The organism is Variovorax sp. OK605 (genome assembly GCF_900115445.1).
Lineage (GTDB): Bacteria > Pseudomonadota > Gammaproteobacteria > Burkholderiales > Burkholderiaceae_C > Variovorax.
This window is the reverse complement of the sequence record NZ_FOWL01000002.1, coordinates 1-57094: the sequence shown is the minus strand read 5'-3', so window position 1 is coordinate 57094 and position 57094 is coordinate 1. Positions and strand designations below refer to the sequence as shown.

At 69.7% G+C, this 57094-nt stretch carries 49 protein-coding genes and 1 pseudogene (1 of these 50 cut by a window edge); 21 read left to right on the top strand and 29 right to left on the bottom strand.

What is annotated here, in order from left to right; genetic code table 11:
* The 4 genes from BM013_RS04675 to BM013_RS04660 form a co-directional block, all read right to left on the bottom strand.
* Positions 1 to 140 carry the 5' portion of a TerC family protein gene (locus tag BM013_RS04675; RefSeq protein ID WP_093125117.1) on the bottom strand. The gene continues 1420 nt to the left of window position 1, outside the view, so the window shows 140 of its 1560 coding nt (coding positions 1–140); it begins with the start codon at positions 138 to 140; the stop codon falls past the left edge of the window.
* A 257-nt stretch (positions 141 to 397) separates the two neighbouring features.
* Complete coding sequence (locus BM013_RS04670) at positions 398 to 871, bottom strand: hypothetical protein (RefSeq protein WP_093123492.1); 474 nt, start codon at positions 869 to 871, stop codon at positions 398 to 400.
* 58 nt (positions 872 to 929) lie between these two features.
* Positions 930 to 1655, bottom strand: a complete 726-nt coding sequence (locus BM013_RS04665) for a hypothetical protein (RefSeq protein WP_256221393.1) — start codon at positions 1653 to 1655, stop codon at positions 930 to 932.
* Positions 1656 to 1848: 193 nt separating this feature from the next.
* A complete protein-coding gene (locus BM013_RS04660) occupies positions 1849 to 2820 on the bottom strand; it encodes a LysR family transcriptional regulator (protein WP_256221392.1) in 972 nt (323 codons plus the stop codon).
* 105 nt (positions 2821 to 2925) lie between these two features.
* Here BM013_RS04660 and BM013_RS04655 point away from each other — a divergent pair, with 105 nt between their 5' ends.
* Both BM013_RS04655 and BM013_RS04650 read left to right on the top strand, forming a co-directional pair.
* Entirely contained in the window at positions 2926 to 3849 is a 924-nt protein-coding gene (locus BM013_RS04655) for a class I SAM-dependent methyltransferase (protein WP_093123489.1), read from the top strand.
* A 33-nt stretch (positions 3850 to 3882) separates the two neighbouring features.
* Entirely contained in the window at positions 3883 to 5550 is a 1668-nt protein-coding gene (locus BM013_RS04650; protein WP_256221391.1) for a SulP family inorganic anion transporter, read from the top strand.
* 22 nt (positions 5551 to 5572) lie between these two features.
* On the opposite strand, the gene BM013_RS04645 is transcribed toward BM013_RS04650, so the two are convergent.
* Together BM013_RS04645 and BM013_RS04640 are read right to left on the bottom strand one after the other, a co-directional pair.
* Positions 5573 to 6403 (bottom strand): hypothetical protein, encoded by an 831-nt coding sequence (locus BM013_RS04645; protein ID WP_093123486.1) that lies wholly within the window; start codon positions 6401 to 6403, stop codon positions 5573 to 5575.
* 47 nt (positions 6404 to 6450) lie between these two features.
* Positions 6451 to 7407, bottom strand: a complete 957-nt coding sequence (locus tag BM013_RS04640; protein ID WP_093125107.1) for an AraC-like ligand-binding domain-containing protein — start codon at positions 7405 to 7407, stop codon at positions 6451 to 6453.
* A gap of 213 nt (positions 7408 to 7620) precedes the next feature.
* Here BM013_RS04640 and BM013_RS04635 point away from each other — a divergent pair, with 213 nt between their 5' ends.
* The 6 genes from BM013_RS04635 (at position 7621) to BM013_RS04610 (ending at position 13665) form a co-directional block, all read left to right on the top strand.
* Entirely contained in the window at positions 7621 to 8823 is a 1203-nt protein-coding gene (locus tag BM013_RS04635) for an amino acid ABC transporter substrate-binding protein (RefSeq protein WP_093123483.1), read from the top strand.
* 4 nt (positions 8824 to 8827) lie between these two features.
* Positions 8828 to 9706, top strand: coding sequence for a branched-chain amino acid ABC transporter permease (locus BM013_RS04630; RefSeq protein WP_093123480.1), 879 nt, complete (start codon positions 8828 to 8830; stop codon positions 9704 to 9706).
* Positions 9703 to 10638 (top strand): branched-chain amino acid ABC transporter permease, encoded by a 936-nt coding sequence (locus tag BM013_RS04625; protein WP_093123478.1) that lies wholly within the window; start codon positions 9703 to 9705, stop codon positions 10636 to 10638. Before BM013_RS04630 ends, BM013_RS04625 begins: the two co-directional genes overlap by 4 nt.
* The gene (locus tag BM013_RS04620; RefSeq protein ID WP_093123476.1) at positions 10631 to 11383 is read left to right on the top strand and encodes an ABC transporter ATP-binding protein; all 753 of its coding nucleotides are present in this window, start codon (positions 10631 to 10633) and stop codon (positions 11381 to 11383) included. The genes BM013_RS04625 and BM013_RS04620 overlap by 8 nt, the downstream gene beginning before the upstream one ends.
* Positions 11384 to 11444: 61 nt before the next feature.
* The gene (locus BM013_RS04615) at positions 11445 to 12158 is read left to right on the top strand and encodes an ABC transporter ATP-binding protein (RefSeq protein WP_371279629.1); all 714 of its coding nucleotides are present in this window, start codon (positions 11445 to 11447) and stop codon (positions 12156 to 12158) included.
* 55 nt (positions 12159 to 12213) lie between these two features.
* Positions 12214 to 13665 (top strand): aldehyde dehydrogenase, encoded by a 1452-nt coding sequence (locus BM013_RS04610; RefSeq protein ID WP_093123473.1) that lies wholly within the window; start codon positions 12214 to 12216, stop codon positions 13663 to 13665.
* 10 nt (positions 13666 to 13675) lie between these two features.
* Here the strand turns inward: BM013_RS04610 and BM013_RS04605 are convergent, their stop codons facing one another.
* The 6 genes from BM013_RS04605 to BM013_RS04580 form a co-directional block, all read right to left on the bottom strand.
* Positions 13676 to 14308 carry a hypothetical protein gene (locus BM013_RS04605; RefSeq protein WP_256221389.1) on the bottom strand — a complete coding sequence of 211 codons (633 nt, stop codon included), beginning with the start codon at positions 14306 to 14308 and terminating at the stop codon, positions 13676 to 13678.
* Positions 14305 to 15918 (bottom strand): vWA domain-containing protein, encoded by a 1614-nt coding sequence (locus BM013_RS04600; protein ID WP_256221388.1) that lies wholly within the window; start codon positions 15916 to 15918, stop codon positions 14305 to 14307. The genes BM013_RS04605 and BM013_RS04600 overlap by 4 nt, the downstream gene beginning before the upstream one ends.
* Positions 15915 to 17189 carry a toxic anion resistance protein gene (locus tag BM013_RS04595; RefSeq protein WP_093123470.1) on the bottom strand — a complete coding sequence of 425 codons (1275 nt, stop codon included), beginning with the start codon at positions 17187 to 17189 and terminating at the stop codon, positions 15915 to 15917. The genes BM013_RS04600 and BM013_RS04595 overlap by 4 nt, the downstream gene beginning before the upstream one ends.
* Before the next feature lie 19 nt (positions 17190 to 17208).
* Complete coding sequence (locus tag BM013_RS04590) at positions 17209 to 18333, bottom strand: hypothetical protein (RefSeq protein ID WP_093123468.1); 1125 nt, start codon at positions 18331 to 18333, stop codon at positions 17209 to 17211.
* A gap of 81 nt (positions 18334 to 18414) precedes the next feature.
* Positions 18415 to 19701 (bottom strand): aminotransferase class V-fold PLP-dependent enzyme, encoded by a 1287-nt coding sequence (locus BM013_RS04585; protein WP_093123465.1) that lies wholly within the window; start codon positions 19699 to 19701, stop codon positions 18415 to 18417.
* 3 nt (positions 19702 to 19704) lie between these two features.
* Positions 19705 to 20601, bottom strand: coding sequence for a transporter substrate-binding domain-containing protein (locus BM013_RS04580; protein WP_093123463.1), 897 nt, complete (start codon positions 20599 to 20601; stop codon positions 19705 to 19707).
* Between the two features lie 171 nt (positions 20602 to 20772).
* Here BM013_RS04580 and BM013_RS04575 point away from each other — a divergent pair, with 171 nt between their 5' ends.
* Entirely contained in the window at positions 20773 to 21714 is a 942-nt protein-coding gene (locus BM013_RS04575; RefSeq protein ID WP_093123460.1) for a LysR family transcriptional regulator, read from the top strand.
* Between the two features lie 4 nt (positions 21715 to 21718).
* Here BM013_RS04575 and BM013_RS04570 read toward each other — a convergent pair whose 3' ends face one another.
* The 12 genes from BM013_RS04570 to BM013_RS04515 form a co-directional block, all read right to left on the bottom strand.
* Positions 21719 to 22804, bottom strand: a complete 1086-nt coding sequence (locus BM013_RS04570) for a serine hydrolase domain-containing protein (RefSeq protein WP_143098230.1) — start codon at positions 22802 to 22804, stop codon at positions 21719 to 21721.
* 62 nt (positions 22805 to 22866) lie between these two features.
* On the bottom strand, positions 22867 to 23289 hold the full coding sequence (locus tag BM013_RS04565) for a styrene oxide isomerase (protein ID WP_093123455.1): 423 nt from the start codon (positions 23287 to 23289) through the stop codon (positions 22867 to 22869).
* Positions 23290 to 23461: 172 nt separating this feature from the next.
* The gene (locus tag BM013_RS04560; protein WP_093125098.1) at positions 23462 to 23647 is read right to left on the bottom strand and encodes a hypothetical protein; all 186 of its coding nucleotides are present in this window, start codon (positions 23645 to 23647) and stop codon (positions 23462 to 23464) included.
* A gap of 135 nt (positions 23648 to 23782) precedes the next feature.
* Positions 23783 to 25261, bottom strand: a complete 1479-nt coding sequence (locus BM013_RS04555; protein ID WP_093123453.1) for an N-acyl-D-amino-acid deacylase family protein — start codon at positions 25259 to 25261, stop codon at positions 23783 to 23785.
* On the bottom strand, positions 25258 to 26172 hold the full coding sequence (locus BM013_RS04550) for a MurR/RpiR family transcriptional regulator (RefSeq protein ID WP_093123451.1): 915 nt from the start codon (positions 26170 to 26172) through the stop codon (positions 25258 to 25260). Before BM013_RS04550 ends, BM013_RS04555 begins: the two co-directional genes overlap by 4 nt.
* A gap of 10 nt (positions 26173 to 26182) precedes the next feature.
* On the bottom strand, positions 26183 to 27499 hold the full coding sequence (locus BM013_RS04545; RefSeq protein ID WP_093123448.1) for an amino acid deaminase: 1317 nt from the start codon (positions 27497 to 27499) through the stop codon (positions 26183 to 26185).
* Positions 27500 to 27501: 2 nt separating this feature from the next.
* Positions 27502 to 28479, bottom strand: coding sequence for an ABC transporter ATP-binding protein (locus tag BM013_RS04540; protein WP_093123445.1), 978 nt, complete (start codon positions 28477 to 28479; stop codon positions 27502 to 27504).
* Positions 28480 to 28621: 142 nt separating this feature from the next.
* Positions 28622 to 29659, bottom strand: coding sequence for an ABC transporter ATP-binding protein (locus tag BM013_RS04535; protein WP_093123443.1), 1038 nt, complete (start codon positions 29657 to 29659; stop codon positions 28622 to 28624).
* Positions 29659 to 30498 carry an ABC transporter permease gene (locus BM013_RS04530; RefSeq protein WP_093123440.1) on the bottom strand — a complete coding sequence of 280 codons (840 nt, stop codon included), beginning with the start codon at positions 30496 to 30498 and terminating at the stop codon, positions 29659 to 29661. Before BM013_RS04530 ends, BM013_RS04535 begins: the two co-directional genes overlap by 1 nt.
* Positions 30499 to 30501: 3 nt before the next feature.
* Complete coding sequence (locus BM013_RS04525) at positions 30502 to 31443, bottom strand: ABC transporter permease (RefSeq protein WP_093125096.1); 942 nt, start codon at positions 31441 to 31443, stop codon at positions 30502 to 30504.
* A gap of 11 nt (positions 31444 to 31454) precedes the next feature.
* A complete protein-coding gene (locus BM013_RS04520) occupies positions 31455 to 32723 on the bottom strand; it encodes a lactonase family protein (protein WP_093123438.1) in 1269 nt (422 codons plus the stop codon).
* A 16-nt stretch (positions 32724 to 32739) separates the two neighbouring features.
* A complete protein-coding gene (locus BM013_RS04515; protein ID WP_093123435.1) occupies positions 32740 to 34329 on the bottom strand; it encodes an ABC transporter substrate-binding protein in 1590 nt (529 codons plus the stop codon).
* A gap of 215 nt (positions 34330 to 34544) precedes the next feature.
* Here BM013_RS04515 and BM013_RS04510 point away from each other — a divergent pair, with 215 nt between their 5' ends.
* Positions 34545 to 34934, top strand: coding sequence for a RidA family protein (locus BM013_RS04510; RefSeq protein ID WP_093123432.1), 390 nt, complete (start codon positions 34545 to 34547; stop codon positions 34932 to 34934).
* A gap of 10 nt (positions 34935 to 34944) precedes the next feature.
* On the opposite strand, the gene BM013_RS04505 is transcribed toward BM013_RS04510, so the two are convergent.
* The gene (locus BM013_RS04505; protein WP_093125093.1) at positions 34945 to 35541 is read right to left on the bottom strand and encodes an ATP-dependent Clp protease proteolytic subunit; all 597 of its coding nucleotides are present in this window, start codon (positions 35539 to 35541) and stop codon (positions 34945 to 34947) included.
* 105 nt (positions 35542 to 35646) lie between these two features.
* Here BM013_RS04505 and BM013_RS04500 point away from each other — a divergent pair, with 105 nt between their 5' ends.
* The gene (locus BM013_RS04500; protein WP_093123430.1) at positions 35647 to 36420 is read left to right on the top strand and encodes a sigma-70 family RNA polymerase sigma factor; all 774 of its coding nucleotides are present in this window, start codon (positions 35647 to 35649) and stop codon (positions 36418 to 36420) included.
* A 123-nt stretch (positions 36421 to 36543) separates the two neighbouring features.
* On the opposite strand, the gene lolD is transcribed toward BM013_RS04500, so the two are convergent.
* Together lolD and BM013_RS04490 are read right to left on the bottom strand one after the other, a co-directional pair.
* Positions 36544 to 37305, bottom strand: coding sequence for a lipoprotein-releasing ABC transporter ATP-binding protein LolD (lolD, locus tag BM013_RS04495; RefSeq protein ID WP_256221386.1), 762 nt, complete (start codon positions 37303 to 37305; stop codon positions 36544 to 36546).
* The gene (locus BM013_RS04490; RefSeq protein WP_093123427.1) at positions 37298 to 38554 is read right to left on the bottom strand and encodes a lipoprotein-releasing ABC transporter permease subunit; all 1257 of its coding nucleotides are present in this window, start codon (positions 38552 to 38554) and stop codon (positions 37298 to 37300) included. Before BM013_RS04490 ends, lolD begins: the two co-directional genes overlap by 8 nt.
* A 55-nt stretch (positions 38555 to 38609) precedes the next feature.
* Between BM013_RS04490 and BM013_RS04485 the strand changes: the two genes are divergently transcribed.
* Positions 38610 to 39575 carry a hypothetical protein gene (locus tag BM013_RS04485; RefSeq protein ID WP_093123424.1) on the top strand — a complete coding sequence of 322 codons (966 nt, stop codon included), beginning with the start codon at positions 38610 to 38612 and terminating at the stop codon, positions 39573 to 39575.
* Positions 39572 to 41299 carry a single-stranded-DNA-specific exonuclease RecJ gene (recJ, locus tag BM013_RS04480; RefSeq protein WP_093123422.1) on the top strand — a complete coding sequence of 576 codons (1728 nt, stop codon included), beginning with the start codon at positions 39572 to 39574 and terminating at the stop codon, positions 41297 to 41299. The genes BM013_RS04485 and recJ overlap by 4 nt, the downstream gene beginning before the upstream one ends.
* A gap of 26 nt (positions 41300 to 41325) precedes the next feature.
* Here the strand turns inward: recJ and BM013_RS04475 are convergent, their stop codons facing one another.
* The gene (locus BM013_RS04475; RefSeq protein WP_093123419.1) at positions 41326 to 41877 is read right to left on the bottom strand and encodes a DUF1003 domain-containing protein; all 552 of its coding nucleotides are present in this window, start codon (positions 41875 to 41877) and stop codon (positions 41326 to 41328) included.
* 209 nt (positions 41878 to 42086) lie between these two features.
* Between BM013_RS04475 and BM013_RS04470 the strand changes: the two genes are divergently transcribed.
* From BM013_RS04470 to BM013_RS04440, 7 genes are all read left to right on the top strand, one after another.
* On the top strand, positions 42087 to 43082 hold the full coding sequence (locus BM013_RS04470) for an SDR family oxidoreductase (RefSeq protein ID WP_218153636.1): 996 nt from the start codon (positions 42087 to 42089) through the stop codon (positions 43080 to 43082).
* Positions 43083 to 43316: 234 nt separating this feature from the next.
* Positions 43317 to 44498, top strand: a complete 1182-nt coding sequence (locus tag BM013_RS04465; protein ID WP_093123415.1) for a GGDEF domain-containing protein — start codon at positions 43317 to 43319, stop codon at positions 44496 to 44498.
* Positions 44499 to 44807: 309 nt separating this feature from the next.
* Positions 44808 to 48962: a WGR and DUF4132 domain-containing protein gene (locus BM013_RS04460; RefSeq protein WP_093123413.1), complete on the top strand. Its 4155-nt coding sequence runs from the start codon at positions 44808 to 44810 to the stop codon at positions 48960 to 48962.
* 8 nt (positions 48963 to 48970) lie between these two features.
* On the top strand, positions 48971 to 50164 hold the full coding sequence (locus BM013_RS04455) for an ATP-binding protein (RefSeq protein WP_256221385.1): 1194 nt from the start codon (positions 48971 to 48973) through the stop codon (positions 50162 to 50164).
* A 10-nt stretch (positions 50165 to 50174) separates the two neighbouring features.
* The gene (locus tag BM013_RS04450; protein ID WP_093123410.1) at positions 50175 to 52613 is read left to right on the top strand and encodes a DUF5682 family protein; all 2439 of its coding nucleotides are present in this window, start codon (positions 50175 to 50177) and stop codon (positions 52611 to 52613) included.
* Positions 52610 to 53734: a VWA domain-containing protein gene (locus tag BM013_RS04445; protein WP_093123408.1), complete on the top strand. Its 1125-nt coding sequence runs from the start codon at positions 52610 to 52612 to the stop codon at positions 53732 to 53734. Before BM013_RS04450 ends, BM013_RS04445 begins: the two co-directional genes overlap by 4 nt.
* The gene (locus tag BM013_RS04440) at positions 53731 to 55905 is read left to right on the top strand and encodes an SWIM zinc finger family protein (protein ID WP_093123405.1); all 2175 of its coding nucleotides are present in this window, start codon (positions 53731 to 53733) and stop codon (positions 55903 to 55905) included. The genes BM013_RS04445 and BM013_RS04440 overlap by 4 nt, the downstream gene beginning before the upstream one ends.
* A gap of 351 nt (positions 55906 to 56256) precedes the next feature.
* Here the strand turns inward: BM013_RS04440 and BM013_RS04435 are convergent, their stop codons facing one another.
* Complete coding sequence (locus BM013_RS04435) at positions 56257 to 56856, bottom strand: hypothetical protein (protein ID WP_093123401.1); 600 nt, start codon at positions 56854 to 56856, stop codon at positions 56257 to 56259.
* A 59-nt stretch (positions 56857 to 56915) separates the two neighbouring features.
* Between BM013_RS04435 and BM013_RS40360 the strand changes: the two are divergent.
* Positions 56916 to 57094: pseudogene (locus BM013_RS40360) on the top strand (IS3 family transposase); the annotation flags it as partial.

Here is a 57094-nt window from a genome sequence, read left to right as displayed (position 1 = left end):
CGCGCCCTGTCGCGCTGGTGCGGCGGCAGCTTCTCGGCCAGGATGGCGATGAAGATCAGGTTGTCGATGCCCAGGACGATCTCCAGGACGACCAGCGTCAGAAGACCGATCCAGGCGGCCGGGTCGGTGAGAAGTTCAATCATGGGGAGTCAGGCGCAAGGCACGAAGGGCGCGAGCGGGTGCGGCCCGGCATGGCGCGGGCCATGTCGGGCGACGGGAGGGGAAAGGTGGGGAGGAGGCGTTGCGCAAACGTTGCGGCGCAACGTTGCAGGCGGAAGCTGGCGGGGCCAGCGGCCTACTGGGAGGCTCGGAAGAAGATTTCACCCGGCCAGTTTATCGAACGCCCCCGAACAGCCCCGCCGTGCAAGGGCTCTTTCCGCCGCAAGCCGACCGTGCGTCAGCGATAGGAATCGCACAGCGCGAGGTACTCGTCGCCCGAGATCTCGAGCGCCGTGGCGCGGCGCAACACGCGCGCCTTGGGCTTGGGCAGGTCGGTCCTGATCTGGATCTGCTTGCTGATCGGGATGCCCATGTAGCTCTGGTTCACCCAGATGTTCTCCACGATGTTGTTCCAAGGCAGCAGCATGCCGTTCTCGAAGGTCAGGCCCTGGTGGCCGACCACGAGCGCCGGCTGCGCGATGTTGCGCAGCGTGTTGAAGCACTTGAAGGTCAGCCACGCCGTGAGCAGCGCGAAACACGCCGCCAGGAGGATGCCGATGTTCTTGTCCTGTGCGCGGATGCACAGCACCGCCAGCACCACGGTCACCACCGACCACAGCACGATGCCGCCGATGATGCGCGAGCGCGAATAGAACACGGGGCGGTCCTGGCGGGTCTTCTCTTGTTGGGCGGCGGAGCTGTAGATTTCCATTTGTCGGTTTCGCTGTGCGCGTCTGTTGGAGTGGTTGGGAAAGAAACGAAAAACAAATTCAGTTCGCCGGCAGGCGTTGCATCAGGCAGGCCAGCAGCACGGGCTCGTTGTCGATCTTCGAGCGGTCGATCTTCCGGGTCTTGCCGTTGGCAACGATGACCAGGTGTTCGTCGGCCTCCATGCCGTCCTCGTCGGACTGCGTGCGGATGGTGTCGATGCTCGACCACGCAATGAGCTGGCCCTTGTGCATCAGCCCTTCGGCCTGCAGGCCGAGCGCGCCGAACTTCACGGTCTCGCCGGCATGCAGGCGGCGCTCCACGTCGTGCGCCATGACCTCGCCCACGGCCTCTTCCACTTCGCAGAGCAAGTCGCCCGCGTTGTCCCACAGGTCCAGCCGCAGGCGCAGCGTCTTGCCGTCGCGGCCGGTGAGCAGCACATGGTTGCGGTTGTGGCGATGGCGAATGCGCGTGACCTCCGCGAAGGCCAGCGTGCGCTCGCCAAGCTGCAGGCCCCTGTCGCCCACGGTGAGTTGCTGCGGCGTGCGCAACCACGCGAAGAAGTCGCTGCCCTTCCAGCAGATCAGGTAGATCGCGCAGGGAATGGCCAGGAAGAGAACGACGATCGCGCCCTTGTGGCGAATGAAGTCCGGCGTGATGAGGTACGGGAGGATGTAGACCTTCACCGGCACCAGCATCATGGCGCAGAAGACGTAGATGGCGGCGAGCCCGCCGAGGACGCAATAGAACGAATAACGCGGAAAGATGCGGGCGTGACGAATGGGCATGTGGCAAGCCCAATGCAACGACAGCGGGCGATAAGAAACTACCCGCGGACCATACCAGCGCGATGCGTCCTGAATGAGGCGCGGCGTGTCAGCCAACGCCTCTTTTTCAAGGTGCGAAGCGGCCTTTGTACGAAGGGCTTAGCCTGGAAGATTTAACTTATTCAGCGCGGGTGCCCGACCTCTTCTAAAGCATTCATCGCGCCTTCGAAACCAGCGCGCGATGCGCGGCCATGGCACGCCCGTGCATCGGCTGCGAAGGGTCGCGCTTTGCCAGCGGGCCGAAGCGCGTCTCTCGCGACACCACCGCCACGCAATCGCGAAGACAACGGTGCGCGGGGTCCACCGCATCGCGCGGATGCCATGCCTGCAGCACCTGTTCGACGGGTACCGCCACCGGCAGCTTGAAGATCGCGAGGTCGAGGCTCGCCGCCACCGCGCGCGCCAGGGGCTCCGGCACGCAGGCCACCAGCGTCGAGCGCGCGGCGGCCATCAGCGCACCGTAGGCACTCGGCACCGTCAATGCAATCTGCCGCGCGCAGCCGTGTTCGGCCAGCAGGGTGTCCACCGGCTCCCTGGACTTTCCGCGGCGCGTGAGCGCCACGTGCTGCTGAGCCGCGAAGCGCTTCGGCGTGACGCGCGCCTGCAGCAGTTCATGCCCCGCTTTCACGACGCCCACGATGTGCTGCTCGTACAGCAGCGAGGTCTGTATCTCCGGCCCCTTGTCGAACAGCGTGCCCACGTCGAGGTCGATGCGGCCTTCGCGCAAGGCCATGGCGTCGCTGTCGCTCTCGGGCACGAAGCGCAGGCGGGCGCGTGGAATGTCGCGGCGCACGGCCGCGAGCAGGGTCGCGCCGTAGACGATGCCCATGCCCTCCGGCGCGCGCACCGTGAACTCGCGCTCCAGCTGTGCCAGCGGCACCCCGCCGTCGGGCTGCATCAGCAACAGGGCATCGGCCATCAGCCGGCGCAGCGGCTCGCGCATGGCCTGCGCGCGCGGCGTGGGAATGAGCTTGCGGCCGGCACGCACCAGCACCGGGTCTCCCAGCGCCTCGCGGATGCGCGCGAGCGTGTGGCTCATGGCCGGTGCGCTCAGGTGCATGCGCTCGGCGGCCGCGCTCACGCTGCCGGTGCTCAGCAGCGCGTCGAGCGCCGCCAGCAGATTCATGTCCGTCGAATTCATCTGGTGCATGTATTTGCTTGAAAGAATGCACTGTACAGAGCCAATGCACCGGCGGACACTGCGCATCCTTTCCCTGTTGGAGACCATGCAGTGACCCCTTCGCAAGCCAGCCGCACCGCCCTCGCCACCTCGCTGATGCGCGCGCTCCATTCGCGCGGCGACCCTGCGCCGCTGCTGGACGACCCGTGGGGCGACCGCCTGGTGCCGGCGACCGTGCGTGCCGCCTTTGCCGAGCGGGCGATGGCACAGCGCAACGCGGCGGGCGGCGCGGGCGTCTCGCCCGACGACGCCCTGAACGCGGCGCTGCGCGCGAACGCCGCCTATGCCGATGTGGTGCTGCGCTCGCGCTACACGGAAGATGCTCTGCAGGCCGCCGTGACACGGGGCGTCGCGCAGTACGTGATCGTCGGCGCGGGCTTCGACAGCTTCGTGTGCCGCCGGCCGGCCTGGGCCCATGCGCTGAACGTGTACGAAGTCGATCACCCCGACACGCAGCGGCTGAAGCGCCAGCAGTTGCAGGCGTGCGGCGTGGCCGGGTCGGCCTCGATGCACTTCATCGAGGCGGACCTGTCGGTGGAAGACCTCGGCAGTGCCTTGGCACGCTCGACCTTCGACGCGACGCAGCCCGCCTTCTTCTCATGGCTCGGCGTCACGGTGTACCTCACCAGGGAGGCCAACCTGGCCGCCCTGCGCTCCATTGCCGCGTGCACGAGCGCGCAGAGCGAACTGGTCTTCACCTACATCGACGAGGCCGCGCTCGCGCCCGGCCATGCCGGCGCGGAAGACTTCCGCAAGCTGCGCGGCGAAGTGCAAGCCGCCGGCGAAGCCTTCCTCAGCGGCTTCGACCCCGCAACGCTGAAGGCGCTGCTGCTCGACACCGGCCTGCTGCTGAAGGAAGATCTCGACGGGCACCAGGGCATTGCGCGCTACGACCCCGCGGGCATCAACGGCCTGCGGTCCGCGGGCGCCGCGCACATGGCGCATGCTGTCAGCTTCCGGTCCGCCAGCACCTGATAGCTTGCGGCGACAACAACGACAGGCCTTGTCATGACCGCCGCCAACCCACCGCCCCCCCAGCCCCTGCCGATCCCGCCTCCTCCCGCTACGGGCACGGCCTCCCGCCGCCCCGGCCTCGCCGACCTCGTGGCGGGCGTCTCCATCGCGGGCCTGTTGCTGCCCGAGGCGGTCGCCTACTCGGGCATCGCGGGCCTGCCGCCGCAGGCCGGCGTGATCGCGCTGTTCGCGGGCCTGCTGGTCTACGGCCTCTTCGGCAGCAGCCGCTTCGCGATCGTCTCGGCCACCTCGTCGTCGGCGGCGGTGCTGTTCGCCGCGACGATGTCGGTGACGGGCGCCGACACCGCGACGCGGCTTGCGATGGGCGCGGGCATCGTGCTGCTGGCCGGCGTGTTCTTCGTCATCGCGGGCGTGGCCAAGCTCGGTGCGGTGTCCAGCCTCATCGCCAAGCCGGTGCTGCGCGGCTTCGCGCTCGGGCTGGCATTGACCATCGTGGTCAAGCAGTTGCCCAAGGTGCTGGCGGTGCAGCCGGCGCACAGCGACTTCTTCCGGCTCCTTGCGGGCCTGGTCGGCGACTGGCGGCACTGGAACCTGGCCGGCGCGGCCATGGCGCTGATGGCGCTCGTGCTGCTGCGCGGCCTCGCGCGCTGGCGCGCGGTGCCGGCCGCGCTGCTGGTGATCGTGGGCGGCATCGTGCTCGACGTGCAGGGCCTGTGCCATGCGTGGGGCGTCGCGGCGGTGGGGCCGATCTCGCTCGACTTCTCGCACCCGGGCGTGCCGCAGATGGACCGCGCGCAATGGCAGAACCTGGGCGGGCTGGCGTTCGCGATGGCGCTCATCCTGTACGCCGAGTCGTACGGCTCGATCCGCACCTTCGCGCTGCGCCACGGCGACAACGTGTCGGCCAACCGCGACCTGCTGGCGCTGGGCGGCGCGAACCTTCTCTCGGCCCTGTTCCAGGGCATGCCGGTGGGCGCGGGCTACTCGGCCACCTCGGCCAACGAATCGGCCGGGGCGCGCAGCCGCGCGGCGGGCATCGTCGCGGGCCTGGTGGTGCTGGTGGCGGTGCTCACGCTGCTGCCGTGGATCGCGCACACGCCCGAGCCGCTGCTGGCCGCCATCGTGATCCACGCGGTGAGCCACACGCTGAACCCCGCCGCGCTGCGCCCCTACTTCCAGTGGCGGCGCGACCGGCTCGTGACCGTCGTGGCGGTGGCCGCGGTGCTGGTGCTGGGCGTACTCAACGGCCTGCTGGCGGCCATCGGCGTGAGCCTGCTGTTGCTGCTGCGCGGCTTCTCGCGCACCACGGTCAGCTGGCTCGGGCGCCTGGGCCAGAGCCACGACTACGTCGACACCGCGCGCCACCCCGAGGCGGTGGTGCCGCCACGCACGCTGATCGCGCGGCCCGACGTGCCGCTGTTCTTCGGCAATGCCGACGCGGTGTTCGCGTCGATCCGCGCGCGCGTCGATGCGATGCCGGGCCTGGAGCGCATGGTGCTGAGCCTGGAGGAATCGCCCGACCTCGACGCGACCAGCATCGAGGCGCTGTGCGACTTCGCGGCCTATGTGCGTGCGCGCGGCGCACGGCTGTCACTGGCGCGCGTGAAGGACGACGTGCGCGACCTGCTGGCGAAGGTGAACTCGCCGGACCTGCACGCGGAGGTGTATGCGCCGTGGAGCGTGGATGACGCGGTGCAGTGAACGAGAAACCCTGGCTTGGCCTCTACCAGATCTTCCACCATGGCTTCGGCTCGGCTTCGCCCTTCTTCTCATGCGAATCCCGTGGGGCGCAAGCGCGACGCGCGGAAGCCATCGCTGCGGCCGCATCGAACGAAATGGATGACGGCGCACGCTCCACCGTGATCGACGGCACGGACCTGTGCGTGAAATCAGGTGGCACCGGAGCCGGAGCCGGAGCCGGGGCCGGAAGTGGCGCAGCATCGACAGCTACCGCCCGCGGCACGACGAAGCCTCCAAGAAGCGCCGCGGAGTTGCGCCGTCGACCGCGATGGTCCAGCGCTGCGCCCGACATGAACTCCTTGTACGCATACGGCGGCTGGTGCTGTTCATAAAACGACAGCTGCCTGATGGCCTCGAATGCCGCTTCGCCTCCCTGCAAGGCAGTCACGAAAGTGCGCGCATCTTCCTCCGGATCGTTGAGCAGAAAAACCTCGGTCGGGTCCATCACGAGCAATGGCAGGGCGAGCCCTTGCAACGATTCGACCGCAGCCTGCCAATAGTCCTCGACGAGTGCACTGTCTCCAACGAAAGCATCGAACCACGCGCGGGCCTCCACCAGATTGCGCACCGCTTTCTCGACAGGAACACACGGCAACAGGACCTTCTGCTGCACGACGCTGCCGTTCTGCCTGAAGCTGAAGGCTGCGGGAATCAAGTCTTCCCTGCGGAAGCAGAAAAACCAGATCACGGGAATCTGATTGGCGCCTTCAGCCACCTCTGCATAGGGCGACCCGTCGCGCACCAACGCCTCGTCGAGCTGGGCCCGGTTGCAAACGGGGATGGATGTGTTGAACAGGTATGCGCGGTTGGCCATGGCCAAGAATGCCACACCCCCCGCAACCGGGAACTGCGCTCGCAGTCCTAGCGCGGCGCCGCCTGCCGCCTGAACTCGCTCGGGCTGCCGCCGGTGTGCTCGCGGAACACGCGGCTGAAGTGCGAGAGGTTGCCGAAGCCCGCGGCCAGTGCGATGTCGGTGATGGAGCGCGACACGTTCGCCGGGTCGATCAGGTCGCGGATGCTCGCGGCCAGGCGCTGGTGCTGGATGTAGCCGTTCAGCGTTTCGTCGTCGTCCGAGAAGGCGCTGTGCAGCAGCCGCTTGCTGCAGCGCAAGGCCAGCGCCATGCTGTCGATCGACAGCGCCGGGTCGCGCAGGTTCTGCGCCACGTGGCGGCGGATGCGGTCTTTCAGGGCCTCGCGCTGCGTCTGCGGCGTCTCCTGCCCGGCCAGCTCCATCAGCGACAGGCGCACCAGCTGGATCAGCAGCTCGCCCGCGCCGCGCGCCGCCGCTTCGCTCATGAAGGGCAGCTCGAGGTAGGTGCTGCGCATGGTCTCCAGCGCCACGCGCGAGATGCCGCTGGCGCCGCCGATGCGCCGCGCCACCAGGTCGTTCAGGGGCAACGCGGGCGAGGCGAGCTGGTCCTTCGGCAGCATCACGATGAGGTGGTCGCTGCGCTCGGGGTTGGCCACGGTGTAGTCGGCGGTGGTGTCGTAGAGCGTCCACCCGCCCGAGCGCACGGCGGCGGCACGGCCGCGCTGCGTGACCTCGGCCGAGCCCTGCCAGGGCGCGACGATCTTCAGGTACGGCGCTTCGCTCAGGCGCGCCATCTGGGTCGTCCTGAGCACGCGATGCCGGTTGGCCTCGAGCCGCGTGAGGATCACGTCGCCGGCGTGCGAGGCCGCGAGGTGACCGTCGAACTCGGTGTCGTCGTACAGGTCGGAGCCCAGCCCGCCGAAGTGGCGCCATACCCATTCGCACCACAGCGGCCCGCGCTCCTTCGGCGGGATCTCGTCGGTGGAAAGAAGCAGGGACGTGGTCATGCGGTGCAGCGAGGCAGAAAACGAAAGGTTGCAGGCCGCGGCCCGAATGCTGGGCATTGTGAAGGGCATCGAAGCCCTCCGGCTTTGCGGGTTAACCACTAGGCGCGTGCACGCTGCGTCAAGTGCTTTGTGCACGGCGGGCACAGCAGCGCGAGCCCCGGATTTCTACGATTCCGGGAAGCGGGCGCACCCCGACGCCCCGTAGGAGACCTCATGCAACACCACCCCAATCGCCGCCGCTGGATCCAGGGCACCGCTACCGCGCTGGGCGCCGCCGCCGTCGCGCCGCAGCTGTTCGCGCAGACCGGCGCCAGCGGCCCCGTGAAGATCGGCTACGCCATTGCGCGCACCGGCCCGTGGGCCGCCGGCGCGCAGGTGAGCCAGGAACCCAACTACCTGCTGTGGGCCGAGCAGGTCAACGCGGCGGGCGGGTTGTCGGTGAAGGGAGTGAAGCGCCCCATCGAACTCATCGGCTACGACGACCGCAGCGAGACCGAGACCTGCGTGCGCACCTTCGAGAAGCTCATGGGCAGCGACAAGGTCGACCTGGTGCTGCCGCCGTGGGGGTCGGGCGCCAACTTCGCGGTGGCCCCGCTGGCCAACCGCTTCGGCTACCCGCTGCTGGCGCCCACGGCGCTGTCGCGCAAGCTGATCGACATGCGCCTGCCCTTCTTCTTCTCGCTGCTGCAGCAGCCCGACAAGATGATGGGCGCACTGGTCGACATGCTGGTGGCGCAGAACGTGAAGACCCTCACCATCGTCTACATGGACGACCTGTTCGGCCTGGAGAACTTCGCGGCGCTGAACAACGCGCTGAAGAAGACCGGCATCCAGGTGCTCGACCGCAAGAGCTACCCGCTGGGCGTGAAAGACCTGGCGCCGGTGCTGCGCACCATGAAGGACCTGAACCCCGACGCCTTCATCGGCATCACCTACCCGCCGGACACCATTCTTGCGAGCCGGCAGGCGCGCGAGGTGGGCTTCAACCCGAAGTACTTCTACGCGTCGGTGGGCACGGCCTTCCAGCTCTACAAGAACGTGATGGCGGCCAACACCGAAGGCGTGATCGGCATGGGCTCGTGGAACAGCAAGACCAGCCCCGAGGCCAAGGCCTACTTCGACGCGCACACGAAGAAGTTCGGCAAGGAGCCCGACCGCTGGGCCAGCGGCCACGCATGGGCGGGCCTGCAGATCCTGCAGCAGGCCGTGGAGAAGGTGGGCCTGGACCGCAAGGCGCTGCGCGAGCAGATCGCGAAGAACGAGTTCAAGACCATCCTCGGGCCGATCCGCTTCGAGGGCAGCGAGAACGCGTCCATTCCGGGCACGGTGTCGCAGTGGCAGGGCAACGACTTCGAGGTGGTCTGGCCGAAGGACCGCGCCACCGCGCAGCTCAGCCCCAAGCCGGCCTGGAAGTAAGAACGTGTCCCTTTCCGGATGGGCCGAGCTTCTTGCCGGCGGACTGATCACGGGCGGCATCTACGCGCTGGTGGCCATCGGGCTGAACCTGCAGTACGGGCTGATGCGCATCATGAACATCTCGCACGGCGAGTTCCTGATGCTGGGCGCCTTCGCGACCTGGTGGGCGCACAGCACCTGGGGCATCTCGCCGCTGCTGTTCATGCCGGTGGCCTTCGCGCTGCTGATGGCGCTGGGCATGGCGGTGCACTGGCTGTGCTTCAGGCAGGTGGCGGCACGCGCGCCGAACGTCGATGTGTTCGAGGCGCGCAGCCTCATGGTGGGCTTCGGCCTGATGTTCCTGGTGCAGAACACCGCCCTGCTCGTGTGGGGCGGCGACCTGCGCGGCTACGACTACCTGGCCGACCCGGTGCAGCTGGGCGAGATGCGCTTCACGGCCAACAAGCTGGTGCTGTTCGGCGTGGCGCTGGCGCTGAGCATCGCGCTCATCGCGCTCCTGAAGCTCACGCTGCTGGGCAAGGCGGTGCGCGCGCTCATGCAGTCGCCCACCGGCGCGCAACTCGTGGGCATCAACACCAGGCGGCTGCACCCGCTGATGTTCGGCATCGGCCTGGGCCTGTCGGGCGTGGCCGGTGCGCTGCTGTCGATGACCTACGAGATCTCTCCCTCCATGGGCGAGCCCTACACCGTGACCGCGCTCATCGTCATCACCCTGGGCGGCTTCGGCAGCATCGCGGGCAGCCTGGTCGGCGGCCTGCTGCTGGGCGTGGTGGAAGCGCTGGGCATGTACTACACGAGCCCCTCGCTCAAGATGCTGCTGTCGTACGCCGTGTTCATCGGCGTGCTGATCTGGCGGCCCAACGGACTGTTCTCCAGAAAATGATCTCGCTCTTTCAAAACAAGCCGTGGTGGATGCTGTGCATCGGCCTCGCGCTGGCGGCCGCCGTGCCGTGGGTGGCCAGCGAGTTCGCGGCCTCGGTCGCGCTCGGCTGCCTCATGTACATCGCACTGGCCACGAGCTGGTCGCTGTTCTGCGGCGCCACGCGCTACCTCTCGCTGGCCACCTCGGCCTTCTTCGGCCTGGGTGCGTATGCGAGCGCCACGCTGCTCGACGTGATGCCGTGGCCGCTGGTCATTCTGAGCGGCGCGGCCATTGCCAGTGCGGTCGCGGTGGTGATGGGCGCGGCGGTGCTGCACCTGCGCGGCACCTACTTCGCGGTGCTCACCTTTGGCATGACCGAGCTCATTCGCCATGCCGTGACCTTCGTCGAGAAGCAGGTCTCCGGTACGGTGGGCCGCGTGCTGGCCGTGGTGCCGTCGAACGAGACGGTGTACCTCACGGTGCTGGCGATCGCGGGCGCGGCCATTGCCACGGCGCTGCTGGTCAAGCGCAGCCGCTTCGGCCTGGCGCTGGCGGGCATCGGTGCCGACGAGCAGCGCGCGCAGACGCTGGGTGTCGATACACGCCGCGTGAAGGTGATGGGCTTCGCGCTCACCGCGGCCTTTGCCGGCGCGGTCGGCGCGGCCATGGCGGTGCGCTGGACCTACATCGACCCGCCGGCGGTGTTCAGCCCCTTCATCGGCTTCCAGACGGTGCTGATCGCGATGATCGGCGGCGCGGCCAGCATCGGCGGTCCGGTGGCCGCGGCCATCGTCTTCAGCCTGCTGTCGGAAACGCTGCGGCTGCAGCTGCCCTACGGCTACATGATGGTGCTCGGGCTGCTGCTGATCCTGTGCGTGATGTACCTGCCCAACGGCCTCGCGTCGCTGTGGCAGCGCAAGGCGGCGGTGCTGCGCGGGCACGGCCATGAATGAACCGCAGATCCTGCTGGAGGCCCGTGAACTCACGGTGCGCTTCGGCGGCCTCACCGCGGTCGATGCGGTCAGCGCCACGCTGCGCGCGGGCGAGATCGTCGGCATCATCGGGCCGAACGGCGCGGGCAAGACGACCTTCTTCAACGCCATCTCGGGCGTGGTGATGCCGACCTCGGGCACGCTGCGGGTCGAAGGCGGCGTGGACCTCACGCGCCGCGGCCCGCACCTGTACGCCGCGCACGGCATCGCGCGCACCTTCCAGACGCCGCGCGTGATGGCCGGCATGACGCTGGAGGACAACGTGCGCTTCGGCATGCAGTTCGCAGGCAGGCATCGCGCGCCCATCGCGGGGCTGGGCAGCACGGGCGAGATCCTGGACATGCTGGGCCTGGGCGGCCTGGCGCGGAACATCGCGGGCGATGTCACGCCGTCGCAGCAGCGGCTGCTGGAGATCGGCATGGCGCTGGGCACCCGGCCGCGCGTGCTGCTGCTCGACGAAGTGGCGGCCGGGCTCACCGAGATCGAGGTCGACGCGATGGCGCGGCGCATTCGAAAGCTGCGCGACGAGCACGGCCTCACGGTCGTGTGGATCGAGCATGCGGTGGCCACGCTGCTGAAGTACGTCGAGCGCGTGCTGGTGCTGCACCAGGGCCGCAAGATCGCCGACGGCACACCGGCCGAGGTGGTGCGAAATGCAGAAGTGGTCGAGGCCTACCTGGGCGATGAAATGGAGGCCACGGCATGAGCGCCGCGCCGGGCCGCCCCAAGCAAGCTCGCACCGCAGTGCGAAGCACGGAGGTATTCCCATGATCCCCCCCAGCCAACTCACCGTGCGCGGCCTCTCGGCCGGCTACCACGGCTTCCAGGTCATCCAGGGCATGAGCCTGGACGTGACGCCCGGCGTCACCGTGGTGCTCGGCCCCAACGGCGCGGGCAAGACCACGCTGCTGAAAGCGCTGGCCGGCCTGCTGCCGCGCTCGGGCGAGGCTTTGCTCGACGGCGCTGCGTTGCCCTGCGGCGATGCAACGTCCTGCGTGCGCCGCGGCCTCGCGCTGGTGGCCGAGGGCCGCCAGCTGTTTCCGCAGATGACCGTCACCGAAAACCTCGAACTCGGCGGCTGGCTCGTTCCGGCCCGCCTGCGCACCGAGCGCCTCGCGCGCGCCTTCGACGACTTCCCGCGCCTGAAGGAACGCGCCACGCAGCTCGCCGGCACCATGAGCGGCGGCGAGCAGCAGATGGTGGCGGTGGCGCGCGCCATGATGAGCGGCCCGCGCCTGCTGATGCTCGACGAGCCCTCGCTCGGCCTCGCGCCGCGCATGGTCGACGAGCTGCTGGCCATCGTGCGGCGCATCGCGTCGCAGGGCGTGACGGTGCTCATGGTCGAGCAGAACGTGCGCAAGGCGCTGCAGGCCGCCGACCGCGGCTACGTGCTCGAGCGCGGCCGCGTCGTCGCCGCGGGCGAGGCGCAGGCGCTGCTGCATTCCGACGCGGTGCGCCAGGCTTACCTGGGCGTGGCCTGACCCGCCCTCGCCCCCTCGTTCCCTCACCCCTCCTCTTTTCCTGCAAGGACACCCCATGACCGACATTTCCATGTTCATCGACGGCGAATACCGCAACGCGAAAAGCGGCGCGCGCTTCGAGCGCCGCAACCCGCTGGACGGCAGCGTCGCCACCAGCGCCCCGGCCGCCACGCCGGCCGACGCCGTGCTGGCGGTGGAGGCCGCGCACCGCGCCTTTGCCGGCTGGTCGCAGACCGGCCCCAACGAACGCCGCCGCCTGCTGCTGAAGGCCGCGCACGCGCTCGAGGCGCGCGCCGGCGCCTTCGTGCAGGCCATGGCGCGCGAGACCGGCGCCTCGGCGCTGTGGGCCGGCTTAAACGTGCATCTGGCGGCCGGCATCCTGACCGAGGCCGCGTCGCTCACCACGCAGATCGCGGGCGAGGTGATCCCGTCCGACGTGCCGGGCAGCCTCGCCATGGGCGTGCGGCAGGCCGCGGGCGTGGTGGTCGGCATCGCGCCGTGGAACGCGCCGGTGATCCTGGCCACGCGCGCCATCGCCACGCCGCTGGCCTGCGGCAACACGGTGGTGCTGAAGGGCTCGGAGCTGTGCCCCGAGACGCACGCGCTCATCGTCGAGGCGCTGAGCGAGGCCGGCCTGCCGCAGGGCACGGTCAACTTCGTGACCAACGCGCCCGCCGACGCCGGCGCCGTGGTCGAGGCCATGGTGGCGCACCCGGCGGTGCGGCGCGTCAACTTCACGGGCTCCACACGCGTGGGCCGGCTCATCGCGCAGACCTGCGCCACGCACCTGAAGCCGGCCGTGCTCGAGCTCGGCGGCAAGGCGCCCTTCGTGGTGCTGGACGACGCCGACATCGGCGCGGCGGTGGACGCGGCCATCTTCGGCTCGTTCGCCAACTCGGGGCAGATCTGCATGTCGACCGAACGCATCGTGGTCGACAACGCGGTGGCCGACGAGTTCGTGGCGCGGTTCGCGGCGCGCGCGCAGGCGCTGCCGCTGGGCGACCCGCGCGAAGGCCCGGTGGTGCTGGGCTCGGTGGTCGACATGAGCACGGTGAAGCGCTGCAATGCGCTCATCGACGACGCGCTCGCCAAGGGCGCCAAGCTGGTGTGCGGCGGCAAGGCACAGAACACGCTGATGCCCGCCACCGTGCTCGACCACGTGACGCCGGCCATGGACATCTACCGCGAGGAGTCCTTCGCGCCCGTGAAGGCCGTGGTGCGCGTGAACGGTGTCGAAGAAGCCGTGGCCATTGCCAACGACAACGAGTTCGGCCTGTCGTCCGCCGTGTTCGGCCGCGACGTGGCGCGCGCGTGGAACGTGGCGCAGCGCATCGAGGCCGGCATCTGCCACGTGAACGGCCCCACCGTGCACGACGAGGCGCAGATGCCGTTCGGCGGCGTGAAGGCCTCGGGCTACGGACGCTTCGGCGGCCGCGCGGGCGTGGAGGCTTTCACGGAACTGCGCTGGATCACGGTGCAGACCACGCCGCGCCACTACCCGTTCTGAGCGGGCAGGCTCAGCCCGCCAGGAAGTCGGGCTGGCGGAACTTCTTCTCGAGGAACTGCCCGTTGGCCACCAGCGCGGCCGCGTCGCTGGAGGCCACGTTGGCAACGATCTCGCGCAGCTTGCCGTCGAGCAGGCCCAGTTGCTCGCCGAGCAGCTGGCGCGCGGTCTTGCCGTCCTTCACCGCGTGCGTGATGCGAAAGGCCGGCGGCAGCGCGACGTAGTTGGCCAGCGTCTCGGGCAGGTAGCGCAGCACGGTCTCGCGCACGGTGAACAGGTCGTCGCCGTTCAAGGCCGCGCCCACCAGCCGCGGCAGCACCTCGCCCACCGAGCCGCGCACGTTGTCCAGGCTCTTGCGCATGTCCTCGGTGAGGTGCGGCTGCGCCTGCGCGACCACGCGGTCCAACCGCTCCAGCGTCTGCTCCACGCTCAGGCTGTCCTCGATGCGGCGCTCGAGCGCGGGTGCCCTGCGCCCCATCAGCCAGCCCGCCACGTACAGGCCCGCGGTGATCAGCAGCCACCCGCGGTCGATGACGTTGGCGAACAGCAGCGCCGGCCCCAGCAGCGCCAGCGCGCAGCCCAGGATGTTGCCGTTGCCGTAGAGGAACAGCAGCGCGCGCAGCTTCAGCGAACGCTCCGGCTTCACTGGTAGCCCCGGATTTCCTTGAACACCTGCCCCAGCTGCAGCTTGCGGCCGTCGAACTCGCGCCCGCCCGAGAGCTGCGCGATCTGCTGCATCTCGCTCACGTTGGCCTCGCCGAACAGGATCGGGAAGATGCGCGCGGGCAGGCCGCCGGCCGCATAGCGGTCGCGGAACTCCTGCGGCTTCAGGCCCGAGTTGTTTTCGCCGTCGGTCAGCAGCACGATGCTCACGAAGCGGTCGGGCTCGCGCTGCTGTTCCTGGCGCGCGAGGTCTTCGGCCGCCGCCAGCGCGGAGTAGATGGCGGTGCCGCCGTCGGCCTTCATCGCATCGGCCTGCTGGCGCAGTTCGCTGCGCGCGGCCTCGATGTGGTCGGCGTCGAAGCGCACCCACACCGGCGCCTGCACCTGCGTGGCGAAGGTGATGAGCACCACGCGCTCGCGGCTCTGGAAGGCACTGTAGCGGGCGCTGGCGGTCGCCGTCGAGGTGCTTGCGGCATCGGCCCCCGACAGCAGCTTGAGCGCCTCGCGCATCGAAGCCAGCCGCTTGCCCGACATCGAGCCGCTCAGGTCGAGCACGAAGATCGAGGTGGCGGGCTTGCGCCATTGCGACTGGTAGGTGCCCAGCACCGCGTCGATCACCTCCAGCCGGTTGGGAAAGCCCAGCTCGGCCACGGCGGCGGTGGGCAAGGCGGCCGCGGCGGCCACCTCGGGGTTGGCGGGGCGCAGGAAGGCGGCCGACAGCGCATCGCGCTGGAACGGCGCGGCCTTCAGCGTGCTCACCAGCTGCGTGTAGGCCTCGCGCTTGTTGGCGTTGAGCAGCATCAGCGGGTAGTCGGCCGAGATCATGCCGTCGCGCGGGTAGATCAGCGTGAGCTGGTCGGCCTTGGGCAGCTTCTCGTTGGCGCGCAGGATCACGGCCTCGTAGTTGACCATCGCGTCGATGGCGGACGGGTCCTTCACATACGCGTCGGCCAGCCAGCCCGAGCTGCCGGCGGTGAGCTTCTGGCCGGAGAGAAAGGCCTTGAGCGTCTTCTCGTCCACGTCCTGTTCGCCCAGGTCTTCGGTCTTGCCGGCCAGCGCGGAGGCCACGGCGAACAGCGCGCTCATGCCGGTGTTGGAGCTGGTGGCATTGGTCATGCCGTAGCGCAGTTGCCCGGCACCCGCGGCCTTGGCGATCTCGGCCCAGCCCGGCGGGCGTCGGGTCCACCCGAGCTGCGCGGCCTTGGCGCTCTTCACGCCGAGCGCGATGCGCGAGTAGAAGAGCTTGTCGCGCGCCAGCGGCTTGGCCTGCAACGCGAGCGCGGGGTAGGCGCCGTTGGGCGGCAGGATGGCGTCGAAGCGCTCGCCGGCGTTGATGCGCTCGACGATGTCGAGCGTGCCGGCGTACGAGAACTTCACGTCCACGCCCGCGGCCTTGGCGGCATCGACGATGGGGCCTTCGAGGTCCTTCAGTTCCGAGCCCGCGAGGATGGTGAAGGCGGCCGTGTCCGCGGCGGGCGCGGCACCGTTGCCCGCGGCGGCCTGCACGTCGTCCTTGCCGCAGGCCGCAAGGCCCAGCGACAGGGCCGCGAGAACCGCCAGCGCCAGCCGGCGCGACAGCACCCGCAGGCTCACAGCGCGACCTCGCCGCGCGGCGACTGCAGCGCCTCGGTCGTGTCCTGGCGGCGCACGCGGTCGAGGTAGGTGCGGCTCTTGGCCACTTCGTTGGTCAGCGTGTCCACCGTGGTCTGCATGGAGTCGAGCGCGCGGCTCTTGAAGTCGGCGATGGTGTCCATCGTCTGGTAGATGTTGGCGAAGGCCTGCTGCAGCTTGGCGATCTCGATGGTGCTGGAGGCCGCCTGCTGGTGGATGGCGCTGCTCTGGTCGCGCAGCATCTCGCTGGTGTTGGCGATCAGGTTGCCGGTGGTGGCGTTGAGCGCGCTGATCTGGTCGAGCACCAGCTTCTGGTTGGACAGCGCCTGCGCCACGATCACCGCGGTGCGCAGCGCGGCCACGGTGGTGGTGGTGGCGCGGTCCACGCCCTTCATGAGCTCCAGGTTGTTCTTGCGGATCATGTCCAGCGCCAGGTAGCCCTGGATGTTCACCGCCAGCTGCGTGAGCAGGTCGGTGACCTTCTGGCGCGAATAGAACAGCATCTCCTCGCGGATCACGCGGGCCTTCTCGGGGTCGGTGGCGTCCAGCATGCGCGCGCGTTGGTCGAGCTGGCCGTCCAGCGCCTTGCCGATGTGCACGTACTTCTCCAGCCGCTCCATCAGCGTCCAGAGGTTGACCTTTTCCTGTTCGATGGCGGTGTTGTCGCGCAGCAGCTCGTCCTTGCCGCGCTTGAGCGATTCGATGATCGCGTTCAGGTGCGTCTGCGACGACTGGTAGCGGTCGAAGTACGCCAGCAGCTTGTTGCCCAGCGGAATGATGCCCAGCAGCTTGCGCGCGGAGAACAGGTCGCCCTGCTTCGAGGGATCGAGGTCTTCCACCTGACGGCGCAGGTCGACCAGCGACTGGCCGATCTGCGCGCCCTTGTCGAACAGGCCGTTGCGCAGCGAACCCACGGGGCGGTCGAGCATGCGGTTGGACACCGACGCGGAGGCCTCGATGTCCTTGCTGCCCATGGAGTGGATGCGCTCCACCGCTTCCTTGAACTGCGGGTGCTGGCTGTCGTGCGCGGTGATGTCGTCGATGAAGCGCGCCACCTGCGCGTCGAGCTCGGCCACGTCCTCGGGCTTCAGGCGCACCTTGCCGCTGGCCGACTCGACCGGCACCACCACGACGGGCGCGGGCGGCTCGAGCGTGAAGGCCTGCGGGGGCTGCAGGTCGAAGGGTGCCGCGGCGGTGGTGGTGGTCGTGCTGGCGGAGGGCGTGGCGGTGGTTGCGGTGACAGGCGCGTTCATTCGGGCGTTCCTTGGTTGTTCACTTGAAGCGGGCTTCGATGCCCGTGGTCATTCGTTCGAGCCACTCGAAGCTCGGCGGGTCGATCACGTCGACGAGCACCTCGGGCACCTTCACGCCGCGCGCGGCCCAGGTCTCGGGGCCCTTGGTGTCGCCGCCGGTGCGGTAGCCGTACTCGTGCGCGAGCTCGCGCAGGGCCGGGTCGTTCTCCAGCGCCGCGCCCAGGCGTGCGCCGCCGGGCGTGTAGGGCACCAGCACATGCTTCGAATAGACGGTGGGCTTGGGGTACATCAGCACCATGTCGCTCTTCAGGCGGTCGGGGTTCTTGAGCCAGAACTCGACCATCTGCGACTCGTAGGCCACCAGCAGCGGCGCCTTGCCCATGCCCAGCGCCAGGTAGTCCTCGAACGGGCCGGCCGACGACTGCTCCTGGAAGCCCTGGCGCAGGAACAGCGGCGCCACCACGGGCAGCACGCGGTCCACGTCTTCCTGGCTCTGCACGATCTGCTGGCTGTTGGCGAGGTAGCTCGCCAGCGCCAGGTACATGGCGGCCGAGTTGGAGGTGCGCACGTCGGTCGAGTTGATCAGCAGCGACTTGCTGGTGGAGAACGCGCTGCTGGCCTTGAGCTCCTTCCAGCGCGTGCCCTTCTCGATCATGGCCATCAGGCCCGGCAGGTCGACCACGTAGTAGAAGTCGCCCTGCTTCGCGGCGATGGCGTTGGCCACGAGGATCTCCGCGATCGGCCGCCAGCTGGCCAGCACGATGGGCGTGTAGAACGGGTTGAAGACGTTGGGCGCCTTGGCCAGCGCCTTGAGCTGCGCCGCGGCGGGCGCGCCCGAGGGAAAGCCGAAGTCGAACTTGCTGGCGTCGTAGCGGCTGGCAATGGCGCGCGAGCCGGCCTTCTCGACCGTGACGGTGATGCCCTGCGCGGCCAGTGCCTTCTGCACGCGCGGGTCGGCGAAGAAGGTTTCTTTCTCGGAGCCGATCAGGCCGCGCAGCGTGACCTGCTTGTCCTGCTCGATGCGCGCCGCCGCGGCGGTGGCCGACTCATCGTGCAGCCGGGTGTTCGAGTACCAGACACCGGATGCGACCGCGGCCAGCAGGACCACGCCCAGGACGGGCGCGATCAGCTTTCGAATTTCCAAATCTCATGCTCCTCGCCCCCTGTGAGCGGGGGTCGAAAAACATGCTACCTACCGAATATGACAGTTTGTGACAACCCGATGTCAGCCTCGGTCCGTGGCGATCTCCTGTGTGATGCGCAGGAACTTCTCGATGTCGGCCACCGAGTTGCAGTGCAGCGGCGACACCCGCACCGTGCCCGCGAGCCCGAAGGACTCGAGCATGCGCTTCGAGTAAAGGCTGGTGGCCACGCGCTCGTACACCGTCACGCCGCGCTTGCCGTACGCGACCACCGCCTGCGTGCAGTCGATGTGCTCGAAGCCGATGCCCAGGATCAGGTCGCGCCGGGTCAGGTCCTCGTGGTCGAGGAAAACCTCGACGCCGCGCATCTCGCGCATGCCGGTGACGTTGGCGTTGCCGTCGAGCAGCAGCGCCAGCAGCGCGCGCTCGTGCAGCTCGATGTGCGTGATGCCTGCCACGAACAGCGCGCGGCGGTCGGTGGCATCGGTGAAGTTCGCGCCGAGCCAGCACACGTAGTCGACGATTTCCGTGAGCACCGCGAACTGCCAGGGCGCCGAGCTGCCCAGGTCCCAGTAGTCGGGCTTCTTGGCGGCCAGCTTGTGGTGCGGCAGCAGCGCCGCGCGGTCGGACACCCAGGTCAGGCCCGAGCCCCGGCAGCCGAAGAACTTGTAGGGCGCGAGGTTGATGCCGTCCACCGGCGTCTTCTGCAGGTCGATGAGGCCGTGCGGCGCGTGCTGCACGGCGTCCACCACGATGTACAGGTCGGGCTTGATGGCGCGCGCGCGGCGCACGATCTCTTCCATGTCGAGCTTGGCGCCCGAGATGTTCGACGCGTAGATCACATTGAGCAGGCAGGTGTCCTTGTCGACCAGCCGCACGATCTCTTCGACGTCCACGCCGCCGGTGACGGGGTTGCTCCGGGCCACGCGCAGTTCGCGGCCCAGGCGCTGGGCGTAGAGGCTCATCGCGTCGAAGGCCGAGGGGTGCTCGAGCACGGTGGTGACCATGTTCGTGCCCGGCACGTTCTCGGCGATGGCGCGCACCATGTCGAACATGGCGCCCGAGGCGGTGAGCGAGGCGTACACGCTGCCGCCGGTGGCGTTGAGGATGGTGCGCAGGTCGGCGCAGCCCCTGGCCTGGATGTCCTGCAGCTCCACGGCGGTGGCGTGGATGCGCTCGGCGTTGTCGGGAATGGCGTCGACCTGGGCGAAGCGCTCCAGCGCCGCCTTCAGCCGGAACGAGCCGCCGGCGTTGTCGAAGTACAGGCGCTCGCGGCCGTGGTGGTCATGGTCGACCTGCAGGAAGCGCGCCTTCACCTCGCGCATCAGCGCGTCGGAAAAGGCCAGGCCGTGGGGGTGTTCGGAAAGCATGGCTCAGACGCCCTTGTTGTTGGGGTTCTTGTAGATCTCGCGCACCGCGTCCGACATCGGGAAGTTCAGGTTCGCGTTCTTCGGCGGAATGGGCGAGAGGAACCACTTGGTGTACAGCTGCTCGATGGCGCCCGACTTCATGAGGCCGGTGACGGTCTCATCGACCAGCGCCTTGAACTGCGGGTCGTCCTTGCGCAGCATGATCCCGTAGGGCTCCTGGCGCAGCGACTCCTTCAGCAGCTTGTATTCGCCCGGGTTGGTGGCGCTGGCGACCATGCCGGCGAGCTGCACGTCGTCCAGCACATAGGCGTCGGCGCGGCCGGTGGACAGCAGCAGGAAGCCGTCGGAGGTGTCCTTGCCGGCGATCTCGTTCACTTCGATGGCGCCGCTCTTGCGTGCGCCGCGCAGCAGCTGGATCGAGGTGCTGCCCGAGACGGTGGCCACGTTCTTGCCGTTGAGGTCGGCCAGCGAGTTGATGCCCGAGGCCTTCTTCACCGCGGCGGTGATGTTGGTCACGAAGTGGCTGGGCGCGAAGTCGACCTGCGCCTGGCGCTGCGTGGTGTTGGTGGTGGTGGCGCAGTCGAGGTCGACGGTGCCGTTCTGCAGCAGCGGAATGCGGTTGGTCGAGTTCAGCATGGTGTAGCGCACCTCGATCTTCGCGAGGCCGAGCCTGGCCTTCACCGCGTCGACGATCTTCAGGCAGATGTCGTTGGTGAAGCCGATGGGCGCGCTGTCGGCGCTGAGCTTGTACGAGAACGGGATCTGGCTGTCGCGCGCGCCGATCTGGATGGTGCCGCTCTCCTTGATCTTCTGCAGCGTGCCGCCGTCCTGGGCACTGGCGGCGCCGCAGGCGAACGCGAGGGTGAGGCCGAGTGCGAGGGGCAGTTTCCTGAAGTCCATGGTGGTTCCTTGAAGAGTCGATGAAGAGGGCCAGAAGGCGGTTGAAGGCCGGCTGGGCGAATCTTCGGCTTCTCGATGAATTTCCAAAAGCGATTTTTTGTGATCGAATCGCATGAACAAAAGCGATCTTTCAATCAAGTTTCGCTGCCCTCGCCGCAGCCACGCACCGTGATGACCTTCAAGCAACTCGAAGCCCTGTACTGGATCGGCCGGCTCGGCGGCTTCGCGCAGGCGGCCAGCCAGCTCAACACCTCGCAGTCGGCCATCTCCAAGCGGGTGCACGAGCTGGAGCTGCTGTTCGAGACCGAGCTGTTCGACCGCAGCCAGCGCACCGCGCGCCTCACCGAGAAGGGCGAGGAGATGTTCGTGCTCGCGCAGAAGCTGCTGGCGCAGCGCGACGCGGCCGTGGAGCAGTTCGGCAAGCCCGGCGTGGTGGAGCGGCGCATCCGCATCGGCGTGACCGAGCTCACCGCCATGACCTGGCTGCCGCGGCTGGTGGGGCTGATCCAGCAGCACTACCCGAAGGTGATCCTGGAGCCCGACGTGGACGACAGCCTGCAGCTGCGCGACAAGCTGCTGGCCGACGAGCTCGACCTGGTCATCGTGCCCGACACCTTCGCCGACTCGCGCATGTCGCACAAGGTCATCGGCCAGGTGCGCAGCGCCTGGATGTGCAAGCCCGGCGTGGTGCCCGCCGGCGGCACCGTGCGGCTGCACGAGCTGGCGCGCCAGCGCATGCTGGTGCAGGGCAACAACTCGGGCACCGGCCGCGCCTACGACGCGTGGATGAAGGAGCAAGGCGTGCAGCCCGCCAACGTGATCGTGGTGAGCAACCTGGTGGCGCTCACCGGGCTCACGGTGTCGGGCCTGGGCGTGAGCTACCTGCCGCGCCAGTGCCTGCAGCCGCTGGTGGCCGCGGGCATGCTCGCGGTGATCGAGGTGACGCCGGCCCTGCCCGTGGTGCGCTACGTGGCCATGCACAAGGGCGAGCACCGCAGCGCCCTGACCTCGTCGATCGTGATGCTGGCGCAGGCGTGCTGCGACTTCACGCGGATGTTCCAGGCGCAGGGGGAAGGCGAGGCCGAGGAGGAAGAAAAAGCCGCCGGCGGCTGAGCGGCTAGGCCGACGCTGCGGCCAGCGCCACCACCTGCTGCACCAGCCTGGTCACCGTTGCGGTCTGCGCGCCCACGTCTTTCGGTGCCGGCGCGGTGGCGGCCGTGGCCACCACCAGGCGCAGCGACGGCACGAGCAGCGCGAACTGCCCGCCGTAGCCCCAGCCCCAGGCCACGTCGCGGCCGTCGAGCGTGCCGGTGAACCACAGGTAGCCATAGCCCGTGTCGGCGATCGGCGGGTTGCGCCATTGCGCGGGCCCGTGCCGGCGCGTGCTGTCCGCCACCCAGTCGGCCGGCACCACCTGCACGCCCTTCCACCGGCCGCCGTCGGCCATGGTCCACGCGAGCTTGGCCAGGTCGCGCGTGCGCAGGGCCAGGCCCATGTAGGCCGTTGCATGGCCGGACTTGTCGCTGCGCCACGAGAAATGGTCGATGCCCAGCGGCGTGAACAGGTCGCGCCTTGCCACGTCGGCGATCGGCATGCCGTGCGCGCGCTCGAGGATCGGCGTGAGCAGCGACACGGCGGCGTCGTTGTAAGACCACGAGCCCGGCGCCTCGCTGTCGCGCGGCAGGCCCAGCACGAAGGCGGCCGGGTCGGCTGCATCGATCAGCGCTGCCGTCTGGGTTCGCCAGTCGTAGGCCAGGCCGGTGGTGCCCGTGAGGATCTGGCGCAGCGTGACTCGCGCGGCCGGTGCATCCGGTGCCATGCGCGCGGGCTCGGGCAGCAGGTCGGCGACGGTGTCGCCGAGGCTGCGGATCTTTCCCTGCGCCAGGGCCTGCCCGACCAGCATCGAGCAGACGCTCTTGGTCGCCGAGTTGACGGGCAGCAGGTCGTTCGCGGAGGCGCCCGCGTAGCAGCGCTCGCCGGCCAGTGCGCCGTTGCGCACGACGACGATGCCGCGAAGCGCGGGCACGCTGCGGCCTGCGTCCAGCAGCACCTGCTCGAGGGCTTCGCCCAGCATGTTCCGGCCCGCCGGGTCGGCCGCGGGCCAGTCGGCGGAGGCGGAGGCGGATGCGGACGCGCAGCCGGCCGTGGCCGCGCCCAGCAGCGCCCCGCTGCCGGCGAGAACAATGCTTCTTCGGGAATTCATGGGTTCTTCCTTCATTGACGGGTCGCGCGATGGATATGGATGGACGTCCGGCGCACGCGCCGTCAGAGCGAAACGAACGCGGCGCCCAGCAGCGCCGCGGCACCCGCGACCGAGGCGATCGCACCGACCATGTTGCCGGCGTAGACCAGCCTGCCCAGCCCTGTCGCGCCATCGGACGACAGCCCGCGCTGCCCCGAGATGGCCGCCAGCGGCGTGGACACGCAGAACCCGTAGGCGGAAACGATCAGCGCGACGGCGATGAGCCACATGGCCCAGCCCGGCACCGCGAGCGAAGACAGCACGCCCGCCGTGGCCAGCATCAGCGTGGCCCCGATGGGCAGGCTCAGGTGGGCCACCCGCCACGAGTTGACGATGCGCGCCGCCGCATCGCGCTTGATCGCCTTGGCATAGGGCGCGCCCAGCAACAGGCCGAACAGCAGGACGATGGCACCGTGGAAGACGAGGTGGCGCGCGGCAGGATGCATGGGGAAGGGGTCTCGTGGAGGGACCCGCATCGTAAGGGCCATGCGCAGGCATGCAGACGCAGTCGGACGGCTGGCGGCCGGAGGCACGCTGAAAACGGCCTCGGACGCGCCAGATGACCGGGCCGCCGTCGAGCCCGGTGCGGGCGCCGACGGCGCGCCGCGTGGCCCATGCTCAGCCCAGGCGGCCCATGTGGACCGGCTCCCGGTCCATCCGCCGCAAGGCGTTCGCCAGCAGGACCACCCGCTCTCGCGCGCCCGGCTCGCCTCTGGCAAGGTCACCCAGCGCAGCTTCGTAGTCGTCGGTGAGCTTCTGCCACCACTCGAAATCGGCGCCAAGGCTCTCAGCGTCCTTGTCCATCATTGCTCCTTGGGATTGCAACCGCACTGACCCCTGAAAACGCGTCAGTTTGACCGATTTTTGCCCGGAACGTTAGAACTTTAGAAGTCGAAGGGTTATATCCAAGCCGATACGACGGAGGCACCGCCCGGCATTTCAGGCGCCGCGCGTGAGCATCCGCCCCGCCCTCGCCAGCACCCGCGCGGGTTCGTCGCCGCCCCCGCGGTAGGCCAGCACGCCGTTCACGAACACCCGCTCCACGCCCTCGCTCACGCCGTGCGGCTGGTCGTAGGTGGCGGTGTCGGCGATGGTCTCGGGGTCGAACACCACCACGTCGGCCATGGCGCCCGCGCGCAGCAGGCCGCGGTCGGCGATGCGCAGGTTGCGCGCGGTCATGCCGGTCATCTTGTGCACCGCCTGTTCGAGCGTGAACAGGCGGCGTTGGCGCCAGTAGCGCGCAAAGACACGCGGAAACGCGCCCCACAGCCGCGGGTGCGGATGGCGGTCGTGCGGCAGGCCGTCGCTGCCGATCATGGTGAGCGGGTGCGCAATGACGCGTTCCACGTCTTCTTCCTGCATCTGGAAATAGCAGGCGCCGCCCGGCTTCAGCCGCAGGCAGGCCTCCTGCTCGGTGGTACCCCACTCGCGCGCGATGTCGGAAATGAGCCGGCCCGTCATCTCCGGGTGCGGGTCGGACCAGGTCAGCAGCACGTCGATCACGCCGTCGACCAGGTCCTCGCGCAGCACGGTGGAGCCGGCCACGTAGGGGTACACGTCCATCGCGATCTTCTGGCGCCGGGCCAGCGATTCGATCAGCGGCAGGGTCTCCTTCGTGCGGCCCCAGTTGGCCGGGCCGGCGCACTTGTGGTGCGAGATGACCAGCGGCACGCCCGCGTTGAAGGCCGAATCGCCCGCCTCGTGCAGCGCCTCGATGATCTGTTGCATCTCGCTGCGCAGGTGCGTGGCGTACACGCCGCCGTGGCGCGCCACCACGCGCGCCAGCGCCGTCACCTCTTCGGCGGGCGCGGCAAAGGCTTCTTCGTAGAACAGGCCCGACGACATGCCGTGCGCCCCGTCGGCCATGCAGCTGTCGAGCAGCGCCTCCATGCGCGCGAGCTCGTCGGCGCTGGCCGGGCGGTCGAGCGCCTGCATGGTCGCGAAGCGCAGCGTGGTGTGGCCGATGAGCGCCGCCACGTTCAGCGCGGGCTGCGTGGCGTCGACCGCGGCGCGGTACTCGGCCATGGTCGCGTGCTTGAAAGACTCCGCGCCCAGCAGCGTGAGCGGCGGCTTCGACTGCGGCGTGCGGTACGGCGCGAGCGAAATGCCGCAGTTGCCCGTCACCACCGTGGTGATGCCCTGCGACACCTTCGGCAGGCACAGCGGGTCGCGCAGCACGATGGCGTCGTCGTGCGTGTGCGCGTCGATGAAGCCCGGCGCGATGACCTTGGCGCGGCAGTCGACGACCTCGACGTCCGCCAGCGCCAGGCCGTCGGGCAGCCGGGCACGCAGGCCCTCGCCCAGCGCGACGATGCGGTCGCCCTGCAGCAGCACGTCGCCGGGCCACGAAGGGCCGCCCGAACCGTCGACCACGAGGCCCGCTTCGAGCAGGATGGCTTTGCTTGCGGTCGCACTCACGATGCGGCTCCCTTGCTGTGGTTGATGCCGCCGCCGTCCCAGCTCTGCAACGGGTGCGTGGTGGCGTCGATGCCGTGTCGCTGGAACGCCTCGCGGGCGCGCTGCAGGCGCTGCACCGCGGGCTCGCCGCGGCGCTGGGCCACCAGCACGGTCAGTATCTCGATGGCGGTGAGGTGCGTCAGGTAGGCGTCGATGCCCACGTGCATCACCGCGTCGTCGGGCACCGACAGGCCGAGCAGAAAGTCGGCCTTGGCCGCCAGCGCCGTGCCGGGCCGCGTGAGCGCGATTACCTTGGCGCCCTGCCCGCGCGCGATGTCCACCGCGTCGAGCAGCGAAGGCATGCCGCCCACGTGCGAGATGGCGATCACCACGCCGCCGGGGCGCTGCGCCGCGCCGGCCACCTGCTGCAGGTGGTAGTCGGCCCAGGCGTTGGCCGACAGGCCGAGGCGAAAGAGCCGCGCCTGCAGGTCGTTGGCCATGAACCACGAGGTGGCGCCCGCGCCGTACAGGTCCACGTGCGGCGCCGCCGCGATGGCCGCCACCGCGCCGTCGAGCACCTGCATGTCGAGCTGCCCGCGAACGCCCGACACCGAAGCCGCCGCGCTGCGCGCGATCTTGCCGACCACCTCGTCGGCCGCGTCCTCGATGTTCACGCGGCGGTGCAGCGGCGAGCCGCCCAGCGCCAGTTCCTGCGCCAGCGCGAGCTTGAACTCGCGCAGACCGGCAAAGCCGAGGTCGCGGCAGGTGCGCATGATGGTGGGCACCGAACTGCGCGAGCGCTCGGCCAGCTGCTCGAAGCTTTCCTCGAGCACGCGGTCGGGGTCCTCGAGGATCAGGTCGAGAATCGCGCGCCGCGTCGCCGGGGCGTCGCTGCGGATCTGCGCGATCTTCTGGAGCAATGAGGGGGTCATCGGTGCGTGTTCAGAAGTGCATGGCGACGGCGTCGCTCACGCGGTAGTCCTGCTCGACCACCGGCATCCAGTGCCATTTGTCGAAGGTGGTGCAGGGGTGCGAGATGCCCAGGCCCACGCGGTCGCCGACCTTCGGTGCCTCGGCCTCCTCGCTCGCGTCCCAGCGCAGGTAGGCGTGCTGGTCGTTCAGCGCGGTGATCTTCCAGCCGGCGGGCACGCCCTGCGGCTGCAGCGCGCCACGCGCGGCGCGCGCGATGGGCACCGGCAGCGACAGGTCGAAGGAGATGTCGCGCTTGCCCACCGCGAGGATCGCCAGGCCCGGCTCGGGGCGCGATTGCACGGTGGCCCAGACTTCCATCGCCGGCGCCAGGCTTTCGCCGCAGTCGCAGCCCAGGCGCTCGTCGACCACGCTCACCATGCGCTTGTAGAAGCCATGGTCGTGCGTGACGTAGCAGCCCGAGCGCAGCAGGCCGCGCACCGGCGCGCCCAACGCGGGCTTCAGCCGACCGGCCACGAGGTCGAAGATGGCCGAGCCGCCGGCAGAGACCAGCACCTCGTCGGTCTCGAACAGCTTCTGCGTGTCGCAATGGCGGGCCACGGCTTCCACGCGGTCCATCAGCGTCTTCGCATAGGCCGCGTCGGGCTCGCTGGCGCCGGTGGCGCCCTGCCCTTCGTAGGTCTCGATGCCGACCAGCTTCACGGCGCTGCTGGCGCGCAGCCCCGAGGCCAGCGTGACGGCCTCTTCGTGCGTACGGCAGCCGGTGCGCGCGCCTTCGACGCCGATCTCCAGCATCACCTCGAAGGGCACGCTGCCGGCATGGCGCGCGGCCCAGTCTTCGATCAGCGCGAGCTGCGCCAGCGAATCGACCAGGAACACGATGCGCAGGCCCGCGTTCGCCTTCAGCAGCATCTGGATGCCGCCCAGGTCTTCGTCGCTCACCACCTGGTTGGCGATGAGCGTGCGGCGCGCGCCGGCCGCCACGCCCACGGCCAGTTGCGTCACGGTGGCAAAGGTGAGGCCCCAGGCGCCGGCGTCGAGCTGGCGCTGGAACAGCTGCGGAGACATGGTGGTCTTGCCGTGCGGCGCCAGGTCGATGCCCCATTCGCGCACGCGCGCCTGCATCCACGCCAGGTTGTGTTCGAGCGCTTCGCGCTTGAGCACGGCCAGCGGCAGCGGCAGGTCGCCGGCCAGCACGTTCCATCCGGCGGTGCCGACTTCGCTGCGGCGGCGCGGGGCCTGGGTGCGCGGGTAGCCCTTGAAGCGGTCGCTGAGGATCGGATCGTTGAAATCGTTCAAGGCACTGGAGGCAGCGGCTGTGTCGGTCATGGTCATGCGGCGATGTTGGAGAGCAGTTCTTTGCGGATGCAGGCGCTGTAGTGTCCTGCCGAAATTTCGTCGAGCGGCGGCACGGTCTGCGCGCAGGCCTCGATGGCGTGCGGGCAGCGCGTGCGGAACACGCAGCCCGAAGGCGGCGAGATGGGGCTGGGAATGTCGCCCTTCAGCGCGATGCGCTCGGTCGCCACCTCGGGGTCGGGCTTCGGGCTCGCGGCCAGCAGCGCCTGGGTGTAGGGGTGCGAGGGGCGCGCGAACAGCTCGTCGGTGGTGGCCACTTCCATCACCTTGCCCAGGTACAGCACCACCACGCGGTCGCACAGGTACTCGACCACGTCGAGGTCGTGCGAGATGAAGAGCATCGTCAGGCCCAGCCGCTCGCGCAGGTCGGCCAGCAGGTTGATGACCTGCGACTGGATCGACACGTCGAGCGCCGACAGCGGCTCGTCCGCCACGATGAACTCGGGCTCCACGGCCAGTGCGCGCGCCACGCCGATGCGCTGGCGCTGCCCGCCCGAGAACTCGTGCGGGAAGCGGCTCGCATGCTCGGCGCGCAGGCCCACCGTCTCGAGCAGCTCGGCAATGCGCTTGTCGCGCGCGGCCGCGCCCTTGTGCAGGCCGTGCGTGGACAGTGCCTCGCCCAGTATGGCGCTGATGCGCATCTTCGGGTTGAGGCTGGCGTAGGGGTCCTGGAAGATGATCTGCAGCTTGCTGCGCAGCTTGCGCATGCGCTCAGCCGACAGCGCGCCGATGTCGTCGCCGCGGTACAGCACCTGGCCGCTCGTGCGTTCGAGCAGGCGCAGCACGGTGCGCCCGATGGTGCTCTTGCCCGAGCCCGATTCGCCGACCAGCCCCAGCGTCTCGCCGGGCTGGATGGCGAACGACACGTCGTCGACCGCGCGCACCGGGCGGTCGCTGCTGCCGAAGTACTTCTTGAGTCCGCGGACTTCGATGAGAGGGGCGGCGGTGGTCATCGTGGGCTTCTTGTATTGGCGCCTTCTCCCGCGTGCGGGAGAAGGCGGGGAATGAGGGTGCTTGCGAGGGCCGCGGGGGGCACCCTCACCCCAACCCTCTCCCGCACGCGGGAGAGGGGGCAAGGCGGGGACTGGGGGCACCTCATGCGACCCTCGCCTGCGCCTGCACCGGTTGCACGCGAACACAGCGGGCCTCGCGGCCGTGGTGCGTCTCGATCAGCGGCGGCATCGCCGCGCTGCATTCGGGCAGCGACTGGTCGCAGCGCGGCTCGAACGCGCAGCCCGGCGGCGGCGCCAGCGGGCTCGACACCTGGCCGCGAATCGCGAACAGGCGCTTGGGCTTGGGCTGGCCGGGCAGGCGTGCCTTGCCCGGCAGGCAGGCCAGCAGGCCCTGCGTGTACGGATGCTCGGGCTGCGCGAACAGCGGCCGCACCGGCGCGCTCTCGACCACGCGGCCCGCATACAGCACCACCACGTCGTCGGCATGGTGCGCGACCACGCCGAGGTTGTGCGTGATGAAGAGAATGCTCATGCCGGTCTCGGCCTGCAGCCGGCGCATGAGCTCGAGGATCTGCGCCTGGATGGTCACGTCGAGCGCGGTGGTCGGCTCGTCGGCGATCAGCAGTGTTGGGTCGCAGGCCATGGCCAGCGCGATCATCACGCGCTGGCGCATGCCGCCCGACAGCTGGTGGGGGTACTCGTGGATGCGTTGCGCCGCGGCCGGGATCTCCACCAGCTCGAGCATGCGCAGCGCATGCGCCATGGCGGCCTTGCGGTCGAGCCCCTTGTGCAGGCGCACGCTTTCCGCGATCTGCTCGCCGATGGTGAACACCGGGTTCAGGCTGGTCATCGGCTCCTGGAAGATCATCGACAGCTGGTTGCCGCGCAGCGAGCGCATCTCGCGCTCGCCAATCTGAAGCAGGTCGAGCGACTTGCCTTCGCGCGTCACGAAGGCCGCGCTGCCGCTGACCTGCGCGTTCGCGGTCTTGGGCAAGAGACGCATCAGCGTGAGGCTGGTGACCGACTTGCCGGAACCCGACTCGCCCACCAGCGCGGTGGTCTTGCCCGGCTGGATCGAGAAGCTCACGTCGGCCACCGAACGCACGAGACCGTCTTCGGTGGGAAAGCTGGTGCTCAGGTTGCTGACCGTGAGACGCGGGGCTTGATTGGCGTTGTTCATCACGAGGTCTTCTTGAGCTTGGGGTCGAGCAGGTCGCGCACGCCGTCGCCCAGCAGTTGCAGCGACAGCGCCGTGAAGATGATCGCCAGGCCCGGGAACAGCACCACCCAGAAAGCCTGGTGCGCGTACTGCTGGCTGCCCGCGACCATGGTGCCCCAGGTCGGGATCTCGGGCGGCACGCCCACGCCCAGGAACGACAGCCCGGCTTCCGCCAGGATGGCGTACGCGAAGATGAACGACACCTGCACCAGGATCGGCGACATCAGGTTCGGCAGGATGTGGCGCCACAGGATGCGCGAGGTGCGCACGCCCAGCGCGCGCACCGCTTCCACGAACAGCAGCTCGCGCACCACCAGCGTGGAGGCCCGCACCACCCGCGCCACGCGCGGTGTGTAGACCAGCACCAGCGCCAGCACCGTGTTCAACAACGAGGGCCCGAGGATGGCCACCAGCGCAATCGCCAGCAGGATGTCGGGGAACGACATCATCGCGTCGACCACGCGCATCAGCGGCGTGTCGAGCCGGCGGAAGAAGCCGGCCATCAGGCCCAGCGCCGTGCCGGCGATGACCGCGCCCAGCGCCGTGAGCGCGGCAATGGCCAGCGAGTAGCGCGCGCCGTGCACGATGCGCGAATACATGTCGCGGCCCAGCTCGTCGGTGCCCAGCAGGTGCTCGGCGCTCGGCGCCTTCAGGCGTTGCAGCACGGCCGTGTCGTTGGGGTCGGCGGAGGCGAAGATGGGTGCGCCGATCGCCATGATGGCGATCACCAGCAGCACCAGGGCGGAAACCATCACGATGCGGCGATGCATCAGCTGGCGGAGCATTCGAGGCATGCGCATCGCTCAGACCTTCACGCGCGGATCGACCACTGCGTACAGCAGGTCGATCGAGAAATTGATGAGCACATAGATCGCGGCAATCACGAGCAACGCACCTTGAATGACCGGGTAGTCGCGCCGCAGCACGGCACTGACCACCAGGTTGCCCACGCCGGGCAGGCCGAACACGGTCTCGGTGATGACGGCGCCGCCGATCATCAGCGCGACCGTGAGGCCGATCACCGTGACGATGGGCACCAGCGCATTGCGCAGCGCGTGCTTGAGCACCACCGTGCTTTCGCTCAGGCCCTTGGAGCGCGCGGTGCGCACGTAGTCCTCGCCGAGCACGTCGAGCATCGAGGCGCGCGTGAAGCGGATGATGAGCGCGGAGTTCAAGAGGCCCAGCACGGCGGCCGGCAGCACCAGCGCGTGCAGCCGCTCGGCCAGCGCCGCGTCGGGCGCGCCGTAGCCCGACACCGGGAACCAGCCGAAGGACACCGCGAAGATCTGGATCAGCACGATGCCGAGCCAGAAGCTCGGAATGCTGGCGCCCAGCATCGCGATGCCGGTGAAGAGTTGATCGGCCACGCGCCCGCGGAACACGGCAGAGACGATGCCGCACGGCACGCCGATGAGCGCGGCGATGGCCACGGCCATCAGCGCGAGCAGCGTGGTGGGTTCGGAGCGCTCCCACAGCGCCTGCGTCACCGGGCGCTGCAGGAAGATGGAGGTGCCCAGGTTGCCCTGCAGCACCTCGCGCAGCCAGTAGCCGAACTGCACGGGCAGCGGCTTGTCCAGGCCGTATTCCTTCTGCACGCGGGCGATGTCGGCGGCGGTGGCCTGGTCGCCCAGCAGCACCGAGACCGGGTCGCCCGAGGCCGCGCGCGTGAGCACGAAGACCAGCACGGCCACGATGGCCAGCACGACCAGCATGCCGGCCGCGCGGGAGGCGATATAGCGGAGCATCGACTTCTTCATCACGCGGAGAACTCGATGGCGGCCGCACTGCCCACGGGCACGTACTGGCCGGTGAATTGAATGTCGCCGCCTTTCACGCGGAACACCGTCACGTTGTCGCCCTGCTTGTTGTGGCACACATAGAGGAAGCGGCCGCTCGGGTCGAGCGTGCAGCTGCGCGGGTAGTTGCCGCGCGACCATTCCTCGCGCACCAGCGTGGGCGCACCGGTGCGCGCGTCGATCCTGAACAGCGAAATGGAATCGTGCAGGCGGTTGAGCGACACGAAGTGCCGGCCATCCGGCAGCATGCGGATGCCCGATGCGTAGCTGGTGCCCTTGAAGTCCTTGGGCAGCGCCGAGGTCTCGCTCACCAATGTGAGCACACCGGTGGCGTCGTCGTAGCGCATGAAGGCGATGGTCGATGCCTCTTCGTTCACCAGGTACAGCCACTTGCCGTTCGGGTGGAACACGAAATGGCGCGCGCCCGAACTTTCGGACACGGCCACCGTGCTGGGCTGGCTCAGCACGCCGGTGATGCGGTCGAAGCGGTAGGAAATGACGCGGTCGAGCCCCAGGTCGGCCACCAGCACGAAGTTGCCCTTCGGGTCGGCGTGCACCATGTGCGCGTGCGGGCCATCGTGGTCGCTGGTGGCAAAGCCTTCGTGCGAACGCGCGGCCGCGGGCACCACGTCGGCGCCGGGCTTGCAGGGCGTGCCGGCACCGCAGGCGTCCACGTCCTTGTAGACGACGGCGGCGGTGCCGGCGTCGGGCGTGCCGTCGGCGCGCAGCGCGATCACGCTGACGTCGCCGCTCGCGTAGTTGGCGGTGAACAGGAAGCGGCCTTCAGGGTGCACGCTGATGCAGGCCGGGTCCTTGCCGCCGCAGGGCACTTCGGCCGCGAACGACAGCGCGCCGTCCGCGCCGATGCGAAAGGCCGAGACCGAGCCGGCCTCGAACTCGTTGGCCGCATAGAGCATGGGCAGCTTCGGGTGGCGCGCCAGCGACGCGGGGTTGCGCAGCTTCGCGCCCTCCCCCGCGCTGGCCACGGCCGCCGGTGCGCCGGCGATGGGCCTGAGCGCACCGGTGGCGCCGTCGAGCGCGAACTGGTGCACGCCCAGGCCACGGCCGCCGCGCCACGGCTTGCCGCCGTCGCTGTAGGTGCCGACGTAGGCATATACGGGGCCGCTCGCGGCGTGGCGGGCGGCCTGTGCTGATGCGGCCGTGAGACCGAGGGCTCCGAGGCCGGAGGCCAGTGCGCTGGCTTGCAGAAGTTGGCGACGCGATGGCATGGCGGCTGTTCCGGGCTTACTTGATCTTCGCGTTCCAGAAGAACGGCCAGGTCGCGGGCGTGTAGTTGTCCAGCGCCGGGCTCCTGGCCGACAGGCCGTTGAACTTGCCGACGTTGATGTACGGCACTTCGTCGTAGACCACCTGCTGCACCTTGCCCCACAGCGCGCCGCGCTTGGCCGGGTCGCTCTCGACGTTGAAGGCCTGCAGCGCGGTCTTCTTGGCGGGCGTGTCCCACCAGCCGGGCGCGCCGTCGCCGAGCTGCGGCGGCGAGAGCATGGGCTCGGGGAACTGGCCCGAATGCGTGACGTAGACGTCCCACAGCTTGGCGTCGTTGCGGCGCTGCACCAGCGTGGCCCAGTCGACCACGTTGAGGTCGACCTTGAAGCCGGCGCGCTTGAGCTGCTCGGCCATCAGCAGCGCCATGTTGTAGTGGAAGTCGTACTGGCGGCTGGTGAGCACGCGAATGGGCTCGCCCTTGTAGCCGGCCTTGGCGGCGGCTTCCTTCGCCTTGGCGGCGTTGCGCTGGTTGTACTGGTCGGCGCCGGCCGCCGAATAGAACGGCGAGCCCTTGGGGAAGTGGTTGCCCTCGGCCACGAAGAAGCGCGTGTCGCCGAAGCCGGCCGCGAGCATCTCGCCTTCGCCGAGCGCCATCTGGATCGCCTGGCGCACCGGCTGGCTGGCGGCCACGCCTTCCTTGGTGTTGAGCACGAGGTACGGGAAGCCGAACGACGGCGTCATGATCGGCACGGTCTTGCCGCCCGACTTCTCCAGGCGCGGCAGCGCTTCCACCGGCAGCAGGTCGGCAAAGTCGTACTGGCCGGCCAGCGCGCCTTCGACGCGCGTGCTGGCGTTGGGCACGGGCACGAAGCGCAGCTCCTCGATGGCCGCTTCGCGCTTGCCGCCGTAGCCGCTCGCGGGTTCCTTGCGCGCGGCGTACTTGTCGAAGCGCGTGAGCAGCACGAACTGGTCGGGGCGGCGCTCCTTGAACTTGTAGGGGCCGGTGCCCACGAAGTCCTTCAGCGGCGAGGCGATCGAGTCCTTCGCCATGATGGCGGCCATGCCGCTGGGCAGCGCGAGCTGCGAGAGCAGCGGCGCATAGGGTTCCTTCAGCACGACTTCGATTGCCAGCGCGCCCTTGGCCTTGAGGCTGTCGATTTCCTTGCCCACGGCCTTGCCGCGCGGCGACTGGTCCATCCAGCGCTGCAGGCTGGCGACCACGTCGTCGGCGGTGAGCTCGCGTCCGTTGTGCAGCATCACGCCCTTGCGCAGGGTGATGGCGTAGGTCTTGCCGTCGGCCGAGATCTTCGGCATGCCTTCGGCCAGCATCGGCACCACGTTCCACTTGGCGTCGAAGGTGTAGAGCGTCTCGTACACGTGCTGCATGATGGTGCCGACCAGGTCGGCGGTGGAGGCCATCGGGTCGAGCGTCTGCGGTTCGGCCACCATCGCCAGCGTGGCGAAGTTGCGCGGGCCCTGCGCGTGGGCCTGCTGTTGCGGCAGCGCGGCGCACAGCATCGCGAGCAAGGAGGCGCCGAGCAGGCTGCGCCTGGACAGCAGGGGCAGGCGGGACAAGGCGAGGCGCGGGGCAGAACCGACGTGAGGCATGGGGAACTCCTTCTTGGGGCGTGCGCTTGAGGTGGGCGGGCGGTGAAAGAAATTTTCTTTCTGGCCCGGACTTTGAAGCACTATCCATGCCAAATCATCCGTGTTAACCCCTAATCAGGGGCTATTCTGAAATAGATTTTCAGATTGGAGGGATACTCGCGGCGAGTTTTCGCTCCACTTCCATTCGCTTTCTTTCACCCCCAAGGAGTTCTCCCATGCCCCTCGAATACCTCGGCGCCCCGCCCCTCGCTTCCGACCGCCAGGTGCGCCCCTTCTCCCCGGCCGTGCGCGCCGGCGACTTCATCTACGTGTCGGGCCAGGTGCCGGCGAACAAGGACGGCGAGATCGTGGTGGGCGGCATCGAGGCGCAGACGCGCCAGGTGATGGAAAACCTGAAGACCGTGCTCGCGCTCGCCGGCGCCACGCTCGACGACGTGTGCAAGAGCACCGTCTGGTTGCAGGACGCGCGCGACTTTGGTGCCTTCAACCGCATCTACATGAGCTACTTCGGCGAGAACAAGCCGGCACGCTCGACCACCGAGGCGCGCCTGATGGTCGACGCCAAGGTCGAGGTCGACGTGGTGGCCTACAAGCCCAAGGCCTGATCGAGCCCGGTCAGGGGTGCAGCTCGGTCTTGCGCTGGATGATGCGCGAGACCAGCCCGTACTCGACGGCCTCCTCGGCCGACAGCCAGCGGTCGCGCTCGATGTCGGCCAGCACCACGTCGATGGGCTTGCCGGTCTCGCGCGCAATCTCGTGTGCGATGCGCTGGCGGGCCTTGATGATTTCCTGCGCCTGAATGGCGATGTCGGTCGCCTGCCCGCCCGCGCCGCCGCTGGGCTGGTGAATCAGGAAGCGCGTGTTGGGCAGGCACACGCGGCGCTCGCGCGGCGCGGCCAGGAACAGGTGCGTGGCGGCGCTGCCGACCCAGCCGGTGCCGATCATGTTCACCGGCGCGCTGATGAAGCGCACGATGTCGTGGATGGCATCGCCCGACTCCAGGTGCCCGCCCGGCGAGCTCACGAGGATGTCGATGGGCTTGTCGGCGCTGTCGGCGTCCAACGCGATGAGCCGGCGCGTCACGTCGGCGGCCACCGAATCGCTGATGCTGCCGAAGATCAGCAGCGTGCGCGACTTGAACGCCTTTTCTTCCAAGTAGGAGTTGCGCGGCTCGGCGGTGGCCGCGGGCTTGGTGTCGTCGTCGGACTCCATCGAGAACATGGGCAGGGGGGACATGAAGAAAGCTCCTGTGGTTGAACTGTCTTGACGAACAAGCCCACAGTTTCGTGACATTGCGCGCCGTGGCAAGCTGTGGCGATGCTCGACGAACACTATCTCTCGCAATTCCCCGCCCTGCGCGCCCGGCTGGTGCGCGCGGCAGCCCGCATGCTGGGCGGCCCCGCGGAGGCCGAGGACGTGGTGCAGGACACCTACCTGCGCGCGCTGGAGGCCGGCGACCGCGCCGCGCCGGACGCTGCGCAGGCCTGGCTCACCACGGTGATGCAGCACATCGCCGTCGACCGGCTGCGGCGCGCCCACTGGATGCAGCGCTGGCTGCACGACGCCGCGGCGCAGGCCGTGCCTGGCGAGTCGCCCTCCGCGCAGGACGACGCGGCGGCAGCGCAATCGGCCCGCGATGCGCTGCGCCTGCTGGCGGCGAGGCTGTCGCCCGCCGATGGCGCGGCCGTGCTGCTGCGCGAAGTGTTCGAAGCGAGCTTCAAGGAGATTGCAGCGGCCAGCGGCAAGACGGAAGCCGCTTGCCGGCAGCAGTTGCATCGGGCGCTGTTGCGGTTGCGGCAGGACACGGGCGAGAACGACGGCGCATCGGAGGCGGTCTTTCACGTGTACCGGCAGGCGTTGGCCGAGTGCGATGCGCGTGTGCTGTTCGCGATGCTGAGGCAACCGCCGACGCGGGCTGTTGCGATGCCGGCTGCGATCGCCAAGGATGCCGCGCCGCGTGCCGTTTGCCAGGTCATGCAGATCGGCGGCAGGCTCGGGCTGGTGCTGACGCTGGGCGGGAAAGTCCTGTGCGTGCTGCCGCTCGATGCAAGGCAGGCAGACGAAGAACCGGCAGCGGCTCTGCTGCATTAGCTCCTTCCGCCTCTGGGGGAAGGTTGGGATGGGGGCTCGCGGCCTTCAAGGCTGCATGGCGTTGGAGGCCGCGAGCCCCCACCCCGGCCCTCCCCCGGAAGGGGAGGGAGCAAGTCAAGAAGCTCAGCCGGCCAGGCGGCCCGCCACCAGCTGCAACACCCGATCGCACCGCTTCGCCAGGTCCTGGTCATGCGTGACCATCACGAACGCCGTGCCGTGCCGCTTCGCCAGATCGAGCATCAGCGCGAACACGTTGTCCGCCGTGCCGCGGTCGAGGTTGCCTGTCGGCTCATCGGCCAGCACGCAGGCCGGCTGCGTCACCAGCGCGCGCGCGATCGCCACGCGCTGGCGCTCGCCGCCCGACAGCTCGGCCGGCCGGTGATGCAGGCGCTGGCCCAGGCCCACGCTCTCGAGGATCTTCGAGGCCGCCTGCGCCGCCGTGGCCGGCTCCACGCGCCGGATCTTCAGCGGCATGGCCACGTTGTCGAGCGCGCTGAATTCGGGCAGCAGGTGATGGAACTGGTAGACGAAGCCCAGATGCTGGTTGCGCAGCCGCCCCTGCTCCGCCGCGTCGGCGTGCGCGATGTCCTTGCCCAGCAGCTCGACCTTGCCGGCCGTGGGCGCGTCGAGGCCGCCCATGAGGTGCAGCAGCGTGCTCTTGCCGGAACCCGAGGCGCCGACGATGGCCAGCGTTTCGCCGGCGTGAACGTCGAGGTCGACGCCGTGCAGCACGGTGAGGTCGAGCCGGCCTTCGTGGAACCGCTTGGTCAGTCCGCGGGCCTTCAGAACAACACCGTTGGCGCCGGGCCGCCCCAAGCCGATGACGGCCCCCTCGGGGGGCAGCGAGGACACGTCAGTGCCGAGCGTGGGGGCTTGTTCACTCATAGCGCAGGGCCTCGGCCGGGTTCACGCGGCTGGCGCGCCAGCTCGGGTACAGCGTGGCGACGAAAGCCAGCACCAGGGAAATGATCGCGATCGGCACGATGTCGCTTTGCTGAGGATCGCTAGGCATCTTGCTGATCAGGTAGATGTCCTTCGGCAGGAAGCTCGCATGGAACAGCTGCTCGAGGAAGGGCACGATCACGTCGATGTTGTAGGCGATGCCCAGGCCCAGCAGCAGGCCGGCCACGGTGCCGATCACGCCCACCATCGCGCCCTGCACCACGAAGATGCCCATGATGCTGCGCGGCGAGCTGCCCAGCGTGCGCAGAATGGCGATGTCGGCGCGCTTGTCGGTCACGGTCATCACCAGCGTGGAGACCAGGTTGAACGCGGCCACGGCCACGATCAGCGTGAGGATGATGAACATCATGCGTTTCTCGACCTGCACGGCCGCGAACCAGGTCTTGTTCTGGCGCGTCCAGTCGCGGATGAGGAACGAGCCCGGCAGGCTCACGGCCAGCTGGTCGGCCACGTCGCGCGCCTCGTTGAGGTCCTTGAGCTTCAGGCGGATGCCGGTCGGGCCTTCGAGGCGGAACACCTTGGCGGCGTCCTGCTCGTGCACCATGGCCAGCGCGGAGTCGTATTCGTAGTGGCCCGAGTCGAAGGTGCCGACCACGGTGAACTGCTTCAGCCGCGGCACCACGCCGGCCGGCGTGACCTGCCCGCCCGGCGCCACCAGCGTGACCTGGTCGCCCGGCTGCACGAACAGCGAGCGCGCCAGTTCGGCGCCCAGCACGATGCCGAACTGCCCCGGCACCAGCTTGTCGAAGGTGCCCTTGGAGGCGATGCCGTTGATGTCGGTCACCTCGGGTTCGAGCTGGGGCTCGATGCCGCGCACCAGCGTGCCCTTCATGTCCTCGCCGCGCGCGATGAGCGCCTGCGTGTTGATGAAGGGCGCCGCGCCGACCACCTCGGGGTGCTTGCGCGCCGCGGCCATGATCTCGTCGAGTTGCGGCAGCGCCTGCCCGTCGCGCGAGAAGATCTCGATGTGCGACACCACGCCGAGCATGCGGTCGCGCACCTCTTTCTGGAAGCCGTTCATCACACTGAGCACAATGATCAGCGCCGCCACGCCCAGGGCGATGCCGAGCATCGAGACACCGGAGATGAAGGAGATGAAGCCGTTGCGCCGCGTCGCCCGGCCTGCGCGCGTGTAGCGCCAGCCGAGTTGCAGTTCATAGGGGAGTCGCATAGGGTCGGAATTGTGGCATCCCGGATTCCCTTGAGGCTTCCCGGACAATAGGGAGATGGCCGAAACCCTCCCACGTCACCTGTTGATCCCTTTTGCCGGCCGCGGTTCCCCGGCATGCCGCGCGGCACTGCCGGCACTTCGGCTCCCCAATCTCGAAACCCTGCTGCTGCGCCTCACGCTCGCCGACACCGACACGCAGGACGAAAGCACCCGCTCGCCGCCGCACGAACGCGCGCTCGCGCAGGCGCTGGGCATCGCCGCCGCCGACGGCTGCATTCCCTGGGCCGCGCTCGAGGCACGCACGCTGGGCATTGCCGCGCGGGACGACGCCGAAGGCTGGGGCGTGGTGACGCTGTGCAACTGGCAGGTGGGCATCGACGACGTGGCGCTGGGCGACCCGTCGGCCATCGAGATCGACGCGGCCGAGTCGGCCGCGCTGCTGGCCGTGGCCCGGCCCTTCTTCGAGGAAGACGGCATCGCGCTGCACCCCTCGCCCGTGCCCGGCCGCTGGCTGGCGCGCGCGCGCATCTTCGACGGGCTGGTCACGGCCTCGATCGACCGCGCCGTGGGCTATCCCATTTCGCAGTGGTCGCCGCTGGCCGATGCCGCGCGGCCGCTGCGCCGCCTGCAGAACGAGATGCAGATGCTGCTGTACACCGAGCGCGTGAACGACGACCGCGCCGCGCGCGGCGTGCCGCCCATCAATTCCTTCTGGCTCAGCGGCACCGGCGCGCTGAAGCAGGCACCGGCCGCGCCGAGCCCCGAACCCGAGGTGGCCGACGCGCTGCGCACGCCCGCGCTGCGCGACGACGGCGTGGGCTGGGCCGAAGCCTGGCGGGCGCTCGACGCCGGCCCGGTCGCCTCGCTGCTGGCCGACTACACGCGCGGCGCCGATGTGTCGCTCACCCTGTGCGGCGACCGCGCAGCGCAGCGCTACACCGTGCAGCCGCGCGGCCTGGCGCGCTGGGCCAAGAGCCTGTTCGACCGCAAGCGCGCGTCCGTCGTGCTGGAGTCGCTATGAAAATCATAGCCCGCGAGATCCCGCCGCGCACCGTGTGGGCGCTGGAACAGGCCGGCGTGCACCCGCTGCTGGCGCGCCTGTTCGCCGCCCGCGGCGTGCGCGCCAAGGAAGAACTCGACGACGGCCTCGCGCGCCTGCTGACGCCCGACACCCTGCGCGGCACGCACGACGCCGCCGTGCTGCTCGCCGACGCCATCGCGCAGGACAAGCGCCTGTGCATCGTGGCCGACTACGACTGCGACGGCGCCACCGCCTGCGCGGTCGGCGTGCGCGGCCTGCGGCTGCTGGGCGCCAGGAACGTGGCCTACCTCGTGCCCGACCGCGTGGTCGACGGCTACGGCCTCACGCCGCCCATTGCCGAGCGCGTGGCTGCGAGCGGCGCCGACATGCTGATCACCGTGGACAACGGCATCGCCAGCGTCGACGGCGTGGCCGCCGCCAAGGCGCGCGGCCTGCAGGTGCTGGTGACCGACCACCACCTGCCCGGCCCCGAGCTGCCCACGGCCGACGTGCTGGTCAACCCGAACCAGCCCGGCTGCGAGTTCGAGAGCAAGAGCATCGCCGGCGTGGGCGTGATGTTCTATGTGCTGCTGGCGCTGCGCTCCGAACTGCGCAAGCGCGGCGTGTTCGACACCGCCTCCCAACCCAAGCTCGATGCGCTGCTGCCGCTGGTCGCGCTCGGCACGGTGGCCGACGTGGTGAAGCTCGACGCCAACAACCGCCGCCTGGTGGCGCAGGGCCTGCGCCGCATCCGCGCCGGCTTCATGCCCGCGGGCGTGGCCGCGCTCTTCAAGGCCGCGGGCCGCACCGCGTCGGCGGCCACCACCTTCGACTTCGGCTTTGCCCTGGGCCCGCGCATCAACGCGGCCGGCCGGCTGGCCGACATGACGCTGGGCATCGAGTGCCTGCTGACCGACGACGCGGGCCGCGCCGACGAACTCGCGCGCATGCTCGACGGCATCAACCGCGAGCGGCGCGACATCGAGGGCGGCATGCGCGACCAGGCGCTGCTGCTGGCCGAGTCGCTGTTCTCGGCCGACGACACGGTCGAAGGCATCGCCGCCCCGCCGCCGGCCATCAGCGTGTTCGACGCGGGCTTCCACGAAGGCGTGGTGGGCATCGTGGCCTCGCGCATCAAGGACCGCTTCCACCGCCCCACCTTCGTCTTCGCCGCCAGCGGCGCGCCGGGCAAGGAGCAGGAGCTCAAGGGCTCGGGCCGCTCCATTCCGGGCTTCCACCTGCGCGATGCGCTCGACCTGGTGGCCAAGCGCCATCCGGGCGTGCTGCTGCGCTTCGGCGGCCACGCGATGGCGGCCGGCTGCACCGTGGCGCGCGAGCACTTCGAGACCTTCGAGAAGGGCTTTGCGCAGGTCGCGCGCGAGTGGCTGGCCGAGGCCGCGCTCACGCGCCAGATCGAGACCGACGGGCCGATCTCGCGCGAGTACATGCGCATCGACCTCGTCGACACGCTGCACAAGGAGGTGTGGGGCCAGGGCTTCGCGCCGCCGACCTTCAGCGAAGAGGTCGAGGTGGTGTCGCAGCGGCTGGTGGGCGAGAAGCACCTGGCGCTCAAGCTGCGCCACCAAGGGCAGCCGATCGACGCGATCTGGTTCAGCCACACCGACCCGCTGCCGCCGAAGGTCAAGCTCGCGTTCCGTCTCGATGCCGACGAGTGGCAGGGCGTGCGCCGCCTGCGCTTCCTGGTCGAAGGGGCGGAGTTCTAGAGAAACCGCCTGCGGGCCGGCCGCCTTCAGTCACCCTTGTGCGCGGCTTCGGCCGCGACGATCTGGTGCAGCACCTTGCTCGGGTCGGTGCGCTGGGCCAGCGCCTTGACCTCGTCGTGCGAGTCCGGCGGCAGCTCCATCTTCTCGGCCATGCGCGTCACCAGGCGCAGCAAGGCGGTCATCTCGCGCTCGTTGAGCAGGTTGATCTGCAGGTCCAGGTGGTGCCGCCGCTCGTTCTCCTCGTCGGACATGTTCTGGCTGATGAGGATCATGATGGCCAGCACGATCGCCTCGATCGACACCAGGAACAGCAGGAAGGTGAAGGGGTACGGGTCGACCTTCCACACCCACTGGTTCACCCCGATCCACAGCGCGAAGAAGCCCAGGTTCCACCACAGGAAGGCCACCGTGCCGCAGAAGCGCGACATGCGCGCGACCACGCGGTAGAGCATCGGCTTGGAGCGGCGGTTGCCTTCCTCGAGGCAGAGGATGGCCTCGATGTTGCGGTGGGTCAACTCGCCGATGGAGGGGTGCTTTCTGGGCGTGTGCTGGTGGGCGTCGTTCTTGTGCGTGGGCATGGCGCTGCGTTTGTCGCCGACGCGCGCGCCGCGGCGCGTAGGCAGGCGTCGTCAGCCGTTGAAAGAGAACGAGAGAGGAACGAGAGAGCGCGACAGCGCCCGACACGGCGGGCGCCCGGTCGCGACGCCTTCCTACGCCTGCCATGGGCAAGCGCTTTACGGTGAGCGCTCCGACGCAGCAGCAACACGCGACACAGGAGAACGCGCCCATGACCACCGCCCGCACCGCCGCCCGCCACCGCACCGTGCAACGCACGCAGGACGCGAAGGACACGAAGGCCGCCAGCAAGCCCAAGCCCGGGCCCAAGCAGGCGCCCGCGAGGAAGACGCCGGTGCAGGCCGGCCCCAGGAACCAGCCGCAGGCGCCCCTGCCCGCCCAACACCTCGAGAAGCCCGGCAACGAAGCCGACATGGCATTGCGCCCGCGCTTCGAGGCGCCCGACTACAAGGGCAGCGGCAAGCTCAAGGGCATGGCCGCGCTGATCACCGGCGGCGACTCGGGCATCGGGCGCGCCGTGGCGGTGCTCTATGCGCGCGAAGGCGCCGACGTGGCCATCGTCTACCTCGACGAAGACGAGGACGCCGACGAAACCCGCCGCCACGTCGAGGCCGAAGGCGCGCGCTGCGTGCTGGTGAAGGGCGACGTTCGCAAGCCCGCGTTCTGCAAGAAGGCGGTCGACAAGGCGGTGAAGGCCTTCGGCCGGCTCGACGTGCTGGTCAACAACGCGGCGTTCCAGCTGCACGCCGAATCGATCGAGGACATCAGCGACGAGCGCTTCGACCTCACGTTGCGCACCAACGTGTATGGCTACTTCCAGATGGCGCGCGCGGCCGTGCCGCACCTGCGCAAGGGCAGCTCGATCATCAACACCGGCTCGGTCACCGGCCTGGAAGGCAGCGCGCAACTGCTCGACTACTCGACCACCAAGGGCGCGATCCATGCGTTCACCAAGGCGCTGGCCAGCAACCTGCTGGACAAGGGCATCCGTGTGAACGCGGTAGCGCCGGGCCCGGTGTGGACGCCGCTGAACCCGGCCGACAAGCCGGCCGCGAAGGTGAAGGACTTCGGCAAGCAGACCGACATGAAGCGGCCCGCGCAACCCGAGGAGCTGTCGCCTGCGTATGTGTTCCTCGCCGCGCCTTCGTGCGCGAGCTACATCACCGGCATCGTGCTGCCGGTGACGGGCAGCGTGGGCGCGGTGTAGCGGGCGGCGCACTTTCTCGCTTCCTGCTTTTTCGCACTTTCGCACTTTCGCAACTGACCCTTTGGGGCGACCGACTTCTGAGACGCAGCGTATAGCGAGCGACCGCTTCGGCGATACGATCAGTTACCCCGAATTTCACTCGTGCCTTTGTCCCGACCCCGCCCGGATGCCGCTTCGTTCCCGCCCCTGTTCCTGCCCCCGCCGCCCCTGCCAGCCCGCCGCGGGGCACCAGCCATGACCGGCGCATGGAGTTCACTGGTTCCGTTGGGTCATGGCGCGCTCCTGGGCCTGATGGTCTGCGGGCTCGTGTTCCTGCTGGTGTTCGGCACGCTGGTGCATGCCTGGTACGTGCTGGCCTGCGGCTTCGCGCTCGCCGCCTTCGCGGGGCTGGACAACTTCGCGGCCGACGAGCCGCTCGCGCACTGGGCCGCGGTGGCGCTGGTGCTGTGGGCCGCGTGCCGGCTGCAGTTCGCGCGGCAGTTGCTGCGCATGCGGCACTTCGCGCCGCGGCTGGACAAGGTTGCGCTGCTGCTGATCGCCGCGCTCGCCCTCACCGCGCTCTACGCCGCGTTCGACACACGGCTGTCATCGACGCTGCGCACCGTGCAGGCGCTGGTGGTGGCGTCGACCGTGGTGCTGGTGGCAGGCGCGTTGCTGGCCTCGAAGCGCATGCCGTTGCCGGTGGCGCTGTTCTGCGCCGGCGCGGTGCTGCTGCTGGCCGGCATCTCGGTCACGCACCTGCCGGCCTGGAGCGACCAGCCGCTCGCGCCCGGGCAACTGAATTTCGCGGAGCTGGGCGTGATCGCCGAACTCGCGCTGCTGGCCGCGGCCGTGGGCGCGCGCATCCGCGGCGTGCTGCATGCCGAGAAGGCGCTGGAGGCACGCAACCAGCAACTCATGGGCGCCATGGGCACCGACGTGCTCACCGGCGCCACCAGCCGCGCCGGCTTCGAGAGCCGCGGCGAGGAATGGCTGCGCGAAGGCCGGCCGTTCTCGCTGATGCGGGTCGACCTGAACGGCTTCAAGCGCGTGAACGAGCGCCACGGCCGTGCCGGCGGCGACGCGGTGCTGGCCGCCATTGCGCTGCGCCTGCGCCAGCAGGTGCGCGCGGACGACATGGTGGCGCGCCTGGACGACGACGAGTTCGCGATCCTGCTGGCCGGCAGCCCCACGCGGCAGAAGCTCGCCGAGATGGCCATCCGCATCGAGACCGCGGGCGCCACGCCCGTGGCCTACGAAGGCCGGCTGCTCGCGGGCGGCGAACTCAGCATGGGCATCGCCTGCCATCCGGCCGACGGCCACACGCTGGCCAGCCTGCTCGAATCGGCCGGCGGCGCGCTGCGCCATTGCAAGCGGCAGCGCATGGGTCCGTCGTATGCGTTCGCCGGCGAGAAGTCGGGCGCGTCGCACGGCTGAGCCTCGCGCGTCGTCCTGCGTCCGCCCTGCGCCGCGCGCTTTCAAACCTTCTTCTTACCTCGCGCCACGCGAGCGACAGTGCATGATTGATGCATGAGATTTCATGCATCCGCACCGCCTGTTTTTTCAGCACCACCGGGGGCCAGGCCTTCGCGTGGCTGAGCGGTACGGCTTTCACATCGGGTCTTTATTCTCGGCGGCGACCTCGGCCTTCGGTGTGCCGCGGCCGCCCGCATTCATTCGCCCCTTTTCCAGCGCCCGGCCGTCATGCACGGGCGCGTCGCCGATTCACAGGAGGACGTTTTTTCCATGCGCCGTTTTGAACTGATCGAAGGAACCGCCAGCAAGTTCTGGGAAGTCGAGCAGGTGGACACCGAGCTCAACATCCGCTGGGGCCGCATCGGCACCGCGGGCCAGAGCCAGACCAAGTCGTTCGCCGATGCCGCCAAGGCCACCACGGCGCTGGGCAAGCTGGCGACCGAGAAGGCCGGCAAGGGCTACAGCGAAGTGGGCGTGGCGGCCGGCACGGCCATCGGCAAGACCGAGGCGAAGCCGAAGGCCGAGGCAACGGAAAAGACGACGGCCGCACCTGCCGCAACGACCACTGCGGACGCATCGGACACCGGAGCCGCCGAAGGCCCCGCCGAAAGCATCGACAGCCAGGCCGACCGCGTGTTCGAAGCCGTGCGCGCGCAGATCGAGGCCGGCGCCCTCACCCTCAAGGACACGCTCTCCGCCGGCACGCTGAAGCGCCAGCACGGCGTGAGCGAGCAAGGCGCGGCGCTGGCCTTCAAGCAGCTGAAGTCCGCGGGCCTGCTGGACGGCTGGGGCGCCACCTGCACGCCGCCGAAGAACGCGCAGGCGATCGCCAGGGAGCTGGGCGCGACGGCATCGGCCACGCCATCCGGCGGCTCGGCCGCTGGCGCAGCCGACCTGACGGCGCAGGCCGATGCCGACACCCCGCCCTGGCTCGCCGCGGGCACGCCCGTGCGGCTGTCGCCCGACATGGCGCGCGAGGCCTACCCCTCGCGGCGCTTTCCGCCCAAGCCGCTCGAAGAGGCCGTGAGCGCGGCCGCGGCCTGGCTGCCGGTGCGCCGCAAGCTCGACCTCGACGTGAACATGACGGGCACCGACGCCGGCCTGCGCGCGGCCACGCAGCGCATGATCGACCGCAGCGCCCAGCCCATTCCGCAGCCCGACGCCGAGGCCGACACCGTGCTGCTGGCGTTCGCGCTGGCCACCGGCGGGCAATACAACAGCAGCGAGATGGGGCAGGCGCTGGTGCAGTACCTCGTGAAGCAATATGGGCTGCCCGGCACCGTCGACCTGGCGCTGGACGCGCAGCAGATCGAGGTGCAGACCGCCTACGATCGCGCCACCAAGAAGCACCAGAGCACCTTCAGCAGCAACGTCACGCGGCAGATGGGGAGCAGCTACTACGGCCCGCTCGGCGAAGGCGAGCAGGCGCTGCGCGCGCAGCTGGCGCTGGCCGCGCCCGAGGTCTGGCAGGACTGCCGCGACCGCATCGAGGCCGGCCTGCCCAAGGTGCACCCGAGCCGGCAAGCCGCGCTGGCGATGCTGCTGCCCGATGCGCCCGAGATCTCCAACGCGATCGTGCATGCGCTGGCCGCCGACAAGAACGCGCCCGAGACGCTGCACTGGCTGCAACTGACCGCCACCGACCCCGACGCCGTCGCGCTCGCCGCGAAGGTGCGGCTGAGCTATTCGAGCGGCTTCTGGGGCAACAGCGCCATGACCAGCACGCTGGTGCAGGAGCGCGGCGTCGATGCCGTGGCGGTGCTCGAACGCGGCGCCGCCGGCGACGCCACGGGCGACGCGCTGGCCTGCATCGGCACGCCCGATGCGGTGCTGGCGCTGGCCCGCGTCGCGAGCACCTCGAAAAGTGCCCTGTCGCGGTTCGCGCTGTCGGTCGACCGCTGGCCGATGGCGGCGCTTCCGGCGCTGTCGCGGCTGGTGGCGGGCGGCGGCAAGGACGCCAACCTCGTCACGCCCAGCCTCACGCGCCTGCTGCGTGCGCACGGCGCGTCGCTGCCGGTGCTTCGCCCCTGGCTCGACGCGGGTGCGCAAGCGGCCATCGACCGCCTGCTCGCGCTGCTTGCCGGCCCCACCGAAGTGGCGGAGGCCAGCGAGCTGCCCGGCGTGCTGGCCGCGCCGCCCTGGCTTGCCAAGGTGCAGAAGAAGGCGGCTGCCGTGCAGCTGCTGGAACCGCTGGCGCTGGCACCCGTGGAGCAATGGGGCGAAGGCGAGCGCGAGAGCGCGCTGCGGCTGAACTCGTGGGAGGTCAACCGGCACGCCGCCGCGCGCAAGGACGTCGGCGAGCTGCTCGACGAACTGGGCTTCGACAAGGACAAGAAGCCGCTGCTGCCGTTCGCCAAGTCTGCCGCCGCCGCCGTGGCTGCCGGCAACGCCGACGCGCTGATTGCCGACTGGCGCGCGATGGTGGCCGAGCGCAAGAAGGAGCGCTACTACTGGTTCAGCTTCCGTGCGAGCTACAGCGCGCTGCTGCCGGCCGCCGTGGGCGTGCCGTTCTGGAACGCCGTGGCCGGTGAAGCCGAGAGCGACGACATCGGCCTGATCCTGGCCACGCACGGCATGGCCGTGCTGCCGGGCCTGGTGGCCATGGTGCGCTCCAAGCCCACCGAGAACCTCAAGTACGCGCTGAACTACGGCGCAGCCGAACTGGCCGTGCCCGCCGCGCGCGCCTTCGCCAAGCTCAAGACGCTGCGCGCCGAAGGCCGCGCCTGGCTGCTGAAGCACCCGGAGCACGCGGCCTGCGGCCTGATCGCGCCCGCGCTCGGCAAGGCCGGCGAGGCACGCGACTGCGCGGGCTCGGCCCTGCGCCTGCTGCAGGCCAACGGGCACGAGGCGCTGCTGCTCGACGTGGCCGGCCGCTACGGCAAGCCCGAAGTGGTGGAGGCACTGCGTGCGGTGCTCGACGAAAGTCCGCTCGACCGCTTCCCCACCAAGCGCGCCAAGCTGCCCGAGTTCTGGCAGCCGCGCGGCTGGCGCCGCCCGACGCTCGCCAACGGCAAGGCCCTGCCCGACGATGCGCTCGACCACCTCGGCCAGATGCTGACCTTCCCCACCAACGAGGAGATCTACGGCGGCATCGCCGTGGTGAAGGAGACCTGCGACGCCGACTCGCTGGCCGAGTTCGCGTGGGACGCCTTCACCGCCTGGCTCGAAGCCGGCGGCCCGAGCAAGGACGGCTGGTCGCTGCCCGCGCTGGGCTTCTTCGGCAACGACGACACCGCGCGCAAGCTCACGCCCTTCATCCGCGCCTGGCCCGGCGAGTCGGCCCATGCGCGCGCCGTGACCGGCCTGGACGTGCTGGCCGCCATCGGCAGCGACGTGGCGCTGATGCTGCTCAACGGCATTGCGCAGAAGGTCAAGTTCAAGGGCCTGCAGGACAAGGCGCGCGAGAAGATCGACGCCATTGCCGAGGCGCGCGGCCTGAGCACCGAGGAGCTCGAGGACCGGCTCGCGCCCGACCTCGGCCTGGACGAGCAGGGCACGATGCGGCTGGACTTCGGCCCGCGCGCGTTCAAGGTGGGCTTCGACGAAACGCTCAAGCCCTACGTGCGCGAGACCACCGACGGCGTGGACGGCGCGCGCCTGCCCGACCTGCCCAAGCCCAAGAAGACCGACGACGCCGAGCTGAGCAAGGAAGCGGTCGAACGCTTCAAGCTGCTCAAGAAGGACGCGCGCACCATCGCGAGCCAGCAGCTGCTGCGCCTGGAGGTGGCGATGTGCGCGCGCCGGCGCTGGACGCCCGAGGTGTTCCGCATCTTCCTGGTCGAGCACCCGCTGGTGCGCCACATCGTGCAGCGGCTGATCTGGGGCGTGTACGAAGTGGAAGGCGAGGCAAGTTACGGCGGCACGCTGAAGGCTTGCTTCCGCGTGGCCGAGGACGGCAGCCGCACCACGGCGCAGGACGATCCGTTCGAGCTGCCCGTGGGCGCGAACGTGCGCATCGGCGTGCCGCATGCGCTGGAGCTGCCGGCCGCCGACGCCGCGGCCTTCGGCCAGGTGTTTGCCGACTACGAACTGCTGCAGCCCTTCGCGCAGATCGGGCGCGACGTCTACACGCTGACCGAAGAAGAACTCAAGAGCCTGAAGCTGGAGCGCTGGAAAGACGCCAAGGTGCCCACCGGCCGCGTGCTCGGCCTGGCCAACAAGGGCTGGCGCCGCGGGCAGGCGCAGGACGCCGGCTGCATCTGGTACTTCAGCAAGCCGCTGGGCACCAACCGCGTGATCGAGCTGAGCCTGGACCCCGGCATCATCGTCGGCATGGTCGACGAGTACCCCGAGCAGACGCTGGGCCAGGTGCAGGTCGGTAAGCCTTCGGGCTGGGGCGACATGCGCGACGCCGAGACGCTGAACAAGCTCGATGCGATTTCCGCCAGCGAACTCATCCGTGACATGGAAGGCCTGCGGGCCTGATCGACCAAATGGCCACTGCCAACAAGACACCGAAAGACGCTTCGTCTTCCAATGCCGCTGCTGCCACGGCTGCCCCTGCTGCCCCTGTTGCTTCCTCCACGCTGCAGCGCCCGCCGGCCGAGATCCAGTACGCCGCGCAGATCGCCCGCCTGCGGGCGCAGGACAAGGACCCGCGCCCGCCGGGCTGGGCGCTGGGCCTGAAGGCCGCGCGCTCGTTCATCCTGGGCGACGCGGCGCTCGACATCGCGCCGAAGATCGTCGCGCCCGTGGCCAGCATCGAACGCATGCTCGTCACGCTGGCCACCGGCCGCGGCCTGATGCTGGTGGGCGAGCCGGGCACGGCCAAGTCGATGCTGTCGGAGCTGCTGGCCACGGCCATCTCGGGCATCTCGACGCTCACCATCCAGGGCGGCGCGTCGATCACGGAAGACCAGATCAAGTACGGCTGGAACTACGCGCTGCTCATCAACGAAGGCCCGAGCCCGCGCGCGATGGTGCCGGCGCCGCTGTACCTGGGCATGCAGCGCGGCCAGGTGGTGCGCTTCGAGGAAATCACCCGCGCGCCGCTGGAGGTGCAGGACTGCCTGCTGGGCATGCTGTCGGACCGCGTGATGGCGGTGCCCGAGCTCTCGGGCGAGCACGGCATGCTCTATGCGCGCGAGGGCTTCAACATCATCGCCACCGCCAACACGCGCGACCGCGGCGTGAACGAGATGAGCGCGGCGCTGAAACGGCGCTTCGACTTCGAGACGGTGTTCCCCATCCTGGACTTCGACCGCGAACTCGCGTTGGTGCAGGAGTCGTCCGCGCGGCTGCTGGCGCAGAGCGGCATTCCGAAGACCGTGCCCGCGCCGGTGCTGGAGCTGCTGGTGTCCACCTTCCGCGACCTGCGCGGCGCGCCGGGCAAGGCCGAAAAAGGCAACGGCAATGGCAACGCGAACGACGCGGCCATGGACAAGCTCACGGCCGTGATGTCCACCGCCGAGGCCGTGAACGTGGCGCATGCGGTGGGCGTGCGCGCCTGGTTCCTCGAGCAGCGCGAAGGCTCGCCGGCCGACCTGGTCGACTGCATCGCCGGCACGGTGGTGAAGGACAACGCGGACGACCGCGCCAAGCTGCGGCGCTACTTCGAGCAGAAGGCGGCCAAGCGCAACGGCACGCACTGGCGTGCGTACTACGAAGCACGCCACCGCCTGCCCTGAACACGCGCCGATGCAACAGCCCCACATCGTCGGCGTGCGCCACCACAGCCCTGCCTGCGCGCGGCTGGTGGCCGAGCGCATCCGCACGCTGCGCCCCGCGTACGTGCTGATCGAAGGCCCGGCCGACTTCAACGAACGGCTCGACGAGCTGTACCTGCCGCACCGGCTGCCGGTGGCGATCTACAGCTACCTGTCGGACGACGAGCGGCACCACGGCTCGTGGTCGCCCTTTGCCGAGCATTCGCCCGAGTGGCAGGCGCTGGTGGTGGCCCGCGAGGTGGGCGCCGCGGTGCGCTTCATCGACCTGCCGGCCTGGCACGACGCCTTCTCGCACATGGAGAACCGCTATGCCGACGTGGCCGACCACGAGCACGAGGAGCGCGCCGAAGCCTACGAGCGCGCGCTGACCGAGAAGCTCAGCGTGCAGGGCCGCGACGCGCTGTGGGACCACCTGTTCGAGGACGGCTGCGATGCGGCCGAACTGGCGCAGCGCCTCGCGACCTACTTCGACCACCTGCGCGGCGAAGACCCCGGCTCGCTGGGCAACCGGGCGCGCGAAGAGATGATGGCGCGCTGGATCGCGTGGGCCATGGCGCAGCCGGCGGATGCGAAGGACCCCGGCCGCGCGCAGGCGCTGGTGGTGTGCGGCGGCTATCACGCGCCGGCACTGGCACGGCTCTGGGCAAGCATGCCGGCGGCGTTGCCGGCCACGCCACAGCCGTCGCTCGAACCTGCCGAGGGCGAGGAAGGCGCCACGTTGCGCTTCGGCTCCTACCTCGTGCCCTACACCTTCAAGCGGCTGGACGCCTTCGCCGGCTATGCCTCGGGCATGCCCTCGCCGGCCTACTACCAGTGGGTGTGGGAGCTCGGCCCCGAAGGCGCGGCGCACCGCGCGCTGCAGCACGTGATGCAGCGCCTGCGCGAGAAGAAACTGCCCGCCTCCACCGCCGACCTGATGGCCGTGCACCTGCGCGCCCAAGGGCTCGCGCGGCTGCGCGGCCACGAGAAGCCGCTGCGCTCCGACTGGCTCGACGCGCTGGCCGGCGCGCTGGTGAAAGACGCGCTCGACGCGCCGCTGCCCTGGACCTACCGCGGCGCGATGCGCCCCGGCACCGACCCCGTGCTGGTGCAGGCGATGGACGTGCTGGCCGGCGACACCGTCGGACGACTCGCGCCCGGCACGCCGCAGCCACCGCTGGTGGCCGCCGTGCAGGCCGAACTGGCGGCGCACGGCATCGTGCTGCGCGGCCCGCTCAAGCTCGACCTGCTGGGCGAGACCGATCGCGCGAAGAGCCGCGTGCTGCACCGGCTGTCGATTCTTCGCCTGCCCGGCGTGCGCCGCACGCAGGGGCCCAAGCTCGCGATGTCGGGCGAGCGCACCGAGCTGTGGTCGCTGGGCGAACCGATGGAACAGCAGGCCGCGCTGATCGAGGCCGGCGCCTGGGGCGCGAGCCTGCACGACGCGGCGCGCGCCCGGCTGGAAGACGACCTGCGGCAGGCCGGCGGCCAGATCGCACCGCTGGCGGACGGGCTCAACCAGGCCGCATGGGCGGGCCTGTCGGCGCTCAGCGATTCGCTGCTGCGCGAGCTGCAGGGCGCCATTGCCGCCGAGCCGCGCTTCGAGGCGCTGGGCCCGGCGCTGTCGGTGCTGCACACGCTGCTGCGCCACGGCCAGATGCTCGGCATGGCCGACGCGCCGGTGCTGCGCGTGGTGATCGGCGCGGGCTTCGACCGCGCGCTGTGGCTGCTGGAGCCGCCCGCCGACGTTGCGCCGGCCGACATGCAATCGCACATCGAGGGCCACCGCGCGTTGCGCCAGATCGTGGCCGACGTGCTGGCCCACGCGCAGGATCACGCGCACAGCGCACCCACGGCGCAAGTGCCCTCGCTGCTCGACGTGGAGCCCGCGCGCGCGCTCGCGGTGTGGCAGCGCAAGGCCGCCGACGGCAGCGCCGCGCCCGTCAGCCGCGGCGCCGCGCTCGGTGCCACGCTGAGCCTGGCCGGCCGCATGGCGAGCGCGCAGACGCACGAGGAGGGCGTGAACGAAGCGATGCAGCTGCTGCACTCGCTGCCCGCGCCGGTGCTCGGCGACGCGCTCACCGGCCTGCTGGCGCTGGCGCGCGAGGTGCTCGCGTCCGAACCCGCCTTCATCGCGGGCATGGACCGCACGGTGCAGGCGCTGGACAACGCCGACTTCGTGCGCGCCATGCCCAGCCTGCGCGGCGCCTTTTCGTGGCTGCCGCCGCAGGAGCGCGGCCTGCTGGCCGACCAGGTGCTGGCGCTGCACGACGCCACGCACCTGTCGCGCCGCGCGCTCACTGCCCACCACCACGGCGAGGCCGCGCCCGAGCAACTGGCCGAGGCCCGCCGCGTGGAAGACGCCGTGCTCGCGCGCCTGGCGGCCTGGGGCGTGACGCTGCAAGACACAGAGGAAGCCCCAAGCCCATGAGCCTCGACATTCCCGACCCGCTGCAGCGCTGGCGCCTGCTGCTGGGCGACCCGGCCGAGTCGGCCTGCGGCGGCCTGAGCGCGGATGCGCAGGCCGCCGATGCCGCGCTCGACTGGCTCTACGGCCGCGACAGCGACCGCGCGAGCCGCGGCGAACGCAGCGCGGGCCTGGGCCCGTCGGCGCTCAGCACGCCGGACTGGATCAACACCATCCACACGCTCTTTCCGAAGGAAGTGATCGAGCGGCTGGAGCAGGACGCGGTCGAGCGCTACGGCATCGACGAGGTGGTGACCAACCTCGAGGTGCTGGAGCGCATCGAGCCCTCGGAGTCGCTGCTGCGCGCGGTGCTGCACACCAAGCACCTGATGAACCCCGAGGTGCTGGCGGCCGCGCGCAAGCTGGTGGCCGAGGTGGTGCGCCGCATCATGGAAAAGCTCGCGACCGAGGTGCGCCAGGCCTTCAGCGGCAGCCGCGACCGGCGCCGGCGCTCGCGCATGAAGATCGCGCGCAACTTCGATTTCAAGCAGACGCTGGCGGCCAACCTGCACCGCTACGACCCGGAGCGCCGCAAGCTCTACGTGGAACGGCCGGTGTTCATCAGCCGCACCAGGCGGCATGCCGAGCCGTGGGACATCATCCTGCTGATCGACCAGAGCGGCTCGATGGTCGACTCGGTGATCCACAGCGCCGTGATGGCCGCCTGCCTGTGGCAGCTGCCCGGCATGCGCACGCGGCTGGTGGCCTTCGACACCGCGGTGGTCGACCTGACGGCCGACGTGTCGGACCCGGTCGAGCTGCTGATGAAGGTGCAGCTGGGCGGCGGCACCGACATCGCGAAGGCGGTGGGCTACGCGCAGTCGCTCATCGCCAATCCGTCGAGGAGCATCGTGGTGCTGGTGAGCGACTTCTACGAAGGCGCCAACCCGCACGAACTGGTGCGGCGCGTGAAAGCGCTGGTGGAGTCGGGCGCCAAGGTGCTGGGCCTGGCCGCGCTCGACTCGAAGGCCGAGCCCAACTACGACCGCGAGATGGCCGCGCGGCTGGTGCGCGAAGGCGCGCAGATCGGCGCGATGACGCCGGGCCAGCTCGCGGGCTGGCTGGCCGAGAAGGTGCAGGCATGAGCGCGGGCATCGCAACCCGCCCCGACCTGCTCGAGCTGACACCCGAAGCGTTGACCGCGCTGGCCAACGCGGGCTTCGTCAAGCGCGCGCAGAAGGACGTGGCGGCCGGCCTGCTGCCGGCGCTGGAAGGCAATGCGGACGGCACGGTGACGGCGAGCTTCGACGACGGCGTGCGCACCAGCCTGCCGCCGGGCCGCTCGCTGCGCGACGCGCAGTGCAGCTGCCCCGCGAGCGGCATGTGCCGGCACCGGGTGATGCTGGTGCTGGCGTACCAGGCGCAGGCGGCTTCGTCGCCTGCATCTGCAGCGGCCGATGCGCCGGCTTCGGCCACGGAGGCTCCGGCCGAGCCGGACGGTGCCTGGAACCCCGCGCAGTTCGACGACGCCGCGCTGGCGGCCAGCCTTGCGCCGTCCGTGCGCGAGCAGGCGAACAGGCTGGCCGCCGCGCGGCCCGTGGTCGGCGTGCAGGCCTGGCGCAGCGCCAGCGCACCGCCGGTGGCGCGGCTGCCGATGTGCAGCGTGCGCTTCTTCTCGCGCAGCTCGCTCGTGCATGCGCGCTGCGACTGCAAGCAGGGCAGCGGCTGCGCGCACGTGGCCATCGCGGTGTGGGCGTTCCGGCAGGCCGGCCCGCTCGCGCCGGGCTCGGCGGAGGTGATGGTCGAGGTGCTGCCGCCCGCGTCGGCCGGCGCGGACAACGCGCCTGTCGCGCAGCAACTGCTGATGCAGGGCGACGCGGCGCGCGCCTTGCGCACGCAGATCGACGCCCTGCTGCTCTCGCTCTGGCTCGACGGTTCGAGCCAGCCGCTGATGGCGCTGGCCGCGCGCTTCGAGGCCGTGCGCGAACAGTCGCGCGCGCTGGGCTGGAACTGGATCGACGACGCGCTCGACGAGCTGTGGCAACTGCTGCAGGCTCAGCAGGCGCGCAGCAGCCGCTTCGAGCCGCTGCGGCTGGTGCGCGTGCTGGCCGAGCTGTGGGCGCGGCTGCTGGCCGCGGCGCATGCGGAGCAGCCCCGGCCTTCGCAAAGGGAAAGGCCTGCGCTGCTGGCCAGCCAGATCCTCGGCGTGGGCGTGAAGGGCGAGGTCGCGCTCGACCACCTGCGGCTGGTGTCGCTCGGCGCGGAGCTCTGGTCCGACGACGCGGAAGAAGGCGCGAGCGTTCTCTTCGCCGACCCCGACACGCAGAACGTGACCGTTCTCGAGCGCCAGTGGTCGCGCGCGGCCGATGCCGCGGCCGGCGGCGCGGCGCAGGCGCTGATGAACCGGCGCGTGGCGGGCTTTCCGCTGCGCCAGCTCGCGAGCGGGCAGGTCATCACCAAAACCGCGACGCGGCGCGCCAACGGGCTGGTCGACATCACGGCCGGCGCGCGGCAGACAGGCGTGCTGCCGCTGTCGCCCACCTCGTGGAACGACCTGGTCGCGCCGCTGCGCCAGCAGAGCGTGGCCGCGCTGGTGGCGCACCTGCGCGAGGCGCCGCCGGATTTCGTGCGGCCGCGCCAGGCAGCGAACGGCGCGTCGGCCGGGGCTTCGGGCCAGCTGCACGTGGTGGCGTTCGAGCGGATGGAAGTGGTGGGCAGCCACTGGGACGCGGCGGCGCAGGTGCTGCATGCGGAATTGGTGCAGGCGCCCGAGGACGGCTCGTCGGAGGGCAGCGACGCAGGCCGGCTGCACCTCGCGCTGCCGCACCGCGCGGTGGCCCCCGGCGCGGTCGATGCGCTGGCGCGCAGCCTCGCCGGTGAATACGGCGCCCTGCGCGCCGTGGCCGGCACCGTGCACCTGCAAGGCGGCCAGGCCGTGATGCAGCCGCTGAGCCTGTTGACGGCGCAGCGCGCGGTGGTGCTGCAGGTCGAGGCGGTGGCGCCGCAGCCGCTGGGCCTGGACAGCGAGGTCGACGACGCGCCCGCGCTGCACGCGCTGGCCAGTGAAACGCTCGAGCTGCTGGCGCAGTGGTTGCGCCAGGGTTTGCGGCACCAGGGCGGGGGCGCACTGACGCGGGCCGAGGCGCAGGTGCTGCGGCTGAAGCAAGCCGGGCTGGCGCGCGCCGCGGCGCTGCTGGGCGCCGTGCTGGAGAACCTGCGCTCGGCGCGCCGGCCCGCGCTGGTCGCGCAGCTGGCGATGCTAGGCCTGCTGATGCAGGGCGTGGCGCAGACGGCCTCTGCCCAGGGCTCGGCATAAAGAAAAAACCCCTGGGCCGGTGAAGACTCAGGGGTTTTCTGTGTGGTGCCGCTTGTCGGAACCCGAGATGGGCCAGGAGCCCGCATGGATGCTAGAAAGTTGGGTGTCGCATCCCAAAGGTACCGACATAACTACCGACAAAACTCAAACTGTCGCGTAAATGCATCATGGCGCCGCGGTCTTGCACGCCACGAGTGCCTTTGATCGTGTGCGGCCGCCCGATTCGCCTCCCTTCCACGCGCGAGGCTGGGATTCGGTTCAGTTTTGCACGCCATCGCGCGAGTGTTCGTTGCTCCTGCGAAGTCGTGCTCGGTCGTTGCGGCCAACGGCAGGTCGGAAGCTGCGAACGATCTAAGCGTGAGGTTGAATCCAGAGGGGTGTCGGGCGGCTGACATGATCGGTGATCGTCTTAAACGCCTGCTCCCCTTTGTCGCCGAACCTTACTTTGCTCATGCGGCAAAACTGTTCGAACATCACCCAATTCTGGGGGCGCAGGAAGCGCGCGGCATCATCTAGGAAAGATTGCCCACGCCGCACCGTATTGCCCATCTCGCCGATGAACTTGGTGTAGCGTTCTAACTCTTTGCCCTTGAACTTCAGCATAGCTCTCGTATCGAGAGTTTCGAGGTGACCGACAACCCGGATCGCGAGAAGTGCGCCAATCTCAATATTGTTCACTGCAGACAGGCCATCTAAGCGCCCAATCGGCATTGCGATGGTGCGAAGTCCGGGGTTCAGGTCTCGCTCGCGCTCAGTCGGAAGCCGGTGATACGTGAGGTGTCCGCCTAGCTTAGACACTTCAGTAAAGGCTCTTTGCAACGCGTCGTCCTTCGAAAGTGCAGCGCGGACAGTCTGCACGTCATCAACTGCAGGTCGAATCAAAGTAAGAAGCGCACGCGCCACATTCAGCGTTTGCTCTTTTGTCTCCAGGACGTCCGAGATGACGTCCATTTGAGCCTGTGAATCGCCCCGGATTTTGTGGAGGCTCAACACTCTGAGAGGATTGAGCCATGAAGAAGTCGAACAAGTTTTCACCTGAGGTGCGTGAGCGCGCGGTGAGGATGGTGCAGGAGCACCGTGGGGAGTACCCGTCGCTGTGGGCGGCGATCGAATCGATTGCACCGAAGATCGGCTGTGTGCCGCAGACGCTGAACGAATGGGTCAAGCGCGACGAGGTCGACAACGGCGT

Coding starts and splice junctions, on each gene's coding strand:
- BM013_RS04670 (WP_093123492.1), bottom strand. CDS start 871: ATGGAAATCTACAGCTCCGCCGCCCAACAAGAGAAGACCCGCCAGGAC.
- BM013_RS04665 (WP_256221393.1), bottom strand. CDS start 1,655: ATGCCCATTCGTCACGCCCGCATCTTTCCGCGTTATTCGTTCTATTGC.
- BM013_RS04660 (WP_256221392.1), bottom strand. CDS start 2,820: ATGAATCTGCTGGCGGCGCTCGACGCGCTGCTGAGCACCGGCAGCGTG.
- BM013_RS04650 (WP_256221391.1), top strand. CDS start 3,883: ATGACCGCCGCCAACCCACCGCCCCCCCAGCCCCTGCCGATCCCGCCT.
- BM013_RS04645 (WP_093123486.1), bottom strand. CDS start 6,403: ATGGCCAACCGCGCATACCTGTTCAACACATCCATCCCCGTTTGCAAC.
- BM013_RS04640 (WP_093125107.1), bottom strand. CDS start 7,407: ATGACCACGTCCCTGCTTCTTTCCACCGACGAGATCCCGCCGAAGGAG.
- BM013_RS04635 (WP_093123483.1), top strand. CDS start 7,621: ATGCAACACCACCCCAATCGCCGCCGCTGGATCCAGGGCACCGCTACC.
- BM013_RS04625 (WP_093123478.1), top strand. CDS start 9,703: ATGATCTCGCTCTTTCAAAACAAGCCGTGGTGGATGCTGTGCATCGGC.
- BM013_RS04620 (WP_093123476.1), top strand. CDS start 10,631: ATGAATGAACCGCAGATCCTGCTGGAGGCCCGTGAACTCACGGTGCGC.
- BM013_RS04615 (WP_371279629.1), top strand. CDS start 11,445: ATGATCCCCCCCAGCCAACTCACCGTGCGCGGCCTCTCGGCCGGCTAC.
- BM013_RS04610 (WP_093123473.1), top strand. CDS start 12,214: ATGACCGACATTTCCATGTTCATCGACGGCGAATACCGCAACGCGAAA.
- BM013_RS04595 (WP_093123470.1), bottom strand. CDS start 17,189: ATGAACGCGCCTGTCACCGCAACCACCGCCACGCCCTCCGCCAGCACG.
- BM013_RS04585 (WP_093123465.1), bottom strand. CDS start 19,701: ATGCTTTCCGAACACCCCCACGGCCTGGCCTTTTCCGACGCGCTGATG.
- BM013_RS04580 (WP_093123463.1), bottom strand. CDS start 20,601: ATGGACTTCAGGAAACTGCCCCTCGCACTCGGCCTCACCCTCGCGTTC.
- BM013_RS04575 (WP_093123460.1), top strand. CDS start 20,773: ATGACCTTCAAGCAACTCGAAGCCCTGTACTGGATCGGCCGGCTCGGC.
- BM013_RS04570 (WP_143098230.1), bottom strand. CDS start 22,804: ATGAATTCCCGAAGAAGCATTGTTCTCGCCGGCAGCGGGGCGCTGCTG.
- BM013_RS04565 (WP_093123455.1), bottom strand. CDS start 23,289: ATGCATCCTGCCGCGCGCCACCTCGTCTTCCACGGTGCCATCGTCCTG.
- BM013_RS04560 (WP_093125098.1), bottom strand. CDS start 23,647: ATGGACAAGGACGCTGAGAGCCTTGGCGCCGATTTCGAGTGGTGGCAG.
- BM013_RS04550 (WP_093123451.1), bottom strand. CDS start 26,172: ATGACCCCCTCATTGCTCCAGAAGATCGCGCAGATCCGCAGCGACGCC.
- BM013_RS04545 (WP_093123448.1), bottom strand. CDS start 27,499: ATGACCGACACAGCCGCTGCCTCCAGTGCCTTGAACGATTTCAACGAT.
- BM013_RS04540 (WP_093123445.1), bottom strand. CDS start 28,479: ATGACCACCGCCGCCCCTCTCATCGAAGTCCGCGGACTCAAGAAGTAC.
- BM013_RS04535 (WP_093123443.1), bottom strand. CDS start 29,659: ATGAACAACGCCAATCAAGCCCCGCGTCTCACGGTCAGCAACCTGAGC.
- BM013_RS04530 (WP_093123440.1), bottom strand. CDS start 30,498: ATGCGCATGCCTCGAATGCTCCGCCAGCTGATGCATCGCCGCATCGTG.
- BM013_RS04525 (WP_093125096.1), bottom strand. CDS start 31,443: ATGCTCCGCTATATCGCCTCCCGCGCGGCCGGCATGCTGGTCGTGCTG.
- BM013_RS04520 (WP_093123438.1), bottom strand. CDS start 32,723: ATGCCATCGCGTCGCCAACTTCTGCAAGCCAGCGCACTGGCCTCCGGC.
- BM013_RS04515 (WP_093123435.1), bottom strand. CDS start 34,329: ATGCCTCACGTCGGTTCTGCCCCGCGCCTCGCCTTGTCCCGCCTGCCC.
- BM013_RS04510 (WP_093123432.1), top strand. CDS start 34,545: ATGCCCCTCGAATACCTCGGCGCCCCGCCCCTCGCTTCCGACCGCCAG.
- BM013_RS04505 (WP_093125093.1), bottom strand. CDS start 35,541: ATGGAGTCCGACGACGACACCAAGCCCGCGGCCACCGCCGAGCCGCGC.
- BM013_RS04500 (WP_093123430.1), top strand. CDS start 35,647: ATGCTCGACGAACACTATCTCTCGCAATTCCCCGCCCTGCGCGCCCGG.
- lolD (WP_256221386.1), bottom strand. CDS start 37,305: ATGAGTGAACAAGCCCCCACGCTCGGCACTGACGTGTCCTCGCTGCCC.
- BM013_RS04490 (WP_093123427.1), bottom strand. CDS start 38,554: ATGCGACTCCCCTATGAACTGCAACTCGGCTGGCGCTACACGCGCGCA.
- BM013_RS04485 (WP_093123424.1), top strand. CDS start 38,610: ATGGCCGAAACCCTCCCACGTCACCTGTTGATCCCTTTTGCCGGCCGC.
- recJ (WP_093123422.1), top strand. CDS start 39,572: ATGAAAATCATAGCCCGCGAGATCCCGCCGCGCACCGTGTGGGCGCTG.
- BM013_RS04475 (WP_093123419.1), bottom strand. CDS start 41,877: ATGCCCACGCACAAGAACGACGCCCACCAGCACACGCCCAGAAAGCAC.
- BM013_RS04470 (WP_218153636.1), top strand. CDS start 42,087: ATGACCACCGCCCGCACCGCCGCCCGCCACCGCACCGTGCAACGCACG.
- BM013_RS04465 (WP_093123415.1), top strand. CDS start 43,317: ATGACCGGCGCATGGAGTTCACTGGTTCCGTTGGGTCATGGCGCGCTC.
- BM013_RS04460 (WP_093123413.1), top strand. CDS start 44,808: ATGCGCCGTTTTGAACTGATCGAAGGAACCGCCAGCAAGTTCTGGGAA.
- BM013_RS04455 (WP_256221385.1), top strand. CDS start 48,971: ATGGCCACTGCCAACAAGACACCGAAAGACGCTTCGTCTTCCAATGCC.
- BM013_RS04450 (WP_093123410.1), top strand. CDS start 50,175: ATGCAACAGCCCCACATCGTCGGCGTGCGCCACCACAGCCCTGCCTGC.
- BM013_RS04445 (WP_093123408.1), top strand. CDS start 52,610: ATGAGCCTCGACATTCCCGACCCGCTGCAGCGCTGGCGCCTGCTGCTG.
- BM013_RS04440 (WP_093123405.1), top strand. CDS start 53,731: ATGAGCGCGGGCATCGCAACCCGCCCCGACCTGCTCGAGCTGACACCC.
- BM013_RS04435 (WP_093123401.1), bottom strand. CDS start 56,856: ATGGACGTCATCTCGGACGTCCTGGAGACAAAAGAGCAAACGCTGAAT.